51 protein-coding genes and 3 pseudogenes are annotated in these 53,954 nt (G+C 62.0%); 31 read left to right on the forward strand and 23 right to left on the reverse strand.

What is annotated here, in order from left to right:
• Window positions 1–368: pseudogene (locus BN9444_RS05750) on the forward strand (5-oxoprolinase subunit C family protein); the annotation flags it as partial.
• Window positions 369–651: 283 nt separating this feature from the next.
• Here BN9444_RS05750 and BN9444_RS05755 read toward each other — a convergent pair.
• From BN9444_RS05755 to BN9444_RS05770, 5 genes are read right to left on the reverse strand one after another with little or no spacing between them, the layout of a single operon-like run.
• Window positions 652–2,424, reverse strand: a complete 1,773-nt coding sequence (locus tag BN9444_RS05755) for an ABC transporter ATP-binding protein (protein WP_066510967.1) — start codon at window positions 2,422–2,424, stop codon at window positions 652–654.
• The gene (locus tag BN9444_RS05760; protein WP_068801573.1) at window positions 2,417–4,165 is read right to left on the reverse strand and encodes an ABC transporter ATP-binding protein; all 1,749 of its coding nucleotides are present in this window, start codon (window positions 4,163–4,165) and stop codon (window positions 2,417–2,419) included. The genes BN9444_RS05755 and BN9444_RS05760 overlap by 8 nt, the downstream gene beginning before the upstream one ends.
• A 7-nt stretch (window positions 4,166–4,172) precedes the next feature.
• The gene (locus tag BN9444_RS05765) at window positions 4,173–5,642 is read right to left on the reverse strand and encodes an ABC transporter ATP-binding protein (protein WP_012714930.1); all 1,470 of its coding nucleotides are present in this window, start codon (window positions 5,640–5,642) and stop codon (window positions 4,173–4,175) included.
• A complete protein-coding gene (locus BN9444_RS13525) occupies window positions 5,639–6,364 on the reverse strand; it encodes an energy-coupling factor transporter transmembrane component T family protein (RefSeq protein ID WP_077210048.1) in 726 nt (241 codons plus the stop codon). The genes BN9444_RS05765 and BN9444_RS13525 overlap by 4 nt, the downstream gene beginning before the upstream one ends.
• The gene (locus tag BN9444_RS05770) at window positions 6,361–6,996 is read right to left on the reverse strand and encodes an MptD family putative ECF transporter S component (protein ID WP_066510962.1); all 636 of its coding nucleotides are present in this window, start codon (window positions 6,994–6,996) and stop codon (window positions 6,361–6,363) included. The genes BN9444_RS13525 and BN9444_RS05770 overlap by 4 nt, the downstream gene beginning before the upstream one ends.
• 187 nt (window positions 6,997–7,183) lie before the next feature.
• On the opposite strand from BN9444_RS05770, the gene BN9444_RS14195 reads away from it, so the two are divergent.
• The 6 genes and pseudogenes from BN9444_RS14195 (at window position 7,184) to BN9444_RS05795 (ending at window position 12,898) form a co-directional block, all read left to right on the forward strand.
• Window positions 7,184–7,513, forward strand: coding sequence for a hypothetical protein (locus BN9444_RS14195; protein WP_141681502.1), 330 nt, complete (start codon window positions 7,184–7,186; stop codon window positions 7,511–7,513).
• 41 nt (window positions 7,514–7,554) lie between these two features.
• Window positions 7,555–8,922 (forward strand): DNA methyltransferase, encoded by a 1,368-nt coding sequence (locus tag BN9444_RS05775; RefSeq protein ID WP_066510960.1) that lies wholly within the window; start codon window positions 7,555–7,557, stop codon window positions 8,920–8,922.
• A 207-nt stretch (window positions 8,923–9,129) separates the two neighbouring features.
• The gene (locus BN9444_RS05780; protein WP_066510956.1) at window positions 9,130–9,891 is read left to right on the forward strand and encodes a LamB/YcsF family protein; all 762 of its coding nucleotides are present in this window, start codon (window positions 9,130–9,132) and stop codon (window positions 9,889–9,891) included.
• A 202-nt stretch (window positions 9,892–10,093) separates the two neighbouring features.
• A pseudogene (locus BN9444_RS14725) lies at window positions 10,094–10,495 on the forward strand (5-oxoprolinase subunit C family protein); the annotation flags it as partial.
• A 4-nt stretch (window positions 10,496–10,499) separates the two neighbouring features.
• On the forward strand, window positions 10,500–12,230 hold the full coding sequence (locus BN9444_RS05790) for an acetyl/propionyl/methylcrotonyl-CoA carboxylase subunit alpha (protein WP_068801575.1): 1,731 nt from the start codon (window positions 10,500–10,502) through the stop codon (window positions 12,228–12,230).
• 50 nt (window positions 12,231–12,280) lie between these two features.
• Window positions 12,281–12,898, forward strand: a complete 618-nt coding sequence (locus BN9444_RS05795) for a GntR family transcriptional regulator (protein WP_066485258.1) — start codon at window positions 12,281–12,283, stop codon at window positions 12,896–12,898.
• A 76-nt stretch (window positions 12,899–12,974) separates the two neighbouring features.
• Here the strand turns inward: BN9444_RS05795 and BN9444_RS05800 are convergent, their stop codons facing one another.
• Window positions 12,975–13,745 carry a putative hydro-lyase gene (locus BN9444_RS05800; protein ID WP_066485252.1) on the reverse strand — a complete coding sequence of 257 codons (771 nt, stop codon included), beginning with the start codon at window positions 13,743–13,745 and terminating at the stop codon, window positions 12,975–12,977.
• Entirely contained in the window at window positions 13,745–14,908 is a 1,164-nt protein-coding gene (locus tag BN9444_RS05805; protein WP_196131523.1) for an NRAMP family divalent metal transporter, read from the reverse strand. Before BN9444_RS05805 ends, BN9444_RS05800 begins: the two co-directional genes overlap by 1 nt.
• Window positions 14,909–15,151: 243 nt before the next feature.
• On the opposite strand from BN9444_RS05805, the gene BN9444_RS05810 reads away from it, so the two are divergent.
• The gene (locus BN9444_RS05810; RefSeq protein ID WP_066485246.1) at window positions 15,152–16,210 is read left to right on the forward strand and encodes a ribonuclease HI; all 1,059 of its coding nucleotides are present in this window, start codon (window positions 15,152–15,154) and stop codon (window positions 16,208–16,210) included.
• On the opposite strand, the gene BN9444_RS05815 is transcribed toward BN9444_RS05810, so the two are convergent.
• The 3 genes from BN9444_RS05815 to BN9444_RS05825 form a co-directional block, all read right to left on the reverse strand.
• On the reverse strand, window positions 16,211–17,302 hold the full coding sequence (locus tag BN9444_RS05815) for a hypothetical protein (protein WP_066485238.1): 1,092 nt from the start codon (window positions 17,300–17,302) through the stop codon (window positions 16,211–16,213).
• 11 nt (window positions 17,303–17,313) lie between these two features.
• Complete coding sequence (locus BN9444_RS05820) at window positions 17,314–17,826, reverse strand: RNA polymerase sigma factor (protein ID WP_066485228.1); 513 nt, start codon at window positions 17,824–17,826, stop codon at window positions 17,314–17,316.
• A 65-nt stretch (window positions 17,827–17,891) separates the two neighbouring features.
• The gene (locus tag BN9444_RS05825) at window positions 17,892–18,281 is read right to left on the reverse strand and encodes a hypothetical protein (RefSeq protein ID WP_068801576.1); all 390 of its coding nucleotides are present in this window, start codon (window positions 18,279–18,281) and stop codon (window positions 17,892–17,894) included.
• On the opposite strand from BN9444_RS05825, the gene BN9444_RS14205 reads away from it, so the two are divergent.
• Window positions 18,265–18,681: a hypothetical protein gene (locus tag BN9444_RS14205; RefSeq protein ID WP_156435890.1), complete on the forward strand. Its 417-nt coding sequence runs from the start codon at window positions 18,265–18,267 to the stop codon at window positions 18,679–18,681. The two genes, BN9444_RS05825 and BN9444_RS14205, sit on opposite strands and share 17 nt — an antisense overlap.
• A 656-nt stretch (window positions 18,682–19,337) precedes the next feature.
• Here the strand turns inward: BN9444_RS14205 and BN9444_RS05830 are convergent.
• The 4 genes from BN9444_RS05830 to BN9444_RS05845 all read right to left on the reverse strand — a co-directional run bounded on the left by BN9444_RS05830 (window position 19,338) and on the right by BN9444_RS05845 (window position 22,104).
• Window positions 19,338–19,793: a YdcF family protein gene (locus tag BN9444_RS05830; protein WP_231724979.1), complete on the reverse strand. Its 456-nt coding sequence runs from the start codon at window positions 19,791–19,793 to the stop codon at window positions 19,338–19,340.
• A gap of 93 nt (window positions 19,794–19,886) precedes the next feature.
• Window positions 19,887–20,387 (reverse strand): 5-(carboxyamino)imidazole ribonucleotide mutase, encoded by a 501-nt coding sequence (gene purE, locus BN9444_RS05835; protein WP_068801577.1) that lies wholly within the window; start codon window positions 20,385–20,387, stop codon window positions 19,887–19,889.
• 26 nt (window positions 20,388–20,413) lie between these two features.
• Window positions 20,414–21,601, reverse strand: coding sequence for a 5-(carboxyamino)imidazole ribonucleotide synthase (locus tag BN9444_RS05840; protein WP_141681567.1), 1,188 nt, complete (start codon window positions 21,599–21,601; stop codon window positions 20,414–20,416).
• A 41-nt stretch (window positions 21,602–21,642) separates the two neighbouring features.
• Window positions 21,643–22,104, reverse strand: a complete 462-nt coding sequence (locus BN9444_RS05845) for a hypothetical protein (protein WP_066485202.1) — start codon at window positions 22,102–22,104, stop codon at window positions 21,643–21,645.
• A 185-nt stretch (window positions 22,105–22,289) separates the two neighbouring features.
• Here BN9444_RS05845 and BN9444_RS05850 point away from each other — a divergent pair, with 185 nt between their 5' ends.
• The 5 genes from BN9444_RS05850 (at window position 22,290) to BN9444_RS14500 (ending at window position 24,349) form a co-directional block, all read left to right on the forward strand.
• The gene (locus BN9444_RS05850) at window positions 22,290–22,592 is read left to right on the forward strand and encodes a DUF4956 domain-containing protein (protein ID WP_084759260.1); all 303 of its coding nucleotides are present in this window, start codon (window positions 22,290–22,292) and stop codon (window positions 22,590–22,592) included.
• Window positions 22,593–22,810: 218 nt separating this feature from the next.
• A complete protein-coding gene (locus BN9444_RS14730) occupies window positions 22,811–23,140 on the forward strand; it encodes a DUF4956 domain-containing protein (protein ID WP_068801578.1) in 330 nt (109 codons plus the stop codon).
• The gene (locus BN9444_RS05860) at window positions 23,130–23,873 is read left to right on the forward strand and encodes a polyphosphate polymerase domain-containing protein (protein WP_068801579.1); all 744 of its coding nucleotides are present in this window, start codon (window positions 23,130–23,132) and stop codon (window positions 23,871–23,873) included. Before BN9444_RS14730 ends, BN9444_RS05860 begins: the two co-directional genes overlap by 11 nt.
• Complete coding sequence (locus BN9444_RS05865; protein WP_066485190.1) at window positions 23,873–24,061, forward strand: hypothetical protein; 189 nt, start codon at window positions 23,873–23,875, stop codon at window positions 24,059–24,061. Before BN9444_RS05860 ends, BN9444_RS05865 begins: the two co-directional genes overlap by 1 nt.
• 114 nt (window positions 24,062–24,175) lie before the next feature.
• Window positions 24,176–24,349: a hypothetical protein gene (locus tag BN9444_RS14500; protein WP_154666900.1), complete on the forward strand. Its 174-nt coding sequence runs from the start codon at window positions 24,176–24,178 to the stop codon at window positions 24,347–24,349.
• A gap of 78 nt (window positions 24,350–24,427) precedes the next feature.
• Here BN9444_RS14500 and BN9444_RS05870 read toward each other — a convergent pair whose 3' ends face one another.
• Both BN9444_RS05870 and BN9444_RS05875 read right to left on the reverse strand, forming a co-directional pair.
• Window positions 24,428–25,555: a hypothetical protein gene (locus BN9444_RS05870; protein ID WP_141681505.1), complete on the reverse strand. Its 1,128-nt coding sequence runs from the start codon at window positions 25,553–25,555 to the stop codon at window positions 24,428–24,430.
• Window positions 25,556–25,650: 95 nt separating this feature from the next.
• The gene (locus tag BN9444_RS05875; protein ID WP_068801581.1) at window positions 25,651–26,670 is read right to left on the reverse strand and encodes a biotin--[acetyl-CoA-carboxylase] ligase; all 1,020 of its coding nucleotides are present in this window, start codon (window positions 26,668–26,670) and stop codon (window positions 25,651–25,653) included.
• A 273-nt stretch (window positions 26,671–26,943) separates the two neighbouring features.
• Between BN9444_RS05875 and BN9444_RS05880 the strand changes: the two genes are divergently transcribed.
• The 14 genes from BN9444_RS05880 (at window position 26,944) to BN9444_RS05945 (ending at window position 39,660) form a co-directional block, all read left to right on the forward strand.
• Window positions 26,944–28,188 carry an ABC transporter substrate-binding protein gene (locus tag BN9444_RS05880; protein WP_068801582.1) on the forward strand — a complete coding sequence of 415 codons (1,245 nt, stop codon included), beginning with the start codon at window positions 26,944–26,946 and terminating at the stop codon, window positions 28,186–28,188.
• A 197-nt stretch (window positions 28,189–28,385) separates the two neighbouring features.
• Window positions 28,386–29,408 (forward strand): carbohydrate ABC transporter permease, encoded by a 1,023-nt coding sequence (locus tag BN9444_RS05885; RefSeq protein WP_066485166.1) that lies wholly within the window; start codon window positions 28,386–28,388, stop codon window positions 29,406–29,408.
• Window positions 29,405–30,244 carry a carbohydrate ABC transporter permease gene (locus BN9444_RS05890; RefSeq protein ID WP_068801583.1) on the forward strand — a complete coding sequence of 280 codons (840 nt, stop codon included), beginning with the start codon at window positions 29,405–29,407 and terminating at the stop codon, window positions 30,242–30,244. Before BN9444_RS05885 ends, BN9444_RS05890 begins: the two co-directional genes overlap by 4 nt.
• On the forward strand, window positions 30,245–30,799 hold the full coding sequence (locus BN9444_RS05895) for a hypothetical protein (protein WP_068801584.1): 555 nt from the start codon (window positions 30,245–30,247) through the stop codon (window positions 30,797–30,799).
• Window positions 30,799–30,984 carry a hypothetical protein gene (locus BN9444_RS05900; RefSeq protein WP_066485149.1) on the forward strand — a complete coding sequence of 62 codons (186 nt, stop codon included), beginning with the start codon at window positions 30,799–30,801 and terminating at the stop codon, window positions 30,982–30,984. Before BN9444_RS05895 ends, BN9444_RS05900 begins: the two co-directional genes overlap by 1 nt.
• The gene (gene treS, locus BN9444_RS05905; RefSeq protein ID WP_066485144.1) at window positions 30,981–32,498 is read left to right on the forward strand and encodes a maltose alpha-D-glucosyltransferase; all 1,518 of its coding nucleotides are present in this window, start codon (window positions 30,981–30,983) and stop codon (window positions 32,496–32,498) included. The genes BN9444_RS05900 and treS overlap by 4 nt, the downstream gene beginning before the upstream one ends.
• Window positions 32,499–32,976: 478 nt before the next feature.
• The gene (locus BN9444_RS05910) at window positions 32,977–34,269 is read left to right on the forward strand and encodes an inorganic phosphate transporter (RefSeq protein WP_066485141.1); all 1,293 of its coding nucleotides are present in this window, start codon (window positions 32,977–32,979) and stop codon (window positions 34,267–34,269) included.
• A gap of 25 nt (window positions 34,270–34,294) precedes the next feature.
• Window positions 34,295–34,597: a hypothetical protein gene (locus tag BN9444_RS05915; protein ID WP_066485134.1), complete on the forward strand. Its 303-nt coding sequence runs from the start codon at window positions 34,295–34,297 to the stop codon at window positions 34,595–34,597.
• Window positions 34,598–34,849: 252 nt separating this feature from the next.
• Window positions 34,850–35,101: an adenine nucleotide alpha hydrolase family protein gene (locus BN9444_RS05920; RefSeq protein ID WP_066510899.1), complete on the forward strand. Its 252-nt coding sequence runs from the start codon at window positions 34,850–34,852 to the stop codon at window positions 35,099–35,101.
• Window positions 35,102–35,326: 225 nt separating this feature from the next.
• On the forward strand, window positions 35,327–36,937 hold the full coding sequence (locus BN9444_RS05925) for an acyl-CoA carboxylase subunit beta (protein WP_066485126.1): 1,611 nt from the start codon (window positions 35,327–35,329) through the stop codon (window positions 36,935–36,937).
• 97 nt (window positions 36,938–37,034) lie between these two features.
• Entirely contained in the window at window positions 37,035–38,381 is a 1,347-nt protein-coding gene (locus BN9444_RS05930) for an acyl-CoA carboxylase subunit beta (RefSeq protein ID WP_066485123.1), read from the forward strand.
• A gap of 21 nt (window positions 38,382–38,402) precedes the next feature.
• Window positions 38,403–38,597 carry an acyl-CoA carboxylase subunit epsilon gene (locus BN9444_RS05935; protein ID WP_066485115.1) on the forward strand — a complete coding sequence of 65 codons (195 nt, stop codon included), beginning with the start codon at window positions 38,403–38,405 and terminating at the stop codon, window positions 38,595–38,597.
• Between the two features lie 3 nt (window positions 38,598–38,600).
• Entirely contained in the window at window positions 38,601–39,203 is a 603-nt protein-coding gene (locus tag BN9444_RS05940) for a Maf family protein (RefSeq protein WP_066485113.1), read from the forward strand.
• Window positions 39,204–39,240: 37 nt separating this feature from the next.
• Window positions 39,241–39,660, forward strand: coding sequence for a DUF3151 domain-containing protein (locus BN9444_RS05945; RefSeq protein ID WP_066510897.1), 420 nt, complete (start codon window positions 39,241–39,243; stop codon window positions 39,658–39,660).
• Window positions 39,661–39,720: 60 nt separating this feature from the next.
• Here BN9444_RS05945 and BN9444_RS05950 read toward each other — a convergent pair whose 3' ends face one another.
• The 3 genes from BN9444_RS05950 to BN9444_RS05955 all read right to left on the reverse strand — a co-directional run bounded on the left by BN9444_RS05950 (window position 39,721) and on the right by BN9444_RS05955 (window position 41,256).
• Window positions 39,721–39,972 (reverse strand): hypothetical protein, encoded by a 252-nt coding sequence (locus BN9444_RS05950; protein ID WP_066485101.1) that lies wholly within the window; start codon window positions 39,970–39,972, stop codon window positions 39,721–39,723.
• Window positions 39,969–40,103, reverse strand: a complete 135-nt coding sequence (locus BN9444_RS15365) for a hypothetical protein (protein ID WP_255356834.1) — start codon at window positions 40,101–40,103, stop codon at window positions 39,969–39,971. Before BN9444_RS15365 ends, BN9444_RS05950 begins: the two co-directional genes overlap by 4 nt.
• A gap of 91 nt (window positions 40,104–40,194) precedes the next feature.
• A complete protein-coding gene (locus BN9444_RS05955) occupies window positions 40,195–41,256 on the reverse strand; it encodes a Cj0069 family protein (protein WP_066485099.1) in 1,062 nt (353 codons plus the stop codon).
• A gap of 303 nt (window positions 41,257–41,559) precedes the next feature.
• Here BN9444_RS05955 and BN9444_RS05960 point away from each other — a divergent pair, with 303 nt between their 5' ends.
• From BN9444_RS05960 to BN9444_RS05970, 3 genes are all read left to right on the forward strand, one after another.
• The gene (locus tag BN9444_RS05960; protein WP_068801585.1) at window positions 41,560–42,417 is read left to right on the forward strand and encodes a sulfurtransferase; all 858 of its coding nucleotides are present in this window, start codon (window positions 41,560–41,562) and stop codon (window positions 42,415–42,417) included.
• A 174-nt stretch (window positions 42,418–42,591) separates the two neighbouring features.
• Window positions 42,592–44,370 carry an acetyl/propionyl/methylcrotonyl-CoA carboxylase subunit alpha gene (locus BN9444_RS05965; protein ID WP_066485091.1) on the forward strand — a complete coding sequence of 593 codons (1,779 nt, stop codon included), beginning with the start codon at window positions 42,592–42,594 and terminating at the stop codon, window positions 44,368–44,370.
• 239 nt (window positions 44,371–44,609) lie between these two features.
• On the forward strand, window positions 44,610–47,426 hold the full coding sequence (locus tag BN9444_RS05970) for a class I SAM-dependent DNA methyltransferase (protein ID WP_068801586.1): 2,817 nt from the start codon (window positions 44,610–44,612) through the stop codon (window positions 47,424–47,426).
• A 186-nt stretch (window positions 47,427–47,612) separates the two neighbouring features.
• On the opposite strand, the gene BN9444_RS05975 is transcribed toward BN9444_RS05970, so the two are convergent.
• The 4 genes and pseudogenes from BN9444_RS05975 to BN9444_RS05990 all read right to left on the reverse strand — a co-directional run.
• Window positions 47,613–51,044 carry a pyruvate carboxylase gene (locus BN9444_RS05975; RefSeq protein ID WP_068801587.1) on the reverse strand — a complete coding sequence of 1,144 codons (3,432 nt, stop codon included), beginning with the start codon at window positions 51,042–51,044 and terminating at the stop codon, window positions 47,613–47,615.
• Between the two features lie 315 nt (window positions 51,045–51,359).
• The gene (locus BN9444_RS05980) at window positions 51,360–52,511 is read right to left on the reverse strand and encodes a bifunctional 2-methylcitrate synthase/citrate synthase (RefSeq protein WP_066485081.1); all 1,152 of its coding nucleotides are present in this window, start codon (window positions 52,509–52,511) and stop codon (window positions 51,360–51,362) included.
• A gap of 192 nt (window positions 52,512–52,703) precedes the next feature.
• The gene (gene prpB / locus BN9444_RS05985) at window positions 52,704–53,633 is read right to left on the reverse strand and encodes a methylisocitrate lyase (protein WP_068801588.1); all 930 of its coding nucleotides are present in this window, start codon (window positions 53,631–53,633) and stop codon (window positions 52,704–52,706) included.
• Between the two features lies 1 nt (window position 53,634).
• Window positions 53,635–53,954, reverse strand: a pseudogene (locus BN9444_RS05990) (MmgE/PrpD family protein); the annotation flags it as partial.

Consider the following 53,954-nt stretch of genomic DNA (forward strand, 5'->3'; position numbering starts at 1 on the left):
CAGCCGCAGCGACGGCCAATATCGCGGTGGGCAACCCCCGCGGTGCGACGGTGCTCGAAAACATTGGCGGGCTCACGGTGCGTGCGCTCACCGATACCGTCGTGTGCGTCACCGGCGCCGTCGCCCGCGTCAAGCTGGGCACCATGCCGGTTCACCTCGCCCGCCCCGTGCTCGTCACAGCGGGCCAGACGCTCACCATCGACAATGCGACGCTGGGCCTACGCTCCTACGTCGCGGTTCGCGGCGGCATCGTCGCCGACGCCGAGCTCGGCTCATCCGCCACTGACATCCTCTCCGGCCTCGGCCCAGACCCCGTCCACAAGGGCGACGTCATCGGCGTGTTGCCGCGCTCGACGNTTCTCCTTGAACTCGACGGAATACTTTCTAGGCATAGTTCAATCCTTCCTTAGCTGAGGTAGGAACTAAACCCAGGACGCTTCAGACAGGAAGACAGGAATAAGCCATACCGAAGCCAGCGACTAGTTCCACTGTCCTTTCGGACGGCGGGAACGGACATAAACATAGCCCGCCCACTCGGGTGGACGGACTATGAATCTTCGGTGCCCTGGGGTGGAACTGCTAACAACGTAATGGGGAGAGAGGGGGAGAGAAGGGTGTCCCCCGCAAACAATGCCGATCTCGGTGCCCGCGTTAATCGCGTCCCGAACTGATTTTCCACCCGCTTGCTGCTTTGCGTTGCTGCCAGAAGTGACGGTAGATACCGGGGACATCGGAAAGCTCAGAATGCGTGCCTAGCTGGCTGACTTGCCCGTGTTCATCCAAGACTACGATTTGATCAGCAGATTTGATTGTATCCAGCTTATGGGCGATGACAATAAAAGTAGATTGCTCCCGTAGCTCGTCCATCGCAGCAAGAATGTTTGCCTCATTTTCTGCATCGAGCGCGGAGGTAGCCTCATCAAAGAGTACAATCGGCGCTTGTTTGAGAAGCGCGCGAGCTACAGATACGCGCTGGCGTTCACCACCGGATAGAAGCCGCCCGCCTTCACCAACAGGAGTATGCCACCCTAGGCGGTTGGCAATAGAAGTCACGCCTGAAAGATCAGCTGCGCGGAAGACTTCCTCATCGGAGGCGTCGGGACGACCAACGCGGATATTAGCGATTAACGAGTCGTCGAAGAGGTAAACGTCCTGAAAGACCATGGACAGTCTGGACATTAACTGTTCGGTTCCAAGCTCGCGGATATCTACGCCGTCAACCATCACCGCCCCGGAATCTACATCCCAGAATCGCGAAATAAGGCGCGCAATTGTGGTCTTTCCGGAGCCAGAAGGACCGACAATGGCGGTAACGGTGCCTGGTCGAGCATGGAAAGTGACATCTACCAATACTGGTTTATCGCCGTATCCAAACGTGACATTAAGCAGCTCGACATTTCCCGAACCATCGCCTAGGCGCGGAGTAGTGGGTTCTGGCAGGGAAGGGGCATCGGTGATGAGCTCAGTTTCTGTGAGCGCGATACGGCCGGCATCTAAACCGACGAAAGAAGAACCCAGCTGTTCAAGCGTGCGGGTAAACCTCAAGCTGATTCCGATGATCGCAATTGTTTCTAGTGGCGATAGGGCGCCTTCAACGGCAAGATCCGCGGAGACCATAATGAGAGCCACAATGAAGATCTGCACTACTATGCCGTTGAGTAGCAAAGCTAATGTGGATACCCATAGCTCGCGTATTCGTGCTTTATGGTCGATTTCTAGCGCTTGCTCTAGTGGCGCAAAAACTTGTGATTGTCCTGCCGCGCGCAGGGCTGGTTGACGGTTAGCAAATTCTACGATGCGCTGGGAGAGCTCTTTACTCGGCCCCAGTGCGCGGTTCGATGCTTTCTCACGAATCCATGCAGCCAACTGCATCACCACGAGCGCCAATGGTGCGATGATAAGAAGGACCAAGCCCAGCTTCGGGTTCCAGAAACACGCTCCTACTAACAAGGTGACAAGTGCCGCGCTATCGCGGTATATCGTTCCTTGAATATGCGCAATGGTCTCGGCCGCCACCATAAAGCGATCTGAAACGAGGCGAGATAGGCCGCCGGTATTAGCCGGTACGAACCAGCCGAGCGGTAGCGTTGCTAATTTATCGCCCACAGTCGTGTGCGCGGCTCGGATGAAATCCAAGGCCGTGTGGTAAGAGGCCATGGTTGCGAAAAATCGTAGCGCAAAAGCTACGAGCGCAATTGCCAAAAGCGTCCACATCCATGGTGCGATCGTCGTATCCCCATCGAGTGCCTTTGTAAGTGGCACGAGCGTGAGAACGGCGAGGCCATCAAGCACGCCAACGATAAGCGATAGACAAGCATACCTTTTATTGAGCTTATGGCCTACAGGACTTTGCAGCTTTTTGACACTGCGAGTGAGTAGCGGATCACGAAGACGCGAACTAACAGGCGTAGTGGCATTAGACATGAGAATTATCCTTCATAGGCTTGAGGCAGATTATTTGGTCTGCTCCTTGGATGGACTCCGGCTTGTGGGCGATGACTAAGACGGTCTTGCCTCTGACGAGTGTGGCTAGAGCTGCTTGAATTTCTGCTTCGCAGTCAGGATCAGTTGCCGCAGTAGCTTCATCCAGGATCAAGATTGGGGCATTGGTAATGATTGCCCGGGCAATAGAAATGCGTTGCTGTTGTCCACCGGATAAAGAGGTGTCCTCACCAACAACGGTGTCGAGCCCAGCCGGTAAAGCGCGAATATCAGCAGCTATGTGCGCAGCCTCTGCGGCTTGCCAGATCTCTTCATCGCGGGCTTCTGGGCGTGCAAGGCGAATGTTTTCCCGAATACTCATACGCAGTAAGTGAGGATCTTGTAAGACGAAAGCCACAGTGCGGTACAAACTGTCGAAAGTGAGATCACGGATATCCACGTTGTTGATAGTGATTGTGCCCGAATCTGGATCCTGGAAACGCGCCAGCATCGTTGCTGCTGTGGATTTGCCAGACCCGGAGGGGCCAATCAATGCCGTGACAGTGCCTGCATTTAGTTGCGCAGAAAAGTCTTGGAGGACTGGTGTGTCTGGGGCGTAGCTAAAGCTGACCTTATGGAACTCCACCTCCATGTCTTGACTACTGGCATCGAGGCTCTTTTGGCCTTCTTTCACATGGGAAATTGTCATGACTTCATCAAGGCGCAACGCCGCATTGCCAGCGAGCTGGTAAGACCACATCATTTGGCCGACGGTTTGAATCGTGCCTGGGAGCACCAGCGCAATTAACGTTGTTGCGATGACTTCAGCGACCGTGACATAGCCACCAGCTATCAGCAGGGAACCGACTCCTAGATTGATAAGGATGAGGACAGGAACCGCCACCACAGACTCTGAGATTGCGGAAACACGCAGAAGCGGACGTACCCACTCGTAATAGAATTCCGCGAATTTTTGGGCAGCTTCGCGATATCGAGCGTGGGCTTTGCCAACGGTGCCGAAAGCCTTGACGACGGAAATACCTTCGGAGAACTCCACCGCAGTCGCAGAGACCTCACCCAGATAATTATCCATTTCCGCAGTTTTTGTGCCCATATCTTTCATTGAATATGCTTGGATTGCTAGGAAAATGGGCACAGTGGCAATAGAAAGTAGACCAAGGCGCCAATCCAAGATAAAGGCATAAACCAGAAGCGCGAGGGGCGTAAAGATCGCGGCGACCTTCTCTACAGGAGCATGGGCTGTCAGGGTGTGCAGAGTTAACGTATCGTCCTCGACGGCTTTGCGGACTTTGCCGGAATTAGTCTGGCTAAACCACGAGAGTGGTGCTTTCGCAATAGCGGTAATAATTCGGCGCCGGTTAATCCCCACCAGCTTTGCATCAGCGAAGTGGGTGATTGCAAGGGCAAGGAAATAGAAGAATAGCTGGCCCAAAAATGCAGCAAGTAGCCATTTCACAATGGACGCGACGTCATCAGTTTTGCCGTCGATTAGAGCATTTCCCAGTGCCACCAACGCGACGTAGGGTGCTACGGCGAGTACCGAGGATATAAGCGCGAGAAACTGTGCGAAGTAGATGGTTGTTTGCACTGGGGCCAGTAGTTTTTTTAGAGCGACCTGGCCGGCTTTTAGCTTTGCGTGAGCCTCTTCTTCCGGTGACGCACCGTGTGATTCTGGTGCGTGGGTTCCGCTTGATTCTGTGGAACTTTGTTTTAGTTCAGACATTTCTTTCTCAATTCTTGTTGATGTCAGTCATATCGATGATTCTGGTGACTGATTCTTGGATGAATTCGTGGTCATGGGTGATGACGATGACCACTGCTCCGCTTGCTGCAAGAGATCGAAGTAGCGCAGAGATGGATTGCAGTTGGCGCCAGCCCACGCCAGAGGTAGGTTCATCGAAGATGTAGATCGCTGCTTGCTCGGCTTGGGCTGAAGCTATGGCTAAGCGTTGCCGTTGCCCACCGGACAGAGACTGCGGATGCCGTTGGGCCATTCCTGCCAGATCGAGGCGATGGAGAATCTCATTGACATCGATGTGGTCCCGCTTCTTCTTTGCCAGTCCGAGCGTGACTTCTTCTTCGGTGGTGGCTGCGAATAATTGGCGGCCAACATCTTGCATCACCATGTACGCGGCACGTCTGCGGGCAGCCGCTCCTACTCGTTTGCTGTTCAAACGGAGACTACCGCCGCGTTTGGGAGAAGCAAGACCACAAATGATCCTGGCGAGGGTGGTTTTTCCAGCGCCGTTGGGCCCGATTAAGGCGGTGACTTCGCCGCTGGGGAAAAATGCGTGGTCAATGTTTAATACCTCATGTGCGCCATAAGAAAAACAGATGTTGCTTAGCTCGAGTCCGCTCCGCTGGGGATCGGCGTTTTCGAGCGTGGGTGGTACCGGCACGCTCGCGGGCAGGGGAACATGGTGTAAGCTGCGTAGCCCCAATTGTTTGCGTTCGGGTTCGTCTAAGGCATAAAACTCCTGAGCGCGGAAACTCCGCGTTATTTTTCCCTGAGTCAAGTAAATAACTTGGTCAGCGATATCTTTTAAGAAAAAGAGACGGTGATCAGCGATAATGATCGTTGTGCCTAATTCCTTCAAGCGGTGTAGCACGCGTGCAAGAATATCGATGCTTTCCATGGAGAGATTGGACGTGGGTTCATCGAGAAGCACGAGACTGCCCGGGGACACAAGCGCGCATGCGCATGCCACGGTTTGTAACTGCCCACCGGATAGTTCTTTGAATCGCCGGCCCCGAAGATCGTTAATGCCTAGTAGCTCGACCGCTGATTGAATCCTCGACTCAATTTCTTTGGGATCTACACCAAGGTTTTCTAGCCCGAAGGCCAATTCTGCATTGACGCTTTCAGTGAAAAATTGTGTCCTTGGATTCTGGAATACTGAGGCGCTGAACTCGATGGCTCGGGACAGCGGTTCTTCCGCAGGGGTAAAAGCCTGGTCATCCTTTATAATAGTGATGGTGCCTAGTAGCTCTCCTGGATTGAAATGGGGGATGAGTCCGTTGATCAACTTGAGTACCGTGGACTTTCCCGATCCGGAATCACCGGTAATCAGTAGACACTGTCCTGGAGAGACAGAAAAAGACACATCAGATACACCTTGAATGCCTGGCCGAGCTCCCAATGGATATGTAAAAGAAACGTTGTGGGCGTCTACGCTGGTTGCGATACTGCGTTCGTTCATAAGTGGACCTCCGTGGGAAGCCAGACAGAGGCAACAACGAGGCCCAACCCAGCTAGTGCAGTTGCATCGACAAGCTTGAAGGAAAGATCGGCGGTGGTGGTTGGGCGTGCGGGTCCTCCCAATCCCCGGACAAGAGCAGAGGCAGCGAGCTCATCACCAGCGCGGACGACGGCACCTAATAAGGGGATGATCAACATCGCGGACGATTGTGTGGGCTGTGTGATCCAGCTTTTTACTCCAGGCTGGAGACCCCGAAGGACCATGGCATCGCGGATGGCTTTGGCTTCTGCCACGATGATCGGCAAAACGCGCAGGAATACCGCCGGTGGAATGGTGACCCAGCCTGGTAAACGCAGGTCCCGCAGTGCTGAGGTCAACGTGGATGGTGCGAGAGTGAGCAAGCCGAATGCGCCGATGGACATGCTGATGACAAAACGGCTTAGCCACGAAAAAATTGCCGCTGAAAAAGCGAAAAATGTGGAGCCAGGAAGCTGTAATAGGCCCCAATACCCTAGATAGGATAATGCAAAAGCGAACAGACATATAAGACCATAGTGTGGCTTTACTGTAGCTAGTGCGATGGAGCTGAAGGCGATAGAAATCAGCAGTGTCGGTAGGTGGCCGTGGCTGAGAGCTACCGCATTGATTACTAGAACAGAAAGCAGCACGGTCCGTGGATCGATCGAAGATCGACGAAGCACGCCCTGTTTTTGCAGGCTCACAGGAGACCAGCGCTTTCAAAGTGTTTGCGGCTGACGCGAACTCCGACCTTTCCTCCGATAAAGCCGATGATGAGCGCACAAATGGTCAGTACTCCAATGGTCCATGGCTGGAAGATATCCGACATAGCATCGGCATATTCTTGACCCATTTGGTCTGCGATATCGACGTAGTAGGAGTCCGTATCCAGAATTAGCGGGATAAAAGGCATAGAAATCCAGACACAGAAGACGCTGTAGGCAATAGGGAAGGATTTGGCAATACTGAGGTGGCTTTTTGTAATAATCAAATCCGCGATAAACCCTAGAATTATGCTTCCCAGCAGGGTCCAGAAGTAGTGTCCGGTGAGCATGAATGCTAGTCCGTTAATACCACCGACGAGGGTGAAAGCACCCATTTTGGGCGTGCGGGCGGCATAAAGCGCTAGCACGATTCCGTTTGCGATTGCCGCGATGAACCATCCAATAAACATGAATTGTGGTCCTGCGAATCCAATCATTCCGCTTACAAAGGTGATTACAAAGTAAAGTGCAGCAAAGATACCAGCATTGATGAGATCTCTGGTGTTTAAACGTGCCGTCGCCCCACTGGATGAGCTTGTACTCCGTGCGGGCGTAGAGGACTGTTGGGTCATAGTAAACCTCGATTCATGAACAGATGGAAAGGCAAGCCTTACCTAATACAGATAGTGCTGTATATAAACTATTTCTAGTTTTGATCTGAAGATTCACCCTTAATGGGGGCGAATGTAGATAAGCGGACATCAAGCACGCCTTTCCACCCCAGCAGTGCCCTCTTTTTTCTATCGGGTGGCGTGCACAATGACCAAAGCTTGGCTTCTTGGAGATGCGGACGGTATAAGCGAGTATTTCTCCATTCCGCGTCGCGCCATTCCACGGGAACCTGAGGCGCTAGTACATGCCAAACGCACTCTGCTCTCTCTCGTCCACGAATATGCTCCACGTGAGCTCAAAGAAGAGTTCGTATCTACGCTGGGAACACAGGTGCGGATGGGTCCGCTGTTTGCTGATCACCTCACCGAATTTGGCCGTGATCACTGGGATATTGACGCCGCCCGCCAGCACTGTCCCAGCCTGCAGCGTGCCTGGCTGCGTCTAACTGCCGCTGCTTCTTCCAGCACAGCTCGCTAATCCCTCAGTTTTCCACCGAACTTACAAGGTATATTTCTGCCATGCCCACTTCCTTGCTCGCCGCCCTGCCCGGCATCCTCACCGCCGCACGCGAAGAGGCTGAGCAGGCGAAGGCCGCGGCCGCGCCACTCACGGACGCCGAGGGCACCATCCTGCACGGCGACAATCTGCAGGCCCTCGCGGGGCTTCTCGCCGGAGGTGCGGCGGGCACGGTCGGCCTCATCTACATCGATCCGCCCTTCGACTCCCGCGCGGAGTACGCGGCGACGGTTACGGTGCCTCTCTCCGATGGACGCGCCGTCGACATCACGCGGCCGGCGTATAAGGACTCGTGGGGGCACGGCGGCATCGGAAAGCTGAGCGCTACGGATGCCAGCACAGCGGCCTATCTGGGGATGCTTGCGCCGCGGCTTATCCTCATGCGCGAGCTCCTCGCGGAGTCCGGCTCCATCATGGTGCACCTCGACTGGCACGTGGGCCATTATGTGCGCGTGCTGCTCGACGAGATATTCGGGCGCGAATGCTTCATCAATGAGCTGGTGTGGCGCTACGGCAAAATGAGTCGGACTACGCGCCGCTTTCCGCAGAACCATGACACGATTTACTTCTATGCACGCGACCCGCACCGCTATTACTTCCAGCCGGTCAAGGGCGCGGAAAGCGAATACAAGAAGCGTTACGCGCGACGGCTGCGCGGAGACAAGCTCTACTGGGGCGACGTCAAGGAGAGCACGGATCGGCTCATCGCGGGCCGCGCGCGCAAACGAGTGAAGGAACTCGGACGCGAACTGGTCGATGAAGACGTGCTCTTCGACTTCACTTCGGAGTTCAAAGTGCAGGACGACGTCTTTTACGACATCTCGATTATCAAAGGCAATGCCGCGGAACGTTTGGGTTACGACACCCAAAAGCCGGAGAAGCTACTCGCCCGGCTCATCGAGGCTGCGTGCCCGCCCGGTGGGCTCGTCGCTGACTTCTTTGGCGGTTCGGGCACGACGGCCGCGGTGGCGCAGCGCACCGGCCGACGGTTTATCACGGGTGATGTGGGCGCGGCGGCGGTGAGCGTCATGCGCGCGCGGTTAGGCGTACCGATACGCGCTCTTGTCGACGCCGCGGAAGCCCAGGTCATTGACGCGCAGGTTCGCGTCCTCGATGGGCGCTTGGCTCTGGTCGACTTTGCGTATCGCGACGTTTCCGCGGTCGCGGCGGCGTTGGGCCTTGACGAGGAGAACGCACGGAAACTAGCGGAGATTCATGAAGCGGAGCCGCTGGCGCTCGCGGCCACGTGGACGGTAAGTACTGCGGATGGCACGGAGATCTATTCGGGACCCGTCGCACCCGTGGAGGGCCCCGGCGCGCAGGTCGAAGTCAGCGATGTCTTTGGACACCGCGCGACGATCTACCTCTAGGACATATGAGCGGCCTCTGCGTCCATGGATCCGGGGCTTATATGTGCTGAACGTAGATCATGATGTCGCGAGTGGGGGTAGTCATGCGGGAGTGCAGAGCGTAACGGCCTTCACAATATGGGGTGACGCGGGCTACACTACACAACATATTGTTCAACAATCCCGCCCGGGACCTCAGGGCGTCACAGTAGAAAGGACCGGCCCCACATGAGCGCGCTGCGCATTGACCTCAACGCCGACCTCGGAGAGACCACCGCAGGCAACCCCGTCGCGGACGACGCGGCGATGCTGGAGATGGTCTCCTCGGCCAACGTCGCCACCGGCTTCCATGCGGGCGATGCCCACTCCATCGCGCAGACCGTCCGCGCGGCCGCCGAGCGCGACGTCGTCATCGGCGCGCACGTGGGCTACAACGATATGGCTGGCTTTGGCCGCCGCTTTATCGAGTACCAGCCGGAGGAGCTTGCAGACGAGGTCACCTACCAGATTGGCGCGCTCGACGCCCTGGCCCGCGCGGCTGGCACGAAGGTCGCTTACGTCAAGCCGCACGGAGCGATGTACAACGCGATCGTCCACCACGAGGCGCAGGCCAAGGCCGTTGTGGACGGCGTCAAGGCCTTCGGCGATATCCCGCTCATGCTCCTGCCCGGCGGCGTCGCCGTCGACATCGCAGAGAAGAATGGCCTGACCGTCATCCGCGAGGCCTTCGCGGACCGCAACTACAACCCGGACGGCACGCTCGTCTCCCGCACGTTGGACTACGCGGTGCTCGAAACCCCCGAGGAGGTCACGGCGCGCGTGCTCCAGGTCGCAGAGACCGGCTCGGTTACCGCCTACGACGGCACGCGCCTCGACGTCGACGCGCAGTCCATCTGTACCCACGGCGACTCGCAGGGCGCGGTGAACATGCTGCGCAGCGTCGTGGCAACGCTCAAGGATAAGGGCATCGACGTGCGGAGCTTCATCTAATGCGTATCCATCCCGTGGGCACGCGCGCGCTGCTCATCGACTTAGACGGCTTGGACCAGGTCATGACGTGGCATGGTGCACTCGAGTCCGAGCCGCTGCGCGACCAGGTCGACTGCATCGCCGCCGCGACCACGCTCCTGCTCACCTTTGAAACCCCCAACGCCGCCGCCGAGGCCGCGCGTTTCCTCCCCAGCTTCGAGNGGACGCGCAGCTCGCCAACCCGCTGCGCGTCACCGAGGAAAGCGGCCGCACCGTCGGCCGTCTGCGCTGCGTGCTCGGCCCGCGCGACGACTGGTTCCCGGCCGACGCCGTGCACGCCTTCACGGAGACCGAATGGACCGTCACGCCGGATTCCAACCGCGTGGGTCTGCGCCTCGACTCCGAGGTCACCCTCGAGCGCAACCGCTACGAGGAGCTGCCCTCCGAGGGCATGGTCGCGGGCTCTGTCCAGATTCCGCCTAACGGCAAGCCCGTGGTCTTCCTGCGCGACCACGCCGTCACCGGCGGCTACCCCGTCGTGGCGACGGTACTAGAAGAAGACATTGATATCGCGGCCCAGCTCCCGCCGGGGGCCCGCGTCCGCTTCGAGATTGTGGAGAAGTAAAAACATGAAGATTCAGACCGTGCTCATCGCCAACCGCGGCGAGATCGCCGTGCGTATTGCGCGCACCGCCCGCGACCTTGGCATGAAGTCCATCGCCATCTACTCCGAGGCCGACGCCGGTGCCCTGCACACGCAGGTCGCGGACGAGGCCTACGCCCTGCCGGGCAACACCGCGGCGAATACGTACATGAACGTCCCCGCCATCCTCGATATCGCGGTGCGCGCTGGCGCGGACGCCGTCCACCCGGGCTACGGCTTCCTGTCGGAGAACTCCGAGTTCGCCCGCGCCGTCACCGGCGCCGGCCTGACCTGGGTCGGCCCCTCGCCGGACGCCATCGACTTGCTCGGCGACAAGATTGCGGCCCGCCGCGTCGCCGAGGAGGTCGGCGCCCCGCTGGCGCCGGGTACCTCGGACCCCATCGACGACTGGCAGGAGGCCCGCGAGTTCGCGCAGAAGCACGGCCTCCCCATCGCGATTAAGGCGGCCTACGGCGGCGGCGGACGCGGCCTCAAGGTCGTCGACGATCTCGAGTCCATCGAGGGCGCCTTCAACTCCGCCGGCCGCGAGGCCCGCGAGGCCTTCGGCCGCGCCGAGTGCTACGTCGAGAAATTCCTCACCCACCCGCGCCACGTCGAGGCCCAGGTCATCGCGGATACCCACGGCAACGTCGTCGTGCTCGGCACGCGCGACTGCTCCACGCAGCGCCGCTTCCAGAAGCTCGTCGAGGAGGCCCCGGCCCCGGGGCTCACTGACGCCCAGCGCGAGGGCATCATCGAGGGCGCCCGCGCCATCTGCCAGAAGGTCGGCTACACCGGCGCCGGCACCGTCGAGTACATCGTCTCTGAGGACGGCACCATCTCCTTCCTCGAGGTCAACACCCGCGTCCAGGTCGAGCACCCCGTCACCGAGGTCGTCACCGGCGTCGACATCATCGCCGAGCAATTCCGCGTCGCCGCGGGCGAGGAACTCTCGCTCACCGAGGATCCCGCCTCCCACGGTCACGCCTTCGAGTTCCGCATCAACGCCGAGGACATCCTCAACGGCTTTGCGCCCTGCCCTGGCACCATCGTCGCCTTTGAGCCGCCCACCGGCCCCGGCATCCGCGTCGACGCCGCCGTGCGCTCCGGCTCCATCGTGCCGCCGTACTACGACTCGCTCATCGCCAAGCTCATCGTGTGGGGCCCGACGCGCGAGGTCGCTCTACGCCGCGCGCAGCAGGCACTCACGGAGTTCACCATCAACGGCGTGCGCACCGTGCTCCCCTTCCACCGCGACATGGTCCACGAGCCCGCCCTCGTGAACCTCGACTCCGGCACGGGCGTCTACACCGACTGGGTTGACCACAACTACCGCCCGGGCGGCGCCGTGCAGTCCGCGCCGGTCGAGTCCATCTACGCCCAGCGCCGCACCGTCGCCGTGGAGATCGACGGCAAGCTCGTCAACATCGGCTTCCCCGCCGAGCTCTTCACCGCGCCTTCCGATGCCCCCTCCTCCGCACCGTCTACCGGCGCCGCCCCCACCGACGAGAACGCCGTCACCAGCCCCTTCCAGGCCAACCTCGTGGACTGGCACGTCGCCAACGGCGCGCAGGTCAGCGAGGGCGATGTCATCGCCACCGTCGAGGCCATGAAGATGGAATCCACCATCAAGGCCCCGCACACCGGCACCATCACGCTCCAGGCGAAGCCGGGAGACAAGCTCACGCCCAGCACGGTCATCGCCACCATCGCCTAAGTCGGTGAATCCAGGCTCGGACTCCGTCGCCGTAGAGTAAGGTCAAACGCATGCTTGCTGACACCGTGACCTCTGCCCTGCGCGAGGCTATCTCCGATGGCGAGTTCGAGCCTGGCCAACAGCTCAGCGAAATCCGCGCCGCCGAACGCTTCGATTGCTCGCGCAATACCCTGCGCGAAGCTTTCGCCATGCTCGGCGCACAAGGCTTGGTCCACCGCAAGCCCAACCGCGGCGTCTTCCTCGCTGTCCCGGACGCAGAATTCGTGCGCGATCTTTATCTGGCCCGCGCGGCCCTCGAACCCGCTGGCGTGCGGTGGGGCACGTTCGACGACCCCGGCGCACTGGTCACGCTCACGGCCTCGGCGCGCGAGCACCTGGACGAGCCCGGCCACGCAATGGTGTCGAATATCAACCAGCGCTTCCACCGTGCCCTCGTGGCGAGCCTGGGCAGCGTCTCGCTCGACCGCGAGATGTCCAACCTGCTCGCCCGCATGCGTCTGAGCTTCCTGCGCGTCATCCCCCGCTACCCCGATCTCCACGCCTCCCACATCGACGGCAACGTGGAGCTTGCCACGCTCATTGCCGAAGGCAAGCGCGAGGACGCCGCGGAGCTTTCCCGCGCGACGCTGCTGGGCACGCTCGACAAGATCCTCGCCGTACTGGACTAGCTCTCGCCCTCTGTGTCACTGCCAAAATCGCCACATCTGCGCCGATTTTTCGCGCGTTGAGGCAACGAGCCCTGTACTACGGCACCTGGTATTCGAGGTCCCGCGCGTTGGTCACGAGCATCGTGCCGGGCTGGTGCGTAATCGCCAGGCTCGGCTTGGATTCCATGACGATGGCCTGCGGGGTCACGCCGCACGCCCAAAAGACCGGCACGGTGCCCGCTGGGATATCGACGGCCTCGCCGAAGTCTGGCTGCGTGAGGTCCGCAATTCCGATGGCGGCCGGGTCGCCCACGTGCACGGGCGCGCCGTGAACGGACGGGTAGCGCGAGGTAATCCGCACCGCGTCGGCGACCTGGGCGGCCGGGATGGGGCGCATGGACACGACCATGGGTCCGGAGAACACACCCGCCGGGGTCGTGGGGATGGTCGTGCGGTACATGGGCACGTTGCGACCCTGCTCGATGTGCGCGACGGGCACGCCGTTGTCGAGGAGAGCCGTCTCAAAGGTAAAGGAACAGCCGATAAGGAACGCGACCATGTCCTGGGACCAGTAGGCGGTGGCATCGGAAGGCTCGGCGATGAGCTCGCCGTCACGGAAGACGCGGTAGCCGGGGATATCGGTCCGGATGTCGCCGCCGGGCAGGAGCTCGGAGGAATACTGCCCTGCCTCGAGGACACCCACGATGGGGCACGGCTTGGGGTTACGCTGCGCAAAAAGCAGAAAATCGAAGGCGTATTCCTGGGGCACGGCAAGCAGATTGGCTTGCATGTAGCCGCGCGCCAGGCCCGCTGTCGTGGTGAGCGCCTGGGTGCGCGCTGCGGCGCGAACCTCTTCGGGAATCATCATTATGCCCACAGCGCCGTGATGCCGGAGAAGGCCTTGACGCCGATGAAGATGGTGAGCAGCCAGGCCAGCAAGCCGATGCCCAGCAGCCACGCAGGGTACTTATAACCGCCCAGTAGGTCGCGGCGGCGCCAGGCGACCCACATGACGACGGCAAAGCCGATGGGAAGGATAAGGCCGTTGAAGGCACCGGCGAAGATGAGGAGCTTCTGCGGAGCGGAGTTCATGATGGCGAATGCGACGGTGCACACGACGATGAAGGCGACCGTTAGGAAGTTGCGGGTGCGCGGGGCGACCTGCTGCGTGGTGACGAAGGAGATGGAGGTGTAGGACGCACCGATGACCGAGGACAGGCCCGCGGCGAAGAGGACGACGCCGAAGGCGCGGAGGCCGAACTGGCCGGCGGCCTGGAAGAAGGCGTCCGCAGCCGTGTTCTCCTTGGAGAGGGTCACGCCGGTGGCGACGACGCCGAGGATGGCGAGGAAGAGCAGGACGCGCATGATGCCGGTGATGATGATGCCCCACACGGAGGTCTGCGTGATGTTCTTGATATTCTCCGGTCCGGTGAGTCCGGAGTCGATAAGGCGGTGGGCGCCAGCGAACGTGATGTAGCCGCCCACAGTGCCGCCCACGAGCGTGGTGATGACGAAGAAGTCGATCTCCTCGGGCAGGAACGTATTCTTCAAGGCCTCGCCGACCGGCGGCTGGGAGACGATGGCAACGTAGAGCATGAGCAGGATCATGATGGCGCCGAGCGCGGCGACGAGACGGTCGAGAGCCACGCCCGCGCGCTTGGACAGGAAGATGAACACGGCGATGGCTGCGGCGATGATGCCGCCCCAGCGCGCGTCGATGCCGAGCATCGCGTTGACGCCCAGGCCCGCGCCGGCGATATTGCCGATGTTGAAGACGAGGCCGCCGATGAAGACGAAGACCGCCATGCCCCAGCCGAGGCCCGGCAGGACGGTGTTGCCCAGCTCGTTGGCGCGCAGGCCGGAGACGGCGAGGACGCGCCAGACGTTGAGCTGCACCGCGATGTCGACGAGGATCGACAGGAGGATGGCAAACGCGAAGGCCGCGCCCATCTGGACGGTAAAGACCGAGGTCTGGGTGAGGAAGCCCGGACCGATGGCCGAGGTGGCCATGAGGAACATGGCACCGGCCATGGCGCCGATGCCCTTGGGCGGATTCTTCTGGACGGGCGTTGCCGTTGTTTCCGTGCTCACGGTGGACTCCTTTGAGTGATGAGGGTCGCAGAGGTGTGTGATGTCGATCATCATAGAGGTTTGTTCAACAATCTGTAAATAGGGTGGGGCGGGCCACTCCCCCGCTGCGTCGAGAACCAGGGTGCGCAGCGGGGACGCGGACCTGAATCGCACAGGCGGGCGCGGTGCGATTAACTTAGAGGCATGGCAAAAAAGGACGCGATCGATATCACCACCCTCATGGGCAAGTCCTCGCGCACCTACGCCACGCGCAAGGTCACCCAAGAGATGATCTCCGCGCGCACCCACGTGGCCATCGCGCTGTGGGATATCCCCTGGAAGTCGGCACCGCACGGCAAGCTCTACGGTTGGGTCATCGCGGTCGAGGCGGGCGGCAAGCGCCGCTTCGTGCGCACCGGCAAGACGATGAACGCGGACCCCTACCCCCAGGTCTTCGCCGAGTTCGAGCGCGCGGTCAAAGGCGTTCCCAAGCCCATCTGGGTCGTGGTGGGACGCCGTCAAGCGGCGTTGGGCACGCGCATCCGCCGGGCGGGCTACCTCGTCACCGGCTCGTTCGCGGACGAGAATAAAGCGGGCAACCGGGCACGCGGACTGCGCAAGCAGCACGAGGCCCAGGCCGTGCGCCGCTCGAAGAAGGAAGGCGAGCGCCCTGCCAAGCAGGCGCCGGCGATCGAGGCGCCGCCCACGCATTGGCTCCCCAACCGCTCGCGTTGTGCGGGCCGGGGCCAGCAGGTGCGCATTGCGACTGACGCGTCCTCGGACACGCTATCTAAGGGCGCGATGTGCTTCGTCGCCTCCAATGGCGACTACCAGCTACGCACGCGGATGACGAAGGCAGGCACGGACGAGCTCGAGCTGGAGACCATCACGCTCGCGCTCAAGTACGCGCTGAAGAACGGCTTCGAGCGCGTCATCATCGAGACAGATTCCGTCGCGGCGCTCGAGGCCGTGGACAATATCCTGGCCGGCGGGCGCGGCGCAAAGTCGCGGCGCACGTGGCGCGGCGTCTCCTCGGGCGCACGTTCGCGCTTCCAGCAGGCGTGGCGGGACTTCAACAAGCAAGGCAAGGCGACCATCGGCCGCGTGCTAGGGCATGCGGGCGACCCACTCAACCACGCCGCGGACCGCATCGCGTACCTGGGTCTGCGTGCCTCGAACTTCCCCGAGAAAGAGTCGCGCGCGACCGCATGGAAGGAAATCGACAACATCCTGCGCCAACTGCCGGGCAAGCTGGGGCGCTAGTTAGTTCGTGGGCGACTGGTCGCAGCCGATGTCGAAGGTCTCGTCGCGCGCGGGCTCGTCCACGTAGGCGACGTCGAGCCTCGAGTAGAGCTTCGCGTTGTAGCCGCACTCCTGGGGCTTGCGCACAGTGACGGTGACGGGCAGCTCTGTGAAGCCAGAGTCCGCACAGTTGGGGTCACAGTCGTTGATAAAGGCCGTGCCTTCCGCGCGGGCGGAGTCGGCACCCCAGTTCGACCACTTGAGGTCACGGACGAGGTAGTTGTTGTCCGCGCAGGCGAGCGAAATCAGTTCGGGGCCCTCGAGTCCGGTCACGGAGACGCAGCCCAGGATAGCCGTGGCCTCGACGCGGGTAGTCACGTCCGGGGCGACGAGGCCATGGACCTCCACGATCTGGCCGGTGGACGGTAGAACACTGAAGCTCACGTGGTCCGCGTCGCGGTAGACGGTGACGAGCGAGTCTTCACCCTCCGTAATGTCCGCGCTGCCCAGGTCGTTGCCGCCGGCCGCCGCGAGGTTGTCATAGACGAACTTCTGCTGCGCGGAGGTCAGCCCTGGGTGCAAAAGAAGCTGGAGCGAGCCGAGCGCGGCGTCGCCATACGTGGCGACGGCGAGGTCACGCAGGGCGTCGGCGGAGGGGGCATCGGCAAGCTGGGCGAGCGTGATGCGGGGCGAGGGGTCGAAGTCCGCGAGTGCGGCGGAGGTGCCCTCGGTGCGGGTGTCCTGGCGCAGCTGGCCGGCTTGGACCTCGTATTCCGTGGTGACGGTGGCCTGGCCGTCGCTGTCCGTGCGCTTCATGTACTCCTGACCGAGGGTCGGGGCATCCGCCTGGCTTGCCGATGCCTCCCCGGCCCGGGCAAGCACCTCCTCCGCCGTCGCCTGGGGCGTGGCGTTATTGCTCAAGCCCGGAATGACGGCGACGCCGAGGGCCAGCACCGCGACGGCCGCAGCAGCGACGAGGAAGGGACGGCGCTTCTTCTGGGCAGGTTGTGTGAGACGTTCCAGGAGGGCGTCGGCGCGCTCCTGCTGTTCGGGGGTGAGTGACTCGTCGGGGACGGGGTTAGCCGCAGCAAGTTGGGCGAGAGGATCGTTCATGACGGTTGTCCTTAGTGGGAGCCGGCGCTGTCAAGGGCGCGGGCGAGGCTGGTGCGCGCGCGGTGAAGACGCACGCGGGCGTTCGTGGGAGTGAGACCTAGGACCTCAGCGAGCTCGGCCGGCGTGAGGCCCTCCCACGCGTGGAGGGTGAGAATCTCACGCTCAGCGGGACTGAGAGTGAGCAGTGCACGGTTGATATCGAGGTTCAGATCGCTGTGGCTCGCAAAATCCTCGGCCAGGGGATCCGCCTCCGGCTGCTCGAGATCCACGAGCCGCGGACGGCGCTCCTGCGTGCGATAGTGTTCGCGCAAGACGTTGCGGGCGACGCCGTAGAGCCACGGGAGGACGTCGCCTTCAATCTGGTCGAAGTTGCCCCAGGCGCGCTCGAAGACGTCAGCGGTGAATTCCTCGACGTGCTCGGCGGGCGCGCGGCGCGCAAAGAACGCGCGCACGGCAGGGTAATGCGCCCGGAAAGCCTCGCTAAAGGCTTTCCGGCGCGCGGCGGGGAGATAGGTGACGGACACTGACTGCTTTCTTGGGGTGTACCTATGGTGGTGGCGCGGCGTGAGCTGTCGGCCGCCTGTGCGGTTTAGCTGCGAGCTGTCTGGGCCGTGCCGTTGCCGGCGTCGGCGAAGCGCGCGGTGGTCGTCGCTCCGTTCTCGCAGGTAACAGTGTACGTGTGGTAGCCGTCAGCCGGGCCGGGGCCAATCTGCTCCGGCGCGGTGATCTCGCCCATGAGGTAGCCAGCATCTGCCGCCGGCCGCAGGACGGCGTGGGCACCGAAGCTCGTGGTGAGGTCCGCGCGTGTGCTGTTGTCGGGGCACGTCGCGGTGAACGTCATCTCCATGCCAGGCTTGAGAATGTCCTCCGTGCCAGCAGTCATGGCGGGGGTATCGCTCGCGCCCGTGGCAATCGCTGCCCCACCCGCGGTAAGGACGGCGACGGTGGCGGTGGTGATGGCGATGATTCCCTTTTTCATGAGAGGACTCCTTCTTCTCGTGGTGGTGCTTCGTACTGGCATTCTTTCCTGCCGGAAGCCTTTCACCCTCCTTGTGGTTGTTTGGGCGCACAGCGTTACAACGAGCCCTGCATTTCTCTGGCTATTAGTTGAATTTGCCCGCCACAACGAGCGCAACCAGCGGAAATACCTCAGCGCGGCACCTACCAGTACCACACCAGTTCCGGGCGACTCGTCTTCGCAGCGACAAGTAACCATGGTGATTCTGGCCCCCGTTTTCGCCCTCAAGGACGGCGTGATCCACCCCGTGGGCATGATGGAAGGCCGCTACGAGGGGACACTGAATCTGGCCGTCATGCCGCTCGATCAGATCATGCCGGCGCTGCGTCTCGATTCGGTGCCTTTAATTCCCCAGACATAGGACAGCCCCCAAGAAAGGCACCGCCGCTCAGCTTTCGACGTTCGATAGAGGTTGCGCTCCCCATCGACGGAACCGAGCGGCGGCATGTCCTGGCGGGCCCCAATACACCGCCAAGTAAATGGAATGAACCCTTGCACGAAGGTTCATTAAATGGTGGGGTGAGTTAAAATATGCACCATTTTGACGTAATACGAAAGGACTTCGCGGCGCCGTTATAAAAAAGTTACTTAAACAATCGGCGCGAACAGGGCTTTTAGGTGCATGTTCAATAGGTTGACAGAAATGGGGGCGGAATGCGGGGGTGAAAACGTGCGCCCCACAGTCTCACCCCGTGGAATTGATATGCACTCAGAGGAATTTTATACCGGCTGCGCTCCGCGCTCCCGCGCGGGCACCGATGCCTGCACGCGTCGCCCATCGAGACGACGAACAAGGAAGGCATAGATAGCGCCGTTATGTTGTGCATGACGGCCGCGCATGCCCCTGGCAAGGCCGCCTCGGGCGCAAAGAACTGTGCGGCCATACCGGAGTGTTCAAGGCATGCTCCTAGGAAGGTGTCAACACATAACAGGACCATGCATGGGTGGCAGTGGTATGACGACTACGCTGGGCGTAGCGTGCAACACCGATTAGTGCAAAATGTAACTTCGCACAATTTACGCCCTCGACAGGGAGTGCACTATTTTCCGAAAGAGGATCCGCCCGGCCGAATGCGGGGTCGCGACAATTTCCCGCGCATAGTTAACCAAGCGCTGATCAAAGGGTGTGGGAGCTGAAATGACCCGGGCCGGAACACCCAAATGCCAGGCCCACAACCGCGTCCTCAGAACATGAAAATTGTTAGTTACAACGATGAGACGGCCAGCCCCACCGGCAAGTCGCCACGCATTTTCAAGATTCTCATTCGTCGATGTCGCCTCGTTATCTTCGATCACCCCATCAAACCCGTGCTCCTCGAGGTAGCGACGCATGGCGGGCGCCTCGCCCTTACCGCTGACGATGAAAGTCTGCCCAGGTACCGCTGCAGCCATCGCCGCGCGCAAACGCTCCTCGAGCAATATTCCTGGACGCCCGCGCTTGACGCGCGAGCCGAGAACAACGATAGGATCCACGGGGATAAGCATAATCGTTGCGCCACCAGGCAAAGAATGGACACATGCCAGTGAGTCCGGCGGTGTGTACGGCGCATGCGCGCGAAGAAAGCGCTACTCACCCATTAACTTGGCGCGGAGGTTCGCGTCTTTCTGCTCGACCTCGGCAGCCATATTCGCCTGGTAGTCGACCATCTTTTGCAGAAGCTCCGCGTTGCCAGCGGACAGGATACGCACGGCGAGCAAGCCGGCATTCTTGGCGCCGCCGATGGAGACGGTCGCGACGGGTACGCCTCCGGGCATCTGGACGATGGAGAGAAGGGAATCAAGTCCGTCCAAGTCCTTAAGCGCACGCGGAATACCGATGACAGGCAGCGGCGTGGCGGCCGCGACCATGCCCGGCAAGTGGGCTGCACCACCGGCGCACGCGATGATCGCCTTAAGGCCGCGCGTGTGAGCGGATTTGGCGTAGGACAGCATCTTCTCCGGGGTACGGTGCGCGGAGACCACGCCTACCTCGAAGGGGATGCCGAAGTCCGCGAGGACCTGGGCGGCGGGTTCGACGGTGGGCCAATCGGAATCGGAGCCCATAATGAGGCCGACCTGTGCATTCATATTCTTCTCCTCGAAAGTAGTGGGGGTTAAGCCTGGTCGGCCCATTCGGCGTGGACCAGAAAGTACGCGGCGAGCTTGGCGTCGCGGCGGGTGGCGGCGACGGTGGCGGCATCGGCGGCATTGCCGGTGAGATTGACGTGGCCAATCTTGCGGCCCGGACGGTGGCCCTTGCCGTAGAGGTGGATCTTGGCGTTAGGGAAACGGCGAGCGACCTCGACGACACGGTCAGCCATGGGCATAGCCGGATCCTCGTCGGCGCCCAGCACGTTAGCCATGACGGTAATGGGCGCGGAGGCAGACGGATCGCCCAGCGGGAGGTCGAGGACGGCGCGCAGGTGCTGCTCAAACTGGCTGGTAATGGAGCCTGCCTGGGTCCAGTGGCCGGTGTTGTGGGGGCGCATGGCCAGCTCGTTAACCGCGATATCCTCTGCTCCCTCGTCGTTGGTGTAGGCGAAGAGCTCGACAGCGAGCACGCCCGTCACGCCGAGCTCGGTGGCGATCTGCACGCCAAGATCCGTGGCACGCTGTGCGAGCTCGGGAGCGAGATCCGGAGCGGGCGCGATGGCTTCGGCGCAGACGCCGTTTTCCTGCACGGACATAGTGATCGGCCAGACCTTGACCTCACCAGAGGGATTGCGAGCGACGAGGATAGACAGCTCGCGGGTAAGCGCCACCTTCTTCTCCGCCATGAGCGGGGTGCCAGCCTCGAGCAACTCAGCGACGAGGGACTCGAGCTCAGTCAGGTCCTTGGGGAACCACACGCCGTGACCGTCATAGCCGCCGCGGCAGGCCTTGAGGCAGACGTTACCGTCGACCTCGTTCCAGAAGTTCTGGGCATCCTCCACCGAAGAGATGTCGGCGAAGGGCGGCACTGGTGCGCCGAGCTCGCGCATGCGGCGGCGTTGTACCAGCTTGTCCTGGGCATTAATGAGAGCGCTCGGGGCGGGCTGGACGCTGTAGCCGGCGTCGAGCATGGCAGAGAGGGCATCGGAAGGCACGTGCTCGTGGTCGAAGGTGACAGCGTCCGAGCCCTCGGCGACGGCGAGACAGTTCGCGGTGGAGTGATAGTCCCCCACCGTCACGGCAGGAATGACCTGCGCCGCCGAGGAGTCTGGGGCACCGGCGAGGAGTTGGATTTTGATTCCTAATTCAACGGCCGCCGGTTGCATCATGCGCGCGAGCTGGCCGTCTCCGATAACACTTACTGTCTTAATCACGCCCTACATCCTACTAGCCGCCCTCGCGGCCTTTATGGCTAGCGCCACAGCGGCGAGCTGTACTGCTCCAGCTCGGAGGCTACGGCGCGCTCGATACGCTTCGTGCGCGGCAGATCCGGGAAATAAAGTGCCCGATCGTAGCCGCGAATAGCAAGCGAAATCCCGCCGCGGCGGCGGCGCACGCCCACGACATCGGAAAGCGGAATGGAGTCAATCTTCTTGCCTGTCCGCGCGATAATGCGCGTCGTCGTAAGGATGAACCGACGGCGGCGTGCGCGATAGACCGGCAGAACAAAGCGCCACAGCACGAGGATGCCCCAGAGCACCACCACGGCGTTGCGCACCGTTGCTTCAAAGCCATGTGCGTCCAGGTAGCCAATGCCGATCCAGGCGAGACCCGTGATGAGGATGAGCTCGAGGACAGGGAAGATGAGCGAGCGATACGGCGCCGTCACGTCGACGACGGGATACTCGCCCGGGCGCATCTTCATAAGATTCATGACTCCTCATCCTAGACGTCCCTCGCCCCAACAGCCGCACCCTGCAACGCTCACAGGAAGCATTCAACGAACGTCCTAGAAAACTCTGCGGTAATTCCACAGGCAGGTGGAAGGAAACAAAAGTGTTCTCACATCTCAGCGTCGCAGAGTAAAGAGCGACACCGAGTTAGAAAGGTCTGCTTCCAATGAGCACCGATATCGCAATCATGATGGGCGTCGACATCATCGCCATCGTCCTCCTCGTCTTTGCCGTTTACCTGCCCCGCCACCAGCGCGCCGATCTGGTTGTCGCTTTCATCGGCGTCAACATCGGCGTGTTGGGCGTCTCCCTCATGCTCGCCGACATGGAAGTCTCCGCCGGCGTGGGCCTGGGTCTCTTCGGCGTCCTGTCCATCATCCGACTGCGCTCCTCCGAGATTTCCCAAACCGAGGTCGCGTATTTCTTTGCCGCGCTCGCTACAGGACTTATCGGGCTCTTCCGGTTTTAGAGTGCATTGATTAGTTCGCCGGGGGTTCGGGCGTGGCACAAGATATTGGGGTCCTTGGCTTTGTAGGAATAAGGGTGTCTAATCCATCCGTACAAACCAAGGACCTACTGTGCAGNCCGCAACCTCGACCACTACATATTGCGGTGCCTGATTCACGCCGCCAACATCCGACACAAAATCAATGCACTCTAAAACCGGAAGAGCCACTTATCGCCGGCTTGTCGGATGAGGTCAACCCCATCGCCATCGGCGCCATCATCCTCATCGTCCTCGCCCTCGTCATCGTCGATTCCCAGCTGCTCTTCGGTGGCTACTTCGTTCAGGAGATGACCCTCGACCGCGCGATCACCGACCAGGATGAGCTCAAGGATGAGCTGGAAGACATGCTCGATGCCCAAATCCTCGGCGTGACCACCCACCGCGTCGACATCGTCAACGACACGACCTGGGTCCAGGTCCGAGGCCGCCGCAGCCCGCTCGAGCGCCGCAAGGACTCCACGGCGAAGCACGCCGAATCCGCACACTCGGAGTTGGCTCATGTTCAGTAGATTCGACTCCATAACCCTCGACGAAATGAACGCCGAGGCCCGCATGATGACCCGCGTCGACCGCAAGTACCTCATCCACACCGACGAGCTGCGCGCATTCCTCGACGAGGTCCCCGCCGATACCCGCGTGCTGGAGATCAATGGCAAGCGCCAGCAGCGCTACGCCACCACCTACTTCGACACCCCGGACTTGCTCTCCTACCGCATGACTGCGCAGAAGCGCCGCCGCCGCTTTAAGGTTCGCCAGCGCACCTACGTCGACTCCAACCTGGGCTTCTGCGAAGTCAAAACGCGCGGCCCGCGCGGAGTCACGGTCAAGCACCGCGTGCCCATCGCGCCCGCGTACGCCCACAGCGGCAGGCTCGCCCCCGAGGCGCTGGATTTCCTTGATGCGGAGCTCAACCCCCAGCTCGTGGGCCAGCTCAGCCCCAGCGTCCACAACACCTATCTGCGCGCAACGCTTCGGCCCAGCGGTGTCGGCCGCGCCACCATCGACACGGCACTGACGTGGCGCTCAGAGCGCTCCAACCAGCGCCTAGAGAACTGCGACGTCGTCTTCATTGAAACAAAGTCCGGCGCCCGCCCCTCCCCGCTCGACAAAATCCTGTGGGGCCTTGGCCACCGTCCTACCCGCGTCTCCAAGTTCGGCACGGGCATGGCCACCATGCACCCGGAGCTGCCCTCGAATAAATGGAACCGCGTCATCAACAACTACTTTAAGGACGCCCTGTGATGAAGAAGCCCCTCCTCGCCTCCATAGCGACCGCCACCGCAGCGATTATGCTCGCCGCGTGCTCCCCGCAGGCCGCCGAGAACACTCCCACCGCCAAGTCCGTCTCCTACGACACCGCCCGCCCACCGTCAGCTTCCGAGGCAGCCGATGAGAACTCCGATCACACGGTGACCAAGGACGACGAGTGATCCATAGATGACGTTCAGGACCTCACCGGCTCCGATATCACCGAGGCCGGCGTCTACCGGATTACCGGCGACGCAGGCGATATCACCGTCAACGCCGCGGACGACGCGCAGGTCGTGCTCGTGCTTTCGGATGCCGCCGTGGGTACCGTCACCGTCAACGGCACCGACACCGCAGTGACTGCGGGCGAAGCCGCTGAGGGTGGCATGGGCGGTGGCCCCGCTGGCGGCATGGGTCGGCGACCCGATAACAGCACCGCCTCGAGCAATGGCCTGTCATCGCAGGCTTAACGTCCCCTCACGAATTCATCCCCACACCGCTCCATCGTGAGTGTGGCGGGGATGCTGCGTTGCTGCGTTTCAGGGGTGCTACCCCACCGACACATCGACGGGGTAGGCACGCAGCTTGCCCAGCGGCAGGCTGGTGTCGCTGGGCCACCACGACTGCGTGGGGTCGTATGTGAGGTTCACGTGTTGATCCTTATATCCAGACCACTCGCCGCGGTCGTCTAAGCTCACCATCTCTTGGTTAGGGCGTGTCCTTAACGCTCCTCGGTAACCGGTCGACCTGCCCGTCAACGACTGCGGGCTATCGAGAACCAACACCCAGAGCGTCAAGTCCGGGGACTCACCATTCGGCGTCGGCTGCCCCTTCATGACTTCCCGCGCCGTCATCTGCTTAATGGTGCCGCTGAGCACGTTCTCACCTTGGGGCTGGCTTTCCTGCGCAGTAGCAGTATTCGCTGCTGCCTGGGCCGGGCCTGCCGATGCCTCCCCCAGCCCCGCGTTGCTCAGTACCGAACGGTCCGATACGTCAACGAAATTCGCGGCAGTGACCCCCAACTCGCTCGGATTCTGGATCTCGACTTGCTCGGTAGTTTTCACAAGATGGGAACCCTGCATGCCGAACTTCGTCGCATAGGATTCCGGACGCACCGAGTGCCATTCGATTTGATAAATCCCACCGTTACCTACCGAGAGGTCATAGCGTCCACCGCCCACGCCGGCAGCACCCCTGATGAGGACGTCTTCTGAGACCACCGGATTCGCCGGATTGGCCGCACCGTTGATGACAACGACGGGGCTGACGTCGTAATTGCAATCGCACAAAAGCAGCTCCGGCGAGTTGTCCCCCGTGATGTCAGCGAGCGCATACTGGTAGCTTCCGCTCGCTCGTGAAGTCCGCAGGCTGTAGTCGTAGTTGAAATTCACCGAGCGTGGATTATCAAGGATGCGCCCGTACGCCTCTGCGAGAGAATCGTCACCAGACGGCGCTGCCTGCGCATCCTGTGCCACGCCCTCGCTGGGGCCGGCGGCGGACGCCGAAGGAGCGCCCTCGCCAGGCTGTTCCGACGGCCGCACCGTGATGGTGCTCGTGCGCGGCTCGGAGGAACCGCCCTCGCTGCACGCCCCGACGGTGAAAGCTACGGCTATCAGCGCTGCAGCCGACAGCATGCGCGAGGAACGACGGAAGGATAAAAGAGAACGTCGAGCCACGTCGAGGCACCTTTCCGCGCAGTGCGCGCAAATGAGGGGATAGGAAGAGAAAGACTCTCTTATCCTATCCCCTCGTAGAAGACGCAGACTCGAAATTAGTCGGTCGGGCGCAGGTGAATGACGTCACCGGCCGAGTAGTATTCGCCGCCGACGTTGATACGGCCGTCCTCCGCAACACCTTCCACGATGCCGGTGACATCCCCGGTCGGGGCTTCGAGGCGCACATTGAGTCCAATCGACGAGCAGACCTTGCGGTAGTCATCCATGAGCTGCGGATCCTGGTTCTCCCACTGCTCGATACGGTGGCGCAGCGCCTTGAGGATTGCGATGGCCACCCCGGTGCGGTCATCCTCGCGGCCCGCGAGCACAAGCGAGGTAGCCGTGGGAACCGGCAGTTCCTCTTCCGCGATGGAGACGTTAATGCCCATGCCGAGCACGACGCGTGCGGACGGCGCCTTGCCGCCCTGCGTCTTCGGCGCCACCTCAGCCTTATTGATTTCGGCCTTATTGACCTCAGCCTTGTTGATTTCGGCTTTATTTACCTCAGTCTTGTTGATCTCTGCCTTATTGACTTCAGTCTTCGGCGCGACCTCGACCTTGGACACCTCGAGCTTGGAGGCTTCCGTCTTCGGGGCGATTTCGGCCTTATTAATTTCTGCCTTATTGACTTCGGCCTTATTAATTTCTGCTTTGTTCATTTCGCCGGACTTGAATGTGCCCGACTTGAAGGCCTTGCCCACGGGACCGGCTTCGGCGAGGATGCCGCAGAGCTTCTTGCCGTCGAGTAACACGTCGTTGGGCCACTTGAGGACCGTGCCGGGGATCGCGTCGGTGACGGCCAAACCCGCGGCGAGAGGCAAGGTGCCCAGATGATCGAGGGACTCAGGAAGCAGGAGAACAGAGAAGGTCACCTGCGAGCCCTTCGGCGCGGTCCACACGCGGCCCAGGCGGCCTTTGCCGGCGGTCTGCAGATCAGTGAGGCGAACAGTGCCATCAGTGACGTCGGTGGCCTGCATCAGATCGGTATTCGTCGAACCGGTTTCCTCGACGTAGTCGATAACGGCATAGTCTTCAGCGAGTTCGGTGCGAATACGCTCCAAGTCATAAGTGCTCATGGCTCTTCACGTTACCCGCGTCGGTCCATGCGGACAGAACGAGCCACCGGCGAATCGCTGGGGCGAATCTCTGGTCGCATGCGCTGGTCACGACGGCCTTCCTTCGAGTGTCGACCCGCCGCCCTACGCAGCCAGTTCAGGCGCTCCCCACTCTCGCGCAGGAGGGGTATGCGCGTTACCCCCATTGAGCGTGAAAAACCACAAAAAGCGGCCACGAGCGCTGTGGGTATTTTACCTTTGAGACAACTGTTGTTTCTGAAAGGTGAAATCTCCATGAAGAAGACTATCCTCGCGACCACTGCGGCACTCGCTCTGGTGCTCACGGGCTGCTCGAACTCGTCCGATGACAGCTCCCAAGCAGCACAAGAGGGCACGGGCGAAGGAGGCCGCGGCCCCATCACCTTCGCGATGGGCAAGAACGATACTGACAAGATTCAACCCATCATCGAAGCGTGGAACAAGGAGCACCCGGACGAGAAGGTCACCCTCGCCGAGCTTGCTGGTGAGGCCGACGCACAGCGCGAGACCCTCGTTCAGTCCTTGCAGGCTGGCAACTCCGATTATGACGTCATGGCACTCGACGTCGTGTGGACTGCAGACTTTGCCGCTAACCAGTGGCTGGCACCGCTCACCGGCGACCTCGAGGTCGACACCGCAGACCTGCTGCCGGCCACCGTCGAATCCGCGACGTACAACGACATGCTCTACGCACTGCCGCAGAACACCAACGGCCAGCTGCTCTTCCGCAACGCGGAGCTCGCCCCGACCGAGGTCAACAAGTTCGACGACTTCAAGTCTGCGTGTGAGGCACTCAAGGAAGGCGCCAACTGCCTGACCACGCAGCTCAAGCAGTACGAGGGCCTCACCGTCAATACCGCCGGCTTCATGGAAGGCTGGGGCGGCAGCGTCCTCAAGGACGACGGCTCCGTCAACGTGGACTCCACCGAGTCCAAGGAGGGTCTCCAGGCCATGGTCGACGCCTACAAAGATGGCGTCATCTCTAAGGACTCCACCGCCGCCACGGAGGAAGAGACCAACCTCGCATTCACCGAGGGTAAGACCGCCTTCGCCATCAACTGGCCGTACATGTACACCAACGCCGTCGACGCTGGCGTCAAGGTTGAGGTCTCCCCGCTCGTGGGCAAGGACGGCGTGGGCGTGTCCACGTTGGGTGGCTACAACAACGGCATCAACATCAACTCCGAGCACAAGCAGACTGCACTGGACTTCATGAAGTTCATCGTCAACGAGGACAACCAGAAGTCCTTCGCTGAGGCTTCCTTCCCGCCGGTCCTCTCGTCCATCTACGACGATGAGGAACTGATCGAGCAGTTCCCGTACCTGCCGGCACTCAAGGAGTCCCTGGAGAACGCTGCACCGCGTCCGGTCTCCCCGTTCTACACCGCCATCTCTAAGGCCGTGCAGGATAACGCCTACGCAGCCCTGACCTCCGGTACCTCCGTCGACGACGCCACCGCCGACATGAAGGCTGCCATCGAGCAGGCACAGCAGGGCTAATTCACCGTCCTCACAGACGCCTCGCCGCCCCCGTCGTGGGGCGGCCTTCGCGTTTTCTCAAACGCTTTCCTCGTCCCTACGGTCCGCAATTCGCTGAAGTCACACTTTCACGCGATAGGATGTCCGTCACAAGGATGCCGCATCGCCCCGGCGTACGGAGCGCGTCATCATCACTCAAGCTAGAAAGGCCCACCGCTGTGGCAATTTCCACGCCCCAAGCCTTAAAACGCAAGACCTACGGCCAGGCCGCCGGGCTCATTGCGCCGGCGCTCATCGTGCTGGCTATCGTCATCGGCTACCCCATCGTGCGCGCCATCATGCTCTCCTTCCAGGGCAACCGGCGCCTCGACCCCTCCACCGGCGTCTTCGTCGAAGGACAGTTTGCAGGTCTCGAGAACTACCTCTACTGGGTCAACAACCGATGCATGTCCGGCACGGGAGTGGTGAGCGCCTGCCCGCCGGGGGTTATCGCCACGGACTTCTGGCCTGCCGTGCGCATCACGATCTTCTTCGCCGTCGTCACGGTGCTGCTCGAGACCATCCTCGGCATGATCATGGCACTCATCATGAACGGCGAGTACAAGGGCCGCGGCCTTGTACGTGCGGCCGTGCTCGTGCCGTGGGCCATTCCTACGGCCGTGACGGCGAAGCTGTGGCAGTTCATGTTCGCCCCGCAGGGCATCGTCAACTCCCTGCTGGGCACGCACGTCGCGTGGACGACGGACCCGTTCTATGCGCGTTTGGCCGTCATCATCGCGGACGTGTGGAAGACTGCGCCGTTTATGGCGCTGCTCATCCTCGCCGGCCTGCAGATGATCCCCAGGGACGTCTACGAGGCGGCCCGCGTCGACGGCGCCACCGCGTGGCAGCGCTTCACCAAGATCACACTACCGCTGGTGAAACCGGCCCTCATGGTCGCCATCCTCTTCCGCACCCTCGACGCACTGCGCATGTACGACCTGCCCGTCATCATGATTTCCAGCTCCTCGAACTCGCCCACCGCAACGGTGTCGCAGCTCGTGGTCGAGGATATGCGCCAGGGCAACTTCAATTCGGCCTCGGCACTGTCCACGCTCATCTTCCTGCTCATCTTCGCCGTCGCCTTCATCCTCATCCGCTTCCTCGGCGCTGACGTGGGCGGCACGGCGGAGAAGCGTGCGCAACGCCGCCAAGAAAAAGCGGCGAAGAAAGCTCAGGACAACCAGGAGGTAGCAGCATGACCGGCAACAAACTGTGGAGCACCGTCGGCCACTACGCCGGCATCCTCTTCATCATGTTCTGGGGTCTTGCGCCCTTCTACTGGATGGTCGTCACGGCCTTGCGCGACAGCGCCCACACGTTCGATACAACTCCGTGGCCCACGCACGTCACGCTCGACAACTTCAAGGACGCGCTCGCCACGGACAAGGGCAACGACTTCCTCGGCGCCATCGGCAACTCCCTGCTTATTTCGCTCGCGACGACCGCCGTCGCCGTCGCCGTGGGCGTGTTTACTGCGTACGCGCTCGCGCGTCTCGACTTCCCCGGAAAGGGCTTTGTCACAGGCATCATCCTCGCGGCCTCCATGTTCCCAGGCATCGCGCTTGTCACGCCGCTCTTCCAGCTGTTCGGCGATCTCACGTGGATCGGCACCTACCAGGCGATGATCATCCCGAATATCTCTTTTGCCTTGCCGCTCACGGTCTACACGCTGCTCAGCTTCTTCCGGCAGCTGCCGTGGGAGCTCGAGGAGGCCGCCCGCGTCGACGGCGCGACGAAGGGCCAGGCCTTCCGCCTCGTCCTTTTGCCGCTCGCCGCACCGGCGCTCTTTACCACCGCGATTATCGCGTTTATCACGACGTGGAACGAGTTCATGCTCGCCAAGCAACTGTCCACCACGGACACTGAGCCGGTGACCGTCGCCATCGCGCGCTTCAGCGGCCCCTCTGCCTTCGAGTATCCTTACGCGGCGACGATGGCCGCGGGCGCCCTCGTGACGGTGCCACTCATTATTATGGTGTTAGTTTTCCAGCACCGTATCGTGGCGGGGCTTACCGCCGGAGGAGTGAAAGCCTAGATGAGAACGAGTCACACAGCGCTTGCCGTCGGCACCTTCGTCGCCGCTGCGCTCGCCGTGACTGCGTGCAGCAGCGGCGAGGAATCCGCGGAGACGTCGGCGCCCGCCTCCCCCGCGCCGAGCGTGCACAGCAGCGCCGCGTCCCCAACGAGTATGGCCTTACCTACCGATGCCCCCGCTGCGGCATCAGTCCCCGCCGAGGCCTCGGCCCCGGCTGACGGTGGGAATGAGGGGGCATCGGAAAGCCCAGCCCCCGCGGCACCGCTGACGAATCCGCAGGGCGCAGAGCCCACCGCCGAGGGCGCCCCGACCCCGCACATCCTCAGCCCCGCGGAGCTAAGGGGCAAGGACATCGAGCTGGCCTCCGGGGAATACCTCGTCATTACGGGCGCAGAGGGTCTCGACGCGACCATCGCTGATCCTGCCGTTGCCGTCTTCAGTCCGGCCTACGAGCAAGACGGCACCCAATTCAACGCCGGCGTCGGCGGGCTCACTGCAGGCACCACCGAGGTACAGCTCTCTGACGGCACGACATTTAGCGTGACGGTGCGCTAATGCGCCGCGCGCTTCTGTGGGACTCGGCCTTGGGCTTCGTCGGCTTCTTCGCTGCCCTGGCCCTCCTGCAGGCCATCCTCAATCTCTTCCAACCCTCCCCCGCTCTGTGGCCCGGCCTCTTAGCCGGAGTCCTCGTGGCGCTCGAGTGGGCACTGTGGCGGGCCAAGCGAAAGGATCTTCAATGAGCTGGTTCCACAACGCCATTTTCTACCAAGCCCTCCTCCACGCCTTCAATGACTCGAATGGCGACGGCATGGGCGACCTGCGCGGAGTGACGGACAAGCTCGACTACCTGGAATGGCTGGGCGTGGATTGCCTCTGGCTGCCGCCCATGTTCGACTCGCCCATGCGCGACGATGGTTACGACATCGCGGACTACCGCTCCATTAACCCGCGCTACGGCACGATGGCCGATTTCGAGGAGCTCCTGGAGCAGGCGCACGCGCGCGGCATCCGCGTCATCACGGACTTGGCACTCAACCACACCTCTGACCAGCATTACTGGTTCCAGGAGTCCCGCCGCGATCCCGCCGGCCCCTACGGGGACTACTACGTGTGGGGCGACGACCCCACGCGCTACCCCGAGATCCGCATTATCTTCACCGACTACGAAATCTCTAACTGGGCGTGGGACGAGGAGCGCGGGCAGTACTACTTCCACCGCTTCTACACGCACCAGCCGGATCTCAATTACGACTGCCCGGCGGTGCAGACCGAAATCTTCGATATCGTGCGATTTTGGATGGACAAGGGACTCGATGGTTTCCGCCTCGACGCCATCCCCTATCTCTTCGAGCGCGACGGCCAAGGCGGCGAATCCCTGCCCGAGACTTTCGCATTCCTCGAGCGGCTGCGCGCGATGGTCAATGCGGAGTACCCGGAAGCGATGATGATCGCCGAGGCCAACCAGCCGCCGCGCGAAACCATGGAGTACTTCGGCAGCGGCAACCGCGTCCACATGGTCTTCAATTTCCCGGTGATGCCCAAGATCTTCGAGGCCGTCGCCACGGGCAGCGCCGAGCCCCTCTACGACATCCTCGACGAACTACCGCCCCTGCCGGCTGACTGCCAGTGGGGCACGTTCCTGCGCAATCACGACGAGCTCACCCTCGAGATGGCGAGCCCCGCGGCGCGCACCCGGATGTACGACGCCTATGCCAAGGACCCGCGCGCCAAGGCGAACGTGGGCATCGCACGCCGTCTCGCCCCGCTCATGGAAGGCGATCGCCGCAAGATCGAGCTCCTCTTCTCCCTGCTTATGACACTGCCGGGCGCGCCCTTTATCTACTACGGGGACGAGATTGGCATGGGAGATGACGTCTCCCTTCCGGATCGCTATGCCGTCCGCACGCCCATGCAGTGGGAACCAGGCCCCGGCGCCGGCTTTTCTACCGGCGAGACTCGGTGGCCCATCGTTGGCGGCGAGGGTACTTCCGTCGCGGAGCAGCAGCTTGACGATGCCTCCTTGCTCATGACCGTCCGAGGGCTCATCGCCCAGCGCAAGGCGCACCCCGAACTCGGCACGGCGCCCTATGAAGCGGTCGAGACTGGCGTCGAAGGCGTGTTCGGCTTCCAGCGCGGCGATCTGCTCTGTCTCCACAACTTCACCGACGCGGACGTCGATTTGGGCCCGGTGGAATTGGGCCCATATGGCTACGCGTGGGTGCCGATCGAAGAAATTGGGGACGGAGCCGTATAGGCGCCCAGCCGTCACATCCTCGTCCTCGATTGGCGCGCCCCTCATCCGTCGGCTATTCTTCGCGACTGCTCGCGCGCCATGCCGGCATGAATATGTGATGCCATGTCTGCGCGTTTTCGGGGACTATCACCGTGGCTCACGGTCACGTAGAACGCCTCGAACGGCCGTTTTCGGGCTTGTGAGCGGTGAAAAACGAGTCTACTTTATCACCAAGACGAAACTATGTGACGCTCCCCTCAGGCTTAAATGAACTAGAGGTTAACTCCAGTTGTGCTGCGATTTAACACCTGTTCCCCTAGGGTCAAATGAGCACACATTAGAACTAATACTGCAGGTCAAACCAATTTTTAACTGCAGACAGGCCAGCGGTCTAAGCTTCAAACTGTACATACTCGTCGCGCATTTCCTGCGCTTCGCACCTGCATCGAACCGGGAAGCCGCAACAGAGCCATCGTCGTACAAGAAAGAAATCTCCGCCGTGACAGCGACCCTGCTTATTCTCGCCATCGTGGTCATCACCGCGTTGGCTTTTGACTTCACCAACGGTTTCCACGATACGGCCAACGCTATGGCAACCTCGATTGCCACCGGCGCCCTCAAGCCGTTCACGGCAGTTGCCATCTCCGCCGCCCTCAACCTCGTGGGCGCATTCCTGTCCGTCAATGTCGCGGCAACCGTCGCCAAGGGCATCGTCAACCTTGACTCCTACAACCTCTCGAGCGCCACGGACGGCGAGAACCTTCTCATCGTCGTCTTCACCGGCCTCATCGGCGGCATCTTCTGGAACCTGTTCACCTGGCTCCTCGGCCTGCCGTCCTCCTCCTCCCACGCTCTGTTCGGCGGCCTCATCGGCGCGGCCTTCGCCGCCATGGGCACCGGCGGCGTCGCATGGTCGTCCATCATGGGCAAGATCATCGTGCCGGCCCTCGCCTCGCCGGTGATCGCAGCCCTCGTGTCCGCCACCGCAACGGCCCTCGTCTACTGGGTCACCAACACCATCCCGGACAAGACGAAGAACGAGCACTTCCGTCACGGCCAGATTGTCACCGCATGCCTAGTCTCCCTCGCACACGGTGCCGGTGACGCGCAGAAGACCATGGGCGTTATCTTCCTCGCCCTCGTCGCTGCTGGCGAAGCCGTCTCCGACCAGCGCATCCCGACCTGGGTCATCGTTGCCTGTGCCGTCACCATCGCGGCCGGCACCCTCTCCGGCGGCTGGCGCGTTATCCGCACCCTGGGCAAGGGCCTCGTTGAGATTGAGTCCCCGCAGGGCATGGCCGCCGAGGCCACCTCCGCCGCCATCATCCTCACCTCCGCCGCTGGCGGTATGGCGCTGTCCACGACGCACGTGTCCACCGGTTCCATCATGGGTACCGGCATCGGCAAGAAGGGCGCCGAGGTCCGCTGGGGCGTGGCCATGCGCATGGTATCCGCCTGGCTGATTACCATCCCGTGCGCCGCCGCCGTCGGCTTCGCTTCTTGGTGGGTCGCAACGGGCGTCTCCGCGGCTACGACCACCACCGTGGGCGTCATCGTCGACTTCATCATCCTCATCGCCATGGCGGTCATCATGGTCATCCGCGCCCGCATGAACCCGGTCGACGCATCCAACGTCAACGACGAGTGGGACGCGGACGCCGAGTCCGTCGACTCCTCCCTGGAGCCCAAGACCCCCGCGGCCGTCGCCAACGAAGGCGCTGTCGCTACCGCAGCCGCAGCCTCCACCATCAACGACCCGGCTTCCCCCGCTCCGCAGGCCAAGAACCTGTAAGCACTGTTAAGAAGGTAACTCGCTCATGACTGCCGCATCTATCGCCATCGCCATCTTCCGCGTCGCCGGGCTCGCGCTCATCTTCGGCGCCGGCATTCCCCTCCTCTTCGCCCTGGGCATGCGCTGCATGACCGGCGACCCTATCCGCAACGACCAGGGTGTCATCGTCGGCGACACCGAGGCCTCCACGCAGATGAAGGTACTCGGCTGGACCGTCTACGCGTTCCTCGCCGCCGTCATCGTCGTGGCCATCCTGTGGATCTCCAAGGGCACACTGGAGCACTACTTCGGCTGGGAGCTCTTCGGAAACCTCGGAGGCTCTCACTAGCCCCTTCAACGACACGCCGCGTGCATATTTATGTGCATGCGGCGTGTCGCCGTTTTTCACCACCTCACCCGCACATTCCCCACTAGGTGAACAGCAGGTAAACATAGCCTTAACAAGAACTTTGCCCAAACATAGGTCAACATGTATAGTGGGTACTTACCAACGAAGTGTCGTCCGATCGATACCGCTCGGACGTTCTTCCTCTAGAGAGGGATGCACACATCCCCGATGATCGACAAAGGAGGTTCGACAATGAATACGATCACTACCCTGCTGGACACGCTGTCCTCAGCCTTCGGCGGCTCCACGGCCACCGGCCTCGATCTCATTCAGGAGACCCCCACCGCCGCCCGCGTCGCCGAGCACCTGCTCGAGCACGACCTAGTCCCGGCCACCTCGGCTGAGATTATTTCCACATTCGAGTCCGCCACTGGCCGAGCTCCCCGCACCGCGGAGCTCGCAGCGACCGAAGGCTTTCTGTCCAGCTTCGGGTGGGCTGCATAAACTCCCGCCCCTCAGCGACCCCGCACGACCTTTCCAAGGCCCGCGGGGTCGCTTTTTATATAGCCCAGCGGGCCCACCCCCCAGCCCCGCGCCACGCCACCAGACCACTTCAGAAAAATTTTTGAGGATTTCCTCACGTTTGAGCTGCGAAAACTAGTTTCGTGATACAAATCACCGGCGCGGCAGTGTGGAAAACCGCCGGTCGTGCCAGTACGATTTCCAAACATGACTATTTCCTCACATTTGACGGAACTCGAAACCGCCGCGGACACCACCGCCGCGAAGATTGCTGAGCTCAAGCGTCGCCGCGAGGCCGCCCAGGCACCCATGGGCGAAAAGGCGCATGAGAAAGTCCACGCAGCTGGCCGCCTGACTGCACGCGAACGCCTCGATTACCTGCTTGATGAAGGCTCGTTCGTGGAGACCGACATGCTCGCCGTGCACCGCACGACGGACTTCGGCATGGGCGCCAAGAAGCCCGTGACGGACGGCATCGTGACCGGCTGGGGCACCATCGACGGCCGCGAGGTGTGCATCTTCAGCCAGGACGGCACCGTCTTCGGCGGCGCGCTCGGCGAGGTCTACGGCGAAAAGATGGTGAAGATTCAGGAACTCGCTGTGACCACTGGCCGCCCGCTCATCGGCCTGTACGAGGGCGCGGGCGCGCGCATCCAAGACGGCGCGGTGTCCCTCGACTGGATTGCCGCAACCTTCTACCAGAACATCAAGGCCTCCGGCGTCGTCCCGCAGATCTCGGTCATCATGGGCGCTTGCGCTGGCGGCAATGCCTACTCCCCGGCGCTGACCGACTTCGTCGTCATGGTCGACGAGAAGTCCAAGATGTTCGTCACCGGCCCGGACGTCATCACGACCGTCACTGGCGAGAAGGTCACGCAGGAAGAGCTCGGCGGCGCCAAGGTCCACATGAAGGAGGCCGGCAACTCGCACTACACGGCATCCTCGGACGAGGACGCACTCGACTGGGTCCACGATCTCGTGAGCTACCTGCCGTCGAACAACCGCCAGCTCGCTCCCGTCGAGTCCTACGAGGAACTCGACGAGATCACCGCAGACGACCTCGTTCTCGATGAGATTATCCCGGACTCCCCCACCCAGCCCTACGACGTTCGCGACGTCATCGAGGCGCTCACAGATGACGGCGAGTACATGGAAATCCAGGCAGCGCGCGCCGAGAACGTCGTGGTCGCCTTCGGTCGCATCGAGGGCAAGACCGTCGGCTTCGTTGCTAACCAGCCCATGGTGTACGCCGGCTGCCTCGACATCGACTCCTCGGAGAAGGCCGCACGCTTCATCCGCACGTGCGACAGCTTCAACATCCCGATCGTCCTCCTCGTCGATGTCCCAGGCTTCCTGCCGGGCTCGGACCAGGAGCACAACGGCATCCTGCGTCGCGGCGCGAAGCTGCTCTACGCCTACGGCGAAGCCACCGTCCCGAAGATCACCGTCACTATGCGCAAGGCCTACGGTGGCGCGTACTGTGTCATGGGTTCCAAGGGCCTGGGCGCTGACGTCAACCTGGCATGGCCGACCGCACAGATAGCCGTCATGGGTGCCGCCGGCGCTGTGGGCTTCATCTACCGCAAGGAGCTCAAGCAGGCGCGCGAGAAGGGTCTCGACGTCGCCGAGCTCGCCAAGTCCTTCGAGCGTGAGTACGAAGACCACATGCTCAACCCATACAAGGCGGCCGAGCGCGGCCTCATCGACGCGGTCATCCTGCCATCGGAGACCCGTTCCACCATCGCGAAGAACCTGCGCCTCTACGCGGACAAGAACGTCGCCCGCCCGGCCCGCAAGCACGGAAATATCCCGCTGTAAATCACACGGAGCAACAACCGGCAGGACCACACCAGCGCGCACCGCTTGGCAGCGCTGATGCGACCCCTGCCGGTTCCGGCTTGTAAACTAAGGCGTTATGACTGATCTGAAAACCACTGCAGGCAAGATTGAGGACCTCGGTAATAAGATTGCCGAGTCCCGCTCGCCACTCGGCGCGGATGCCGGTACCCCAGCGGCCCGCGCGCGGCTGGATGCCCTCATGGACGACGGATCCTTCGTGGAAACGGACGCTCTCGCCCGTCACCGCTCCAAGGATTTCGGCCGCGAGCACGACCGTCCTTACACGGACGGCGTCATCACCGGCTACGGCACGATCAATGGCCGCAAGGTCTGCGTCTACTCGCAGGACGCCACCGTCTTCGATGGCACGATGGGCGAGGTCTACGGCGAGAAGATCATCAAGCTCTACGACCTAGCTTTGAAGACCGGCGTGCCCATGGTCTCCATCGTCGAGGCCGGCGCCCCGCGTGCCCAGGAGGGCATCGTCACGCTCGCCATGCAGGCGCGCATCCTCGAGCGCGTCACGCGCGCCTCGGGGCTTATCCCGCAGGTCGCCATCCAGGTCGGCGAGCTCGCCCCGCTGGCTACGCTCGCCCCGGTCATGGCGGATATCGTGATCGGCGAGGGCGGCCACCTTCACGCCGCAAATGCGGACGAGGCCATCGCCGCCGCCCGCACCGTGCTGGGCTACCTGCCTTCCAATAACCGCGCAGAGGCCCCGCGCACGGACGCCGCCCTCCAGGCAGGCTCCATCGCGGAGAATATCTCGGAGTCCGACCGCGCGCTCAACGCGGCCATCGCGGACAACGGCTCCTTCGAGATGAGCGCCATCGTCGACGCCCTCTTCGATGACGTCCTCGAGCTCCAGGCCGATGTGCGCGGCATCTCCACCGCATTCGCCCGGCTCGAGGGCCGCACCGTCGGCCTTATCGCGACGGCCGGCGGCTTCGACGAGGCCGCAGCGGAGAAGGCCGCCCGTTTTATCCGCCTGTGCGACGCGTTCAACACGCCGATTATCGAGCTCGTCGACACCCCGGAGCTCACCGCGCAGCCAGCACGTCTATCCAAGCTCGTCCAGGCCTACGCCGCGGCGACCGTGGGCAAGCTCACCGTGGTCCTGCACCGCGCGTACGGCTCCGGCTACGTCGTCATGGGCTCCAAGGATCTCGGCGCGGACCTCGCCTACGCATGGCCCACCGCGGAGATCGCCGTCGCGGACGCCACGACGCTCGCCAGCACCCTGGGCGTCGAGGAGGCCGAGGCTGCAGAGTTCCTCACCCCGTACCAGGCCGCCGAGCGCGGCCTTGTCGACGCCGTCATCGAGCCGGCCGCCACCCGCGGCTACCTCATCGAGGGCCTGCGTCTCCTCGAGCGCAAGATCGTCTCGACCCCCGCCAAGAAGCACAGCAATATCGTTCTTTAGAAACTACCCAAGGAGGCAGCTATGAACGCTCCCGTCATTCAGGTCCTGCGGGGCAACCCCAGCGACGACGAGGTCGCGGCTCTCACCGCCGTCCTCACGCAGCTCGACGCGGACGCCCGCGCCAAGGCCGCGCAGACGAAGCAGACGCGTGATCTGTGGACCGAGCCGGGCCACCGGTTCAACCCGTCCGCGTTCCGCAACGTGCGCTACTACTAAAGCATGCGTATCGTTCTCGCTTCTCAGTCCCCGTCCCGCGCAGCCATCTTGCGCGGCGCCGGGGTCGAACCCGTTTTACGCCCCGCACACGTCGACGAGCGCGCCATCGAGGCTGAGCTTGCCGATGCCGCCCCCGGCGACGTCGTCGCAGCCCTCGCCGCTGCCAAGGCCGAGGCCATCGCGCCCCACTACCCTGATGACGTCGTCATCGGCGGCGATTCCATGCTGCTGCTCGACGGGCAGCTCCAAGGCAAGCCGCACACCGAGGAGCGCACTGTCGAGCGCTGGCGCGCCCAAGCGGGCAAATCCGCGCAGCTGCTCACCGGACACTGCATCCTGCTCGGCGACAAGCGCTACGTGGAGACTTCCACGACGACCGTCCACTTCGCGCAGGCCTCCGAGACCGACATCGCGGCCTACGCGGCCTCGGGCGAACCCCTCCAATGCGCGGGCGCGTTCACGCTCGAGGCCCTCGGCGGCTGGTTCATCGACGCCATCGAGGGCGACCCCTCCTCGGTCATCGGCCTGTCCCTGCCCGTCGTGCGCCGCGCGCTCTACGAGTTTGGGGTGAACGCCTCGGAATTCTGGAATCTGCCGCGCAACTAGCCACGCGACTCCCTCCATCCTGCGTAGAGTGGCGAACATGGAAATGAAAGACATGCTTGCCCCGGATCCCATCCTGCTGCCGGAAGACCCCGGCCACGACGTCACCGACCTTACGCAGGGCGCCGTCGAACACCCCAGCTCCCCGCTCGTGTGGGCGCTGCTCGCCGAAAAGGAGCTCGCCCGCGTCCGCGAGGACGAGGCCTTGCCCACCGCCTACATCACGGCCTACGCCCTCGCCCGTACCGGCTACCACCGCAGCCTCGACCGCCTGCGCGGCAACAGCTGGAAGGGCTGGGGTCCAGTCCCCTTCGCCCACGTGCCTAACCAGGGCGTCCTACGCTCCTGGGCCGCCCTCGCCCACGCCGCCCAGGCCATCGGCGAGACAGACGAGTACGACCGTCTGCGTCAGATGCTCTCCGACGCGGACCCGGACTGCGTGGCGCAGCTGCTCGACTAAGGCGCGCTTCACGCGCGACAGAACGGGACCCCATGTGGCTTGACGGATACCTCGAGCAATTCAGAAACCGCCTCGCCGATTTCCTCGCGGAGGCCGCGTGCCCACGGGGATGGTCTGCGCCGCGGCGAACCTCACGGCACCACGCATGCCGGACCAGACGATGACAGAACCCTCGCGGCGAGCAGCGCCGTGCGCAGGGTGACCAGAGCCGACGTCGTTGATGAGTCCCTCGCCATCGAGGATGGAGATGACGCGGCGGTTGACGCCGGCCTTCTTCACGATGGAGGTGGCGACGGCATCGGAAGGGCTCATGACGGCGCCGGCCGCAACGCCGTGGCGTAGAGCAGCGGCGGGAGGATGAGGTCGGGCTCGATGTCGAGCTCCGGGACCGGTGTGACGACAGCGACGACGACGCTCACCACGAGCAGCATGATGACTGCCACGACGATTTAAAAAAGCACCTCCCGATCATATGGGAGGTGCGGGTCATCGCCAGATTCCTAGGTTCTCGCGTTGACCGTGAAGGCACGTGCGCTACGCGTCGGCCGCCTCGACGCGGGAGATGGCTTCCGCAGCGACCTTCTCCTGGATGCCCATGTCGAGCTCCGAGGTGAAGCCCACGCAGGAGCAGTTGATCTCGCCGAGGACGTAGGTATCCTCGCCGTTCTCGCCGTCGGCGAGCATGAAGTCCGCGGTCCAGATGAGCGGGACGTGGCCGGTCTCGCCAAGCTTCTCGGCGATGACGGGGCGGGCGCGCTCGAACATGGCGAGCAGCTCCGGCCAGGCTTCCGGCTTGTCGTAGGTGTACTTCGCGCCAGAGAAGAGCGTCGCGGAGAAGTTGTCGCCACCCTCGGCCGGCTTCTTGTGGACGATAAAGACCGGCTCATTGCCCACGAGGAGAATGCGGATTTCGCCTTCGACAATGCGCGGCATGAAGCGCATGTCGACGAGCATGCCGTTGTCGCCGATAATGTACTGGTCGCAGAAGTCCATGAACTCGCCCAGCGTGTAATCATGCGTCTTGTTGTCGACAGCCTCGGTGCACTTGAGCGCCGTGTCGAGCGGCAGCGCGGTGCCCGGCTCGACGGAGGCAGCCAGATCTGCATCAGCGAGGCGAACGCGCCAAATGCCCTCACCCGTGGAGCCGCGGTTCTGCTTGAGCACACGCTCACCGAAAGACAGGGAGGTAGGGAAGGTCTCGTGGAAGTCGGAGACCTCGTAGTAGGCCGCAGTGTCTTCCGGCACGAGCGGGGTGTCATTGAGCTTAACCAGAGCGTCCTTGGCGCCGTAAGCCATCATGTCGGCCGGGGTGGACATGCCCACGAGCCCGGCGTCCGCCAGCTTGGTGAGCAGCTCGAAGTAGCCCTTCTCGCCGCCGGGGATGTTGCCGGGGTTGACGCGCGAGATGTAGGCGTCAAAGTTCTGGGAGACGCGCTCGAAGATCTCGTCCGCGTTGTCCGGGTGGAAGTAGATGACCTCCGAGTCCCATCCGTTGGCCTTGATGGCCTCCACGATGGGCATGGTGTCCTTGCGGTGGCCGTCCGGTCCCTTGTCGGAGCCGCCTTCAACCTCAAAAACCACGATTGCCTTGTGCACAGCAATTTACCTTTCGTCCCTGGGAAAAATTGTTGTGGGCGCGTAAAGGGAATTCCTCCGGCCCTCGCCTAAAAATTACCTGAGTACACTCGTTTTCGCGCGCTAAAGAAACCGTGATTAACCCCACCTACCCACGGCCCACGCACCCCACCTGCATCGTTGTTATAACCAGCCCCCCACGTGTATCCGAGACCACATTACGTTACCCCTTGTTGGGTATCGCGGTATTGTAAAAGGGCTAAAGACTACGCTAGGGAGTTCACCCTCAGCCCGTCCTGAATCAACAGAAAGGCCACCAGGACCATGATTGAGACCGACCCAAATCCGTCGTTCCAGGACTACGCCGTTCCTTCACGCATGGTTTCCGCGCCGTGGCTGTCCGCCCGCTTGGGCATTCCTGGCTTGCGCGTCATTGAGGTCGATGAAGACAACCTCCTCTACGACATCGGCCACATCCCCACGGCCACACGCATCAACTTCCACACGGATCTGCTGGACAAGCTCACCCGCGACATCATCGGCCCCGAGGATTTCGCAGCACTCATGCGCTCCAAGGGCATTCACCGCGACGACACCATCGTCGTCTACGGCGACAAGAACAACTGGTGGGCCACCTACGCCCTGTGGGTCTTCGAACTCTACGGCCACCCAGACGTCCGCCTCCTCGACGGCGGCCGTGACGCCTGGATGAACGAGGAACGCGATACCTCCTACGCCGTCCCGGAGCACCCGGAGTCCGAGTACCCCGTCACCGAACGCGACGACGCGGACCACCGCGCCTTCGTCTCCGAATTGGGCGACGCTTCCCTCGTCGACACTCGCCCCACCGAGGAGTACCAAGGCATCGCCACGGAGTTCTCCCCCAAGGGCGATTCTTCCTACGGCACGACCATCCGCCACGGCCACATCCCGGGCGCCGTCAACCTGCCGTGGTCACTCGCCGTGCATTCCAACGGCGCCTTCCGCTCACGCGCCTCGCTCGACGAGGCCTACGCGGAACTCGATCCAAAGAAGGACACCATCCTCTATTCGCACCTCGGTAGCCAGGCAGCCCACACGTGGTTCGTCCTCAAGTTCCTCTTGGGATTTGAGAAGGTCCGCAATTATGACGGCTCCTGGGCCGAGTGGGGCAACATGATCCGCATGCCCATCGAGCGCTAAACCCTTCACACCACCGAACGAGCCCTTACCGACACGCCGCACCGTCTTTAACCGCGACAAAAGCGCAGGTAAGGGCTTTGTCGATCAAATTTCTAGAAACCTGACGGATCACTCATGTTTTTGTGTGCGATAATAGTCCGAGCACAAACAAACTAGGAAGGTTTTAAATAAGCCGTGACTGTTGAAACCAAGAAGATCACCAAGGTGCTCATCGCCAACCGCGGTGAGATCGCCGTGCGCGTCATCCGTGCCGCACGCGACGCTGGAATTGCCTCTGTCGCCGTCTACGCCGAGCCGGACGCGGACGCCCCGTTCGTCGCACTCGCTGACGAGGCCTTCGCCTTGGGCGGTCAGACCTCTGCCGAGTCGTACCTCGACATTGCCAAGATTCTCGACGCCGCCGCGAAGTCCGGCGCCAACGCCATCCACCCGGGCTACGGCTTCCTCTCCGAGAACGCCGAGTTCGCCCAGGCCGTCCTCGACGCCGGCCTCATCTGGATTGGCCCCTCCCCGCAGTCCATCGCCGATCTCGGCGACAAGGTGACGGCCCGCCACATCGCGGAGCGTGCCGATGCCCCCATGGCCCCCGGCACCCCGGACCCGGTCAAGGATGCTGCCGAGGTCGAGGCCTTCGCCGACCAGCACGGCCTGCCCATCGCCATCAAGGCCGCCTTCGGCGGCGGCGGACGCGGTATGAAGGTCGCCTACGAGCGCGACGAGGTCGCCGAGCTCTTCGAGTCTGCTACCCGCGAAGCCACCGCCGCCTTCGGCCGCGGCGAGTGCTTCGTCGAGCGCTACCTCGACAAGGCCCGCCACGTCGAGGCCCAGGTCCTCGCCGACCAGCACGGCAACGTCATCGTCATGGGTACTCGCGACTGCTCCCTGCAGCGCCGCTTCCAAAAGCTCGTCGAGGAGGCCCCAGCCCCGTTCCTCACCGATGAGCAGCGCGCCACCATCCACGAGTCCGCCAAGCGCATCTGCCGCGAGGCTGGCTACTACGGCGCCGGCACCGTCGAGTACCTCGTCGGCTCCGACGGCCTCATCTCCTTCCTTGAGGTCAATACCCGTCTGCAGGTCGAGCACCCGGTCACCGAGGAGACCACCGGCTTCGACCTCGTGCGCCAGCAGTTCCGTATCGCCGAGGGCCTGCCACTGGAGATCACCGAGGATCCCGCTCCGCGCGGCCACGCCTTTGAGTTCCGCATCAACGGCGAGGACGCTGCCGCGGGCTTCATCCCGGCACCGGGCACCATCGTCCAGTACTCCGAGCCCGCCGGTCCCGGCGTGCGCGTCGACTCCGGCGTCCAAGCCGGCACCGTCGTGGGCGGCAACTTCGACTCCATGCTCGCCAAGCTCATCGTCTGGGGTGAGGACCGCGAGCAGGCCCTGCAGCGCGCCCGCCGTGCCCTGGCCGAGTACACCGTCACCGGCCTGCCCACCGTCATCCCCTTCGACCGCGCCATCGTCGAGGACCCCGCGTTTACCGCAGAAGACGGCTCCTTCGGCGTCTACACCAAGTGGATCGAGGAAGAGTGGGTCAACGGCCTGCCGCCGTACACAGATCCGGACGCCGACGCTGGCGCGTCGGCAGAAGACAACGAACCCGGCCAGAAGTTCGTCGTCGAAATCGGCGGACGCCGCGTCGAGGTCGCCCTGCCGGGCAATCTCTTCTTCGGCAACACCGGCGGACGTAAGAAGACGAAGAAGCGTCGCGGTGGCGGCGCCAAGGCAGCCGTCTCCGGCGATACCGTGGCAGCGCCCATGCAGGGCACCGTCATCAAGGTCAACGTCGAAGAAGGCGCCGAGGTCAATGAGGGCGACGTCGTCGTAGTCCTCGAGGCCATGAAGATGGAAAACCCCGTCAAGGCCCACAAGTCTGGCACCGTAAAGGACCTCAAGGTCGAGAACGGCACCCAGATCAACAAGGGCGAGCCCATCCTCGACATCAAGTAGGACATCCCACCCTAGCGGCATCGCTTGCCGATGCCCCCTCACCCAAGCCCGCAGCATGCCGGGGCATCGCTTGCCAGTGCCTCGTTGCCACCACCTCTGCCGCCGCTTGCTCCCCTGCACGCGGCGGCAGAATCATTTCTGCAACTCTGCGCAATCGCACTTGACACCGCCCACCCGTCCCTCGCACAGATTCGGTGTTTCGGCCTTGTGTCTGTCGTGCGCATGAGACAATTGCCTACATGGCTGAGATGACACATGCGCAGCGTGTTGCTGCTGCTAGAGATTTCGCTTCGCGGTGGAAAGACCGGGGTGCTGAGAAGTCAGATACCCAACAGTTTTGGATTGATTTGTGCTCCGAGGTGCTGGGGATGGGAAATCAGACCACGGCGTTGCATTTTGAGTCTCGTACCTCTGGCGCAGGCTGGATTGATGTTGTGGTCCCCGATGCGAAGACGTTCATTGAGCAGAAGTCGCTCGGCATCGACATGGACAAGCCGGAGCCGCGCCAGGGCACGATGGTCACGCCGTACCAGCAGGCTAAGCGCTATGCGGACCAGCAGCGTAACTCCAAGCGCCCGGACTACATTGTCATCTGTAACTTCGGTGAGTTCCGCATTCATCATCTTGATGATGACTTTCCAGAAACCGAGTATGAGTCCTTCAAGCTTGAAGAGCTGCCCGAGCAGCTGCATCTTCTCGACTTCCTGGTCAACCCGCAGGCGCAACGTGCCCGACGCGAGCAGAAGGCATCACTGCAAGCTGGCGAGCTTATCGGCAAGCTCTACAAGCTGCTGCGCGAGCAGTACGTTGACCCGGATTCTGCCGCATCCCAGCATGCACTCAACGTGTTGTGTGTGCGCTTGGTGTTCTGCCTGTTTGCCGAGGACGCGGGCATCTTCCCGAAGAACGCGGTGTTGAACTACTTAGCCCCTTTCAATGCGTCCGCGTTGCGTCTTGCCCTCAAGCGCCTGTTTATCCAGCTCGATACACCGTTAGACCAGCGTGACCCGTATGATGAGCAGGCACTTGCGGTCATGCCCTACGTCAACGGTGGCCTGTTCACAGGCACAGATGTTGAGATCCCTAACTTCACAGACGAAATTCGCGAGCTGCTCATTACCGAGCTGTCGGCGGATACGGACTGGTCGCACATTAGCCCAACGATCTTCGGTGGTGTCTTTGAGTCCACACTCAATCCTGAAACTCGTCACCAAGGGGGTATGCACTACACCAGTCCTGAGAACATTCACAAGGTCATTGACCCGCTGTTTTTGGATGCGTTGACCGATGAGCTGACAGACATCATCAATGAGCCGGGTGTGGGTGCAGTCAAACGGCGCAACAACCTCAAGCGCTACCACGATAAACTTGCCAGCCTGACCTTTTTCGACCCTGCTTGTGGTTCGGGCAACTTCCTCACTGAGACCTATATCAGTCTGCGCCGCTTGGAAAACAAGGTGCTCTCTGAGTTAGCGAATGACCAGACCGCGCTCGATTTTGGCGGTGAGTCCTCACAGATCAAGGTGCATATTAGCCAGTTCTACGGCATTGAGATCAACGACTTCGCGGTATCGGTCGCGCAGACTGCGCTTTGGATTGCCAAGCTACAAGCCGACGCGGAGACCGAGATTCTCACCTCAGCAAACATCGATAACCTTCCGCTGCGCGACTCTGCGAACATCATGCTTGGCAACGCGCTACAGCTCGACTGGGCAGACGTCCTTGAACCGGACCAGTGCAGCTTCGTTATTGGAAACCCACCGTTTTTGGGCGCGCGCAACCAGTCCAAGGAGCAAAAGGCCGAGCTACAGGCCACGTTCAAGTCCATCGGTGCGACGAAGAACCTGGGCAACATCGACTACGTAGGCGGCTGGTACGCCAAAGCCGCCAAGTACTTAGGCAACCACGACATCCGCGCAGCCTTTGTCTCAACCAACAGCATCTGCCAAGGTGAGCAAGTCGCCAACGTATGGAGCCGTCTCTGGGACATGGGCATCCGCATCGACTTCGCACACGACACGTTCAAATGGACCAACGGCGCAGCAGACCAAGCAGCCGTCTACTGCGTCATTGTCGGCTTCTCCAAGCTCGGAGGACCAAAGACACTCTTCCACTACCCCACCGTGACGGGCGAGCCTGAAATAAGCCACCCGAAACAACTAAACGCTTACCTCAAAGACGCGCCCGAGGTCTTCGTATGGAGCCGGTCTAAGCCGCTCTCAGATGTACCCAGTATGGGGATTGGTAACAAACCGATTGACGGTGGTAATTATCTGTTCACACAGGAGGAGAAGGACCAGTTCTTAAGAGCTGAACCAAAGTCCGATCCATTCTTTCACCGCTGGTACGGGTCCCGCGAGTTCATCCAAGGCATTGAGCGCTGGGTGCTATGGGTCGGAGAAGCTTCGACAGCCGAGCTGAATAGACTGCCCCTCGTCAAGGAACGTATAAAGGCCGTTCGAGATTACCGCGAACAAAGTTCCAGCGCTGGCACACGGAAGCTCGCAGCTCGCCCTAAGAGATTCCATGTCGAGAATATCCCAACGACTACCACCATTCTCTTGCCACAGACTTCATCAGAGCGCAGGAAATACATACCTGTTGGGTTCCTCCAACCCGGCGAGTTCGCGAGCAACGCCGTACGGCTAATCGCAGATGGTTCCCTATATGTATTCGCATTTATCCATTCTCGCGTACATAACGCGTGGATGAGGACCACCAGTGGCCGCTTGAAGTCGGACTACCAGTATTCAAGCAAGGACACTTATAACAACCTCATCTGGCCAGATGTCACGCCCGAACAGGAAGCAGAAATTGCCCAGCTCGGCCAGGCCGTGCTCGACGCACGAGCCCAGTACCCAGACTCGACCATCGCGCAAATGTATGACCCCGACAACGACTGGATGTACCCCGAGCTCACTAAGGCTCACGCGGCACTGGATGCAGCTGTCGAGCGTGCCTATGGTCTAGAACCCGGTTGCGAAGAAAAGACCATCGTGGAGCACCTATTCAAGCTCTACTCGCAAGCCGTAGAGAAAGCTGAAAAGGCTTCCTAGCAGGAAAAGAAAGTCTCACCCAACGCCGGACAGCTATAGTCAAAAGCGCAGTTTTAACGCGGGCCAAAGACGACTCGCACTGTGTGCTGAAGGGATTTAGGCGGCATCGGCAGCCTCCTGCGCCATGACGAAAGCCCACCGAACCTGCAGGTTCGGTGGGCTGTACGCTGGGTGAGCTACCTGGTGTTACTTGATGACAGCGATGAGGTCGCCGCCCTCTACCTTGGTGGCCTTGCCAATGGCGACACGCTCGATGACGCCATCCTTGGTCGCGGAGATGGAGGCTTCCATCTTCATGGCCTCAATAACTGCAACCTGGTCACCGGCCTTGACCTCGTCGCCCGCAGAAACGGTCGGGTTGACCACACCAGCGAACGGAGCGGCCACGTGGCCCTCGTTGCTCGGGTCGGCCTTCTCGACGGTGGCGACGGTGGATTCGACGTTATTGTCGCGGACCTTCATCGGGCGAATCTGACCGTTGACCGTCAGGACAACGTTGCGCATACCCTTCTCGTCGGCCTCGCCGAGCGCATCGAGGCGCACAGTAATCGGCTTGAGGTCAGCACGGTCGTTGGATCCGTCAGCGAAGTAGTGAACCACGTACTCGTGGCCTTCTTCCAGACCGTAGAGGAACACCGTGTCCGTGAGGGCCTCCGTGTTTCCGTACTTACGACGGAATTCGTTGAACTCCTCAAACTGCTTCGGGAAGAGCAGGCGGTTGAGGGAGTCACGGCGTTCCTGCGAGTTATCGGAGTCAAGGTGCGGCTGCTCTTCAGCGGGCACCTCCTTGACGGTCACCTCGCCCGGCGTACGGCCTTCGAGGACACGGTCGCGCAGCTCCGGCCAGCCGCCCGGAGGGGTACCGAGCTCGCCGCGCAGGAACGCGATGACGGAATCCGGGATGTCGTACTTGGACGGGTTGGCCTCAAACTCGGCCGGGTCCACGCCAGCACCCACAAGCTGCAGGGCGAGGTCGCCCACGACCTTGGAAGACGGGGTGACCTTGGTCGGACGGCCGAGCATCTCGTTGACGGCGGCGTAGGTGTCCTCGATGACCTCGAAGCGGTCCTCGAGGCCCAGAGCAGTCGCCTGAGCGCGCAGGTTGGACAGCTGACCACCCGGGATCTCGTGGCGGTACACGCGGCCAGTCGGGCCAGGAATACCCTTCTCGAACGGCTTGTAGAGCTGGCGGACGGCCTCCCAGTACGGCTCCAGATCGGAGACGGCCTTGAGGTCGAGGCCAGTGTCGCGCGCGGAGTTGGAGAATGCCGCGACAATAGCAGACAGGGACGGCTGCGACGTGGTACCGGCCAACGGAGCGGAGGCACCGTCGACGACATCGGCACCGGACAGCGCCGCCGCGTAGTAGGTCGCCATCTGGCCACCCGCAGTGTCGTGGGTGTGGACGTGCACCGGCAGGTCGAATTCCTTGCGCAGTGCCATGACCAGCTTGGAGGCCGACTCCGGACGCAGCAGGCCCGCCATGTCCTTGATAGCCAGCACGTGTGCACCCGTGCCCACGATTTCCTCGGCGAGCTTGAGGTAGTAATCCAGCGTGTAGAGCTTCTCATTCGGAGAGCACATATCGCCGGAGTACGCCATGGCAACCTCAGCCACGGACTTGTCGTTCTCAAGGACAGCCTCGATAGCCGGACGCATCTGGCTTACGTCGTTGAGGGCGTCGAAGATACGGAAGATATCGACGCCAGACTTGGCGGCTTCGTCCACGAAGGCGTGGCACACCTTGTCCGAGTACGGCGAGTAGCCAACCGTATTGCGGCCGCGCAGCAACATCTGAATATTCTGGTTCGGCATGGCCTCACGCAGCAGATCAAGGCGAACCCACGGGTCCTCCTTGAGGAAGCGCATCGCGACATCATAGGTCGCTCCGCCCCACGCCTCCACCGAGTAGAGGGACGGGGTCATGCGGGCCACGGCCTCCGCGGCAGAGACGAGGTCAGTACCGCGCACACGGGTGGCGAGCAGCGACTGGTGCGCGTCACGGAACGTCGTGTCCGTAACGCCGAGAGCCTGCTGATTGCGGATCTTTTCTGCCCAAGCCTTCGGACCCAGCTCAAGCAGATCGTCACGAGAACCACGCGGCAGCTCAGAGTTGCGATCGAATTCTGGGAGCTTGTCGAACGGACGAAGCGCGGTCAGACGCGTGCCATTCGGCTTGTTCACGGTGACGTCCGCGATGTAGTCGATGATACGGCCGGACTCGTCCACAGCCGGCGGAGCCTTGAGCAGGTCCGGGTGGGACGCGATAAAGCTGGTGTCGACGCGGGTCTCGGTGAAGTCCGGCTCGCGCAACAGGGCGCGCAGGAAGCCGATGTTGGTGGCAACGCCGGCGACGGTGAACTCGTTGAGGGCGCGCTGTGCACGGGCGACAGCCTGCTTGAAAGTGACGCCACGGCAGGTCATCTTCACCAGCAGGGAGTCGAAGTTCGGGGAAATCTCGGCGCCGACGGCAGTCGCGCCATCGAGACGCACGCCCGCGCCGCCCGGGGAGCGGTACGTGGTCAGGGTGCCGGTATCCGGGCGGAAACCGTTGTTCGGGTCTTCAGTCGTAATACGGCACTGCAGGGCCGCGCCGGTGATGTGGATATCCTCCTGGTGCAGACCAAGCTGCTCGAGGGACGCGCCCGCAGCGATGTGCATCTGCGACTTCACGATGTCGACACCGGTGATTTCCTCGGTAACGGTGTGCTCGACCTGGACACGGGGGTTCATCTCGATGAAGACGTGGTTGCCGCGCTCGTCCACGAGGAACTCGACGGTGCCAGCGCCCTCGTAGTTGATGTGCTGGCAGAACTTCACAGCGTCCGCACAGATGCGGTCACGCAGTTCCGGATCCAGCGTCGGAGCCGGAGCAATTTCCACGACCTTCTGGTGACGACGCTGCACGGAGCAGTCACGCTCGAAGAGGTGGATGACGTTGCCCTGGCTATCGGCGAGGATCTGGACCTCGATGTGCTGCGGCTTGATGACCGCGGTCTCAAGGTAGACGTGGCCGTCGCCGAAGGCAGCCTCGGCCTCGCGGGAGGCCTCAGCGCACTTCTCGCGCAGCTCAGACTCGTTCTCGATGAAGCGCATGCCGCGTCCGCCGCCGCCGGCGACTGCCTTGACGAAGAGCGGGTAGGTGAAGTCCTTGGAGTACTCGACGAGCTTGTCCACGTCAGTGGATGGCTCGGAGTCCTTCAAGGTCGGCAGGCCCGCCTCCTGAGCGGCGTGCACCGCAGCGGCCTTATCGCCGGTGAGGTCCAGGGTCTCCGGAGTAGGGCCAATGAACTTGATTCCGGCCTCATTGCAGGCACGGGCAAGGTCGGCGCGCTCAGAGAGGAAGCCGTAACCCGGATAGATGGCATCCGCGCCCGACTTCTTGGCGGCACGAATCACCTCATCAATGTCGAGGTACGCCTTCACCGGGGCACCCTCGGCGCCAATGCGAACGGCTTCGTTGGCGAATGCACGGTGGAAGGAGTTGCGATCCTCACGTGGGTAAATTGCAACGGTCTTCGCGCCAATTTCGAAAGCGGCACGGAAAGCACGGACAGCAATTTCGCCGCGGTTGGCTACAAGCACCTTGTTGAACGTCGGTAACGCGGTGGCAGACACTGCAGTAAGTTCCTTTCGGATTGTGGTCATTGGTTCACGTTGCTACGAGGTAGTTCAGAAAACTAATGCCAGCACGGGTGATCCACATCTCAGATTAGTAGTGCGTGATGCACGATGCGAACACGATCCCACACTATTGGTACTAAAGGGGGGTAAAACGTCCCGAAGGCCGGACGCCCGACGTATAAAGTCTGGCGCCGGCCGGGGAAATTCAGGGGCAACGGAGGAGTGTAGGGGTTCCGTCACAGATAGGTCATAGGAAACGTCGTTCCCTCCGGGGTGACGCCAGGAATACCCCGGCGCCACAGACGGCGATTAGAACTGCTTCGGCGGAACGGAGCGCTGAGCCTCACCGTTGTAGGCAGACAGCGGGCGGATGAGCGAGTTGTTCTCGTTCTGCTCCACGATGTGTGCGGTCCAACCGGTGATACGGGACATCACGAAGATCGGGGTGAAGAACTCGATGTCGAAGCCCAGGATGTGGTACGCCGGGCCCGTCGGGAAATCGAGGTTCGGCTGAATCTTGATGGAGGTGTTGTCGTACATGGTCTTTGCCATGATTTCGTACATCTCCACCCACTGCTCCTGGCCGTGCTCCTTGGCCAGCTCGCGGAAAGCGGCCTCCATGGTCGGAACGCGGGAGTCACCGTTCTTGTAGACGCGGTGACCGAAGCCCATCACGAGCTCCTTGTTCTTGAGCTTGTTGAGGGTCCACTCTTCGGTCTTCGCCGGGTCGCCAACCTCAATGAAGTTGTGCATGACGGCCTCGTTCGCACCACCGTGCAGCGGGCCCTTGAGGGCGCCGATAGCACCGACGACTGCGGAGTAGGTGTCGGACATCGTGGAGGTGATGACGCGCGCGGTGAAGGTGGAGGCGTTGAAGGAGTGCTCAGCGTAGAGGATGAGCGACTTGTCGAAGGCCTCGATGTCGGCGCGGGAGTTGGCCGGGGAGCCCTCTTCCTCACCGAAGACCATCCACAGGAAGTTCTCGGCAAAGCCCTTCTTACGCGACGGCTGGATGTAGCCTTCACCGCGGCGACGGCGGATGTCGAGCGCGATGATGGTCGGGATCTTGGCCATCAGCTCGAGAGCGGTACGACGGATGTGCTCGGAGTTCTTGGTGTAGGCCTCCGGATCCTGAGCGCCGATGAAGGAGATGGCGGTGCGCAGGACGTCCATCGGGTGGCAGGACAGCGGCATCGACATGATGAGGTCGATAAGGTGGCGGTCCAGGTGGCGCAGAGCCTTCTCACGTGCAGAGAAGCGGATGAGCTCCTCCTGAGTCGGAAGCTCGCCGTTCCACAAAAGGTAGGCAACCTCTTCGAAGGAGCAGTAGCGTGCCAGCTCCTGAACGGGGTAACCACGGTAGGTCAGGGAGTTGGTCTCCGGGACGACCTTGGAGACGGCGGTCTCGTCAACGACGACGCCGTACAGGCCCTTGCGGATTTCGGGGGTGTTCTCAGACATTGTGTTCTCCTTGTGCTTGGAAAAGTGTGTGGGACGAAAGACGCCACGAACCGTGGCGCGGTTCTTTTACTTGGATTGAAGGAACGACGTTCCAAGAAGGTTCGCCGCTGTGCGCTCGAGGCACGGGGTTCCGCGCTTCGAACGCAGTAGCTCGTCATACCGGCGAAGCGCCGGTCGGCAGAAGCCGGGGTTTTACTCGAAGGTCGGCTTGTAGGAGTCCTTGGAGTAGGTGAACACCGCCTGGTCGAAAGCGTTGTACTCGTTGTAGCGAACAAGTTCGTACAGGCGAGAACGGTGCTGCATGCGCTCGAGCCACTCGGTCTGGTTGCCCTCTTTCTCCATGAAGCGGAGGAACTCTTCGGTGGCGCCCATGGCGACACGGAAGGTGGACACCGGCCAGATGACAGCGTTGTAGCCCAAATCCTCGATTTCCTTGGCGGACAGCAGCTCGGTCTTGCCGAACTCCGTCATGTTCGCCAGGAGCGGGGTATCGATAGCGGCGCGGAACTTCTCGAAGTCTTCCTTGGAATAGAGGGCCTCGGTGAAGATCATGTCGGCTCCAGCGTCGGCGTAGGCCTTAGCGCGTTCGATGGCGTCGTCGATGCCGTGGATGCCGGCGGCGTCCGTACGGGCGCAGATGATGAAGTTGGGGTCGCGGCGCTCGTTGACCGCGGCGGAGATGCGGCGGACCATGAGGTCGGTCGGGACAACTTCCTTGCCGTCGAGGTGGCCACAGCGCTTCGGGTTGACCTGGTCCTCAAGGTGCATGCCGGCGAGGCCAGCGTCCTCAAGGGCCACCACCGTGCGAGCCGAGGACATCGGCTCACCGAAGCCGGTGTCAGCGTCGACGAGGACCGGCAGGTCGGTGGCGCGAGCAATCTGGCCGGAGCGGTGGGCGACCTCAGTGAGAGTGGTGAGGCCGATGTCCGGCAGGCCCAGGTCGTTAGCGAGGACGGCGCCCGAGATGTAGACGCCTTCGAAGCCGCCGATGTCCTGGATAAGACGCGCGGTGAGCGGGTTGAAGGCACCCGGGAGGCGGGTCAAACCCGGCCCCTCCAGGGAGGCGCGGAACTCCGCGCGCTTCTCGGCGTTGGTCTTGGTAGAACCAAACAGTCCAGCCATGTTAGAAAATTCCTTCCGGCTTCTTGGGGGCCTTCGCGAGGTGGTCCGGGGTGACACGGACGTTGAGCTCGTTCAGGTCGGTGAGGTTCTCGAGGTCCTGGACGGCGGCGAGGAAGCGCTCCTGCTCTTCCTCGGAGACCTTGCCAGCGGCCAGCTTCTTGAACTTGTTGATGTACTCCTCGCGGCCGAACGGACGGGCGCCGAGCGGGTGAGCATCAGCGACGGCGCGCTCGTCCTCGATAACGGTGCCGTCCTTGAAGGTGATGACGGCCTTGCCGCCGAACGCCTTCTCGGAAAGGTCGTTGGAGTGGTAGCGGCGGG

The organism is Corynebacterium phoceense, from assembly GCF_900092335.1.
Taxonomy (GTDB): Bacteria; Actinomycetota; Actinomycetes; order Mycobacteriales; family Mycobacteriaceae; genus Corynebacterium; species Corynebacterium phoceense.

Coding starts and splice junctions, on each gene's coding strand:
- BN9444_RS05755 (WP_066510967.1), bottom strand. CDS start 2,424: ATGTCTAATGCCACTACGCCTGTTAGTTCGCGTCTTCGTGATCCGCTA.
- BN9444_RS05760 (WP_068801573.1), bottom strand. CDS start 4,165: ATGTCTGAACTAAAACAAAGTTCCACAGAATCAAGCGGAACCCACGCA.
- BN9444_RS05765 (WP_012714930.1), bottom strand. CDS start 5,642: ATGAACGAACGCAGTATCGCAACCAGCGTAGACGCCCACAACGTTTCT.
- BN9444_RS05770 (WP_066510962.1), bottom strand. CDS start 6,996: ATGACCCAACAGTCCTCTACGCCCGCACGGAGTACAAGCTCATCCAGT.
- BN9444_RS14195 (WP_141681502.1), top strand. CDS start 7,184: ATGACCAAAGCTTGGCTTCTTGGAGATGCGGACGGTATAAGCGAGTAT.
- BN9444_RS05775 (WP_066510960.1), top strand. CDS start 7,555: ATGCCCACTTCCTTGCTCGCCGCCCTGCCCGGCATCCTCACCGCCGCA.
- BN9444_RS05780 (WP_066510956.1), top strand. CDS start 9,130: ATGAGCGCGCTGCGCATTGACCTCAACGCCGACCTCGGAGAGACCACC.
- BN9444_RS05790 (WP_068801575.1), top strand. CDS start 10,500: ATGAAGATTCAGACCGTGCTCATCGCCAACCGCGGCGAGATCGCCGTG.
- BN9444_RS05795 (WP_066485258.1), top strand. CDS start 12,281: ATGCTTGCTGACACCGTGACCTCTGCCCTGCGCGAGGCTATCTCCGAT.
- BN9444_RS05800 (WP_066485252.1), bottom strand. CDS start 13,745: ATGATGATTCCCGAAGAGGTTCGCGCCGCAGCGCGCACCCAGGCGCTC.
- BN9444_RS05805 (WP_196131523.1), bottom strand. CDS start 14,908: ATGGCCGGTGCCATGTTCCTCATGGCCACCTCGGCCATCGGTCCGGGC.
- BN9444_RS05810 (WP_066485246.1), top strand. CDS start 15,152: ATGGCAAAAAAGGACGCGATCGATATCACCACCCTCATGGGCAAGTCC.
- BN9444_RS05815 (WP_066485238.1), bottom strand. CDS start 17,302: ATGAACGATCCTCTCGCCCAACTTGCTGCGGCTAACCCCGTCCCCGAC.
- BN9444_RS14205 (WP_156435890.1), top strand. CDS start 18,265: ATGATTCCCTTTTTCATGAGAGGACTCCTTCTTCTCGTGGTGGTGCTT.
- BN9444_RS05825 (WP_068801576.1), bottom strand. CDS start 18,281: ATGAAAAAGGGAATCATCGCCATCACCACCGCCACCGTCGCCGTCCTT.
- purE (WP_068801577.1), bottom strand. CDS start 20,387: ATGAATGCACAGGTCGGCCTCATTATGGGCTCCGATTCCGATTGGCCC.
- BN9444_RS05845 (WP_066485202.1), bottom strand. CDS start 22,104: ATGAATCTTATGAAGATGCGCCCGGGCGAGTATCCCGTCGTCGACGTG.
- BN9444_RS05850 (WP_084759260.1), top strand. CDS start 22,290: ATGAGCACCGATATCGCAATCATGATGGGCGTCGACATCATCGCCATC.
- BN9444_RS05860 (WP_068801579.1), top strand. CDS start 23,130: ATGTTCAGTAGATTCGACTCCATAACCCTCGACGAAATGAACGCCGAG.
- BN9444_RS05865 (WP_066485190.1), top strand. CDS start 23,873: ATGAAGAAGCCCCTCCTCGCCTCCATAGCGACCGCCACCGCAGCGATT.
- BN9444_RS05875 (WP_068801581.1), bottom strand. CDS start 26,670: ATGAGCACTTATGACTTGGAGCGTATTCGCACCGAACTCGCTGAAGAC.
- BN9444_RS05880 (WP_068801582.1), top strand. CDS start 26,944: ATGAAGAAGACTATCCTCGCGACCACTGCGGCACTCGCTCTGGTGCTC.
- BN9444_RS05890 (WP_068801583.1), top strand. CDS start 29,405: ATGACCGGCAACAAACTGTGGAGCACCGTCGGCCACTACGCCGGCATC.
- BN9444_RS05895 (WP_068801584.1), top strand. CDS start 30,245: ATGAGAACGAGTCACACAGCGCTTGCCGTCGGCACCTTCGTCGCCGCT.
- BN9444_RS05900 (WP_066485149.1), top strand. CDS start 30,799: ATGCGCCGCGCGCTTCTGTGGGACTCGGCCTTGGGCTTCGTCGGCTTC.
- treS (WP_066485144.1), top strand. CDS start 30,981: ATGAGCTGGTTCCACAACGCCATTTTCTACCAAGCCCTCCTCCACGCC.
- BN9444_RS05915 (WP_066485134.1), top strand. CDS start 34,295: ATGACTGCCGCATCTATCGCCATCGCCATCTTCCGCGTCGCCGGGCTC.
- BN9444_RS05920 (WP_066510899.1), top strand. CDS start 34,850: ATGAATACGATCACTACCCTGCTGGACACGCTGTCCTCAGCCTTCGGC.
- BN9444_RS05925 (WP_066485126.1), top strand. CDS start 35,327: ATGACTATTTCCTCACATTTGACGGAACTCGAAACCGCCGCGGACACC.
- BN9444_RS05930 (WP_066485123.1), top strand. CDS start 37,035: ATGACTGATCTGAAAACCACTGCAGGCAAGATTGAGGACCTCGGTAAT.
- BN9444_RS05935 (WP_066485115.1), top strand. CDS start 38,403: ATGAACGCTCCCGTCATTCAGGTCCTGCGGGGCAACCCCAGCGACGAC.
- BN9444_RS05940 (WP_066485113.1), top strand. CDS start 38,601: ATGCGTATCGTTCTCGCTTCTCAGTCCCCGTCCCGCGCAGCCATCTTG.
- BN9444_RS05945 (WP_066510897.1), top strand. CDS start 39,241: ATGGAAATGAAAGACATGCTTGCCCCGGATCCCATCCTGCTGCCGGAA.
- BN9444_RS05950 (WP_066485101.1), bottom strand. CDS start 39,972: ATGAGCCCTTCCGATGCCGTCGCCACCTCCATCGTGAAGAAGGCCGGC.
- BN9444_RS05960 (WP_068801585.1), top strand. CDS start 41,560: ATGATTGAGACCGACCCAAATCCGTCGTTCCAGGACTACGCCGTTCCT.
- BN9444_RS05970 (WP_068801586.1), top strand. CDS start 44,610: ATGGCTGAGATGACACATGCGCAGCGTGTTGCTGCTGCTAGAGATTTC.
- BN9444_RS05980 (WP_066485081.1), bottom strand. CDS start 52,511: ATGTCTGAGAACACCCCCGAAATCCGCAAGGGCCTGTACGGCGTCGTC.
- prpB (WP_068801588.1), bottom strand. CDS start 53,633: ATGGCTGGACTGTTTGGTTCTACCAAGACCAACGCCGAGAAGCGCGCG.